This is a genomic window from Sodalis sp. RH19 (assembly GCF_047324215.1).
GTDB lineage: Bacteria > Pseudomonadota > Gammaproteobacteria > Enterobacterales > Enterobacteriaceae > Acerihabitans.
In genome coordinates this window covers 4,260,475-4,318,145 of sequence record NZ_CP178734.1, presented here as the reverse complement: position 1 = coordinate 4,318,145, position 57,671 = coordinate 4,260,475, and the positions used below count along the sequence as shown (strand labels likewise).

44 protein-coding genes, 1 tRNA gene, 3 rRNA genes and 1 riboswitch (2 of these 49 only partly in view) are annotated in these 57,671 nt (G+C 55.9%); of the genes, 33 read left to right on the top strand and 15 right to left on the bottom strand.

Features of this window, described 5'->3' with window-relative positions; genetic code table 11:
* The 4 genes from ACL2XF_RS19430 to rrf form a co-directional block, all read left to right on the top strand.
* Positions 1-495, top strand: a 16S ribosomal RNA gene (locus ACL2XF_RS19430) (it extends 1,048 nt beyond the left edge of the window).
* 232 nt (positions 496-727) lie between these two features.
* Positions 728-803: transfer RNA gene (locus tag ACL2XF_RS19425), tRNA-Glu, on the top strand.
* A 401-nt stretch (positions 804-1,204) separates the two neighbouring features.
* Positions 1,205-4,119, top strand: a 23S ribosomal RNA gene (locus tag ACL2XF_RS19420).
* Positions 4,120-4,245: 126 nt separating this feature from the next.
* Positions 4,246-4,361 (top strand): 5S ribosomal RNA (gene rrf, locus ACL2XF_RS19415).
* The 16S, 23S and 5S rRNA genes sit together here with 1 tRNA gene alongside, the layout of an rRNA operon.
* Before the next feature lie 243 nt (positions 4,362-4,604).
* Here the strand turns inward: rrf and ACL2XF_RS19410 are convergent.
* Genes ACL2XF_RS19410 through ACL2XF_RS19400 form a run of 3 tightly spaced genes read right to left on the bottom strand, consistent with a single transcriptional unit; the run spans position 4,605 to position 8,311 of the window.
* The gene (locus ACL2XF_RS19410; RefSeq protein ID WP_413727387.1) at positions 4,605-6,314 is read right to left on the bottom strand and encodes a M28 family metallopeptidase; all 1,710 of its coding nucleotides are present in this window, start codon (positions 6,312-6,314) and stop codon (positions 4,605-4,607) included.
* Positions 6,301-7,104 (bottom strand): transporter substrate-binding domain-containing protein, encoded by an 804-nt coding sequence (locus tag ACL2XF_RS19405; protein WP_413727386.1) that lies wholly within the window; start codon positions 7,102-7,104, stop codon positions 6,301-6,303. Before ACL2XF_RS19405 ends, ACL2XF_RS19410 begins: the two co-directional genes overlap by 14 nt.
* Position 7,105: 1 nt before the next feature.
* Positions 7,106-8,311 (bottom strand): M20 family metallopeptidase, encoded by a 1,206-nt coding sequence (locus tag ACL2XF_RS19400; protein WP_413727385.1) that lies wholly within the window; start codon positions 8,309-8,311, stop codon positions 7,106-7,108.
* A gap of 161 nt (positions 8,312-8,472) precedes the next feature.
* Here ACL2XF_RS19400 and ACL2XF_RS19395 point away from each other — a divergent pair, with 161 nt between their 5' ends.
* Together ACL2XF_RS19395 and metA are read left to right on the top strand one after the other, a co-directional pair.
* Positions 8,473-9,342: a LysR family transcriptional regulator gene (locus ACL2XF_RS19395; RefSeq protein ID WP_413727384.1), complete on the top strand. Its 870-nt coding sequence runs from the start codon at positions 8,473-8,475 to the stop codon at positions 9,340-9,342.
* A 161-nt stretch (positions 9,343-9,503) separates the two neighbouring features.
* Entirely contained in the window at positions 9,504-10,433 is a 930-nt protein-coding gene (gene metA, locus ACL2XF_RS19390) for a homoserine O-acetyltransferase MetA (RefSeq protein WP_410012646.1), read from the top strand.
* Here metA and edd read toward each other — a convergent pair.
* Positions 10,430-12,241, bottom strand: coding sequence for a phosphogluconate dehydratase (gene edd, locus ACL2XF_RS19385; protein ID WP_413727383.1), 1,812 nt, complete (start codon positions 12,239-12,241; stop codon positions 10,430-10,432). The genes metA and edd overlap by 4 nt on opposite strands.
* A 309-nt stretch (positions 12,242-12,550) precedes the next feature.
* The gene (gene gntK / locus ACL2XF_RS19380; protein WP_413727382.1) at positions 12,551-13,087 is read right to left on the bottom strand and encodes a gluconokinase; all 537 of its coding nucleotides are present in this window, start codon (positions 13,085-13,087) and stop codon (positions 12,551-12,553) included.
* 293 nt (positions 13,088-13,380) lie between these two features.
* On the opposite strand from gntK, the gene metH reads away from it, so the two are divergent.
* Both metH and ACL2XF_RS19370 read left to right on the top strand, forming a co-directional pair.
* A complete protein-coding gene (gene metH, locus ACL2XF_RS19375) occupies positions 13,381-17,067 on the top strand; it encodes a methionine synthase (protein WP_413727381.1) in 3,687 nt (1,228 codons plus the stop codon).
* A 641-nt stretch (positions 17,068-17,708) separates the two neighbouring features.
* Positions 17,709-18,035 (top strand): Dabb family protein, encoded by a 327-nt coding sequence (locus tag ACL2XF_RS19370; RefSeq protein ID WP_410012642.1) that lies wholly within the window; start codon positions 17,709-17,711, stop codon positions 18,033-18,035.
* Between the two features lie 13 nt (positions 18,036-18,048).
* Here ACL2XF_RS19370 and ACL2XF_RS19365 read toward each other — a convergent pair whose 3' ends face one another.
* Positions 18,049-18,789, bottom strand: a complete 741-nt coding sequence (locus tag ACL2XF_RS19365; protein WP_410012641.1) for a UTRA domain-containing protein — start codon at positions 18,787-18,789, stop codon at positions 18,049-18,051.
* A gap of 195 nt (positions 18,790-18,984) precedes the next feature.
* On the opposite strand from ACL2XF_RS19365, the gene ACL2XF_RS19360 reads away from it, so the two are divergent.
* Genes ACL2XF_RS19360 through ACL2XF_RS19330 form a run of 7 tightly spaced genes read left to right on the top strand, consistent with a single transcriptional unit; the run spans position 18,985 to position 25,843 of the window.
* Positions 18,985-20,046, top strand: a complete 1,062-nt coding sequence (locus ACL2XF_RS19360; RefSeq protein ID WP_413721832.1) for an ABC transporter substrate-binding protein — start codon at positions 18,985-18,987, stop codon at positions 20,044-20,046.
* A 10-nt stretch (positions 20,047-20,056) separates the two neighbouring features.
* Complete coding sequence (locus tag ACL2XF_RS19355) at positions 20,057-20,854, top strand: alkaline phosphatase family protein (protein WP_410012639.1); 798 nt, start codon at positions 20,057-20,059, stop codon at positions 20,852-20,854.
* Positions 20,851-21,690: an ABC transporter permease gene (locus ACL2XF_RS19350; protein ID WP_410012638.1), complete on the top strand. Its 840-nt coding sequence runs from the start codon at positions 20,851-20,853 to the stop codon at positions 21,688-21,690. Before ACL2XF_RS19355 ends, ACL2XF_RS19350 begins: the two co-directional genes overlap by 4 nt.
* Positions 21,691-21,723: 33 nt before the next feature.
* Positions 21,724-22,509, top strand: a complete 786-nt coding sequence (locus tag ACL2XF_RS19345) for an ABC transporter permease (RefSeq protein ID WP_410012637.1) — start codon at positions 21,724-21,726, stop codon at positions 22,507-22,509.
* 2 nt (positions 22,510-22,511) lie between these two features.
* Positions 22,512-23,504 (top strand): ABC transporter ATP-binding protein, encoded by a 993-nt coding sequence (locus ACL2XF_RS19340; RefSeq protein ID WP_410012636.1) that lies wholly within the window; start codon positions 22,512-22,514, stop codon positions 23,502-23,504.
* A complete protein-coding gene (locus ACL2XF_RS19335) occupies positions 23,501-24,151 on the top strand; it encodes an HAD family hydrolase (protein ID WP_410012635.1) in 651 nt (216 codons plus the stop codon). The genes ACL2XF_RS19340 and ACL2XF_RS19335 overlap by 4 nt, the downstream gene beginning before the upstream one ends.
* Before the next feature lie 30 nt (positions 24,152-24,181).
* The gene (locus ACL2XF_RS19330; protein WP_410012634.1) at positions 24,182-25,843 is read left to right on the top strand and encodes a Na/Pi cotransporter family protein; all 1,662 of its coding nucleotides are present in this window, start codon (positions 24,182-24,184) and stop codon (positions 25,841-25,843) included.
* A gap of 54 nt (positions 25,844-25,897) precedes the next feature.
* Here the strand turns inward: ACL2XF_RS19330 and lysC are convergent, their stop codons facing one another.
* Positions 25,898-27,259, bottom strand: coding sequence for a lysine-sensitive aspartokinase 3 (lysC, locus tag ACL2XF_RS19325; protein ID WP_413721835.1), 1,362 nt, complete (start codon positions 27,257-27,259; stop codon positions 25,898-25,900).
* A gap of 113 nt (positions 27,260-27,372) precedes the next feature.
* Positions 27,373-27,566, bottom strand: a riboswitch (Lysine riboswitch).
* Between the two features lie 186 nt (positions 27,567-27,752).
* On the opposite strand from lysC, the gene pgi reads away from it, so the two are divergent.
* From pgi to ubiA, 7 genes are all read left to right on the top strand, one after another.
* On the top strand, positions 27,753-29,402 hold the full coding sequence (gene pgi / locus ACL2XF_RS19320) for a glucose-6-phosphate isomerase (RefSeq protein WP_413721836.1): 1,650 nt from the start codon (positions 27,753-27,755) through the stop codon (positions 29,400-29,402).
* A 475-nt stretch (positions 29,403-29,877) separates the two neighbouring features.
* Positions 29,878-30,240, top strand: coding sequence for an exopolysaccharide production protein YjbE (gene yjbE, locus ACL2XF_RS19315; protein WP_410012631.1), 363 nt, complete (start codon positions 29,878-29,880; stop codon positions 30,238-30,240).
* Positions 30,241-30,309: 69 nt separating this feature from the next.
* Entirely contained in the window at positions 30,310-30,957 is a 648-nt protein-coding gene (locus tag ACL2XF_RS19310; RefSeq protein ID WP_410012630.1) for a YjbF family lipoprotein, read from the top strand.
* On the top strand, positions 30,954-31,709 hold the full coding sequence (locus tag ACL2XF_RS19305) for a capsule biosynthesis GfcC D2 domain-containing protein (protein WP_410012629.1): 756 nt from the start codon (positions 30,954-30,956) through the stop codon (positions 31,707-31,709). The genes ACL2XF_RS19310 and ACL2XF_RS19305 overlap by 4 nt, the downstream gene beginning before the upstream one ends.
* Positions 31,709-33,796, top strand: coding sequence for a YjbH domain-containing protein (locus ACL2XF_RS19300; RefSeq protein WP_413727380.1), 2,088 nt, complete (start codon positions 31,709-31,711; stop codon positions 33,794-33,796). The genes ACL2XF_RS19305 and ACL2XF_RS19300 overlap by 1 nt, the downstream gene beginning before the upstream one ends.
* 185 nt (positions 33,797-33,981) lie before the next feature.
* Entirely contained in the window at positions 33,982-34,488 is a 507-nt protein-coding gene (gene ubiC / locus ACL2XF_RS19295) for a chorismate lyase (RefSeq protein WP_413727379.1), read from the top strand.
* 54 nt (positions 34,489-34,542) lie between these two features.
* Entirely contained in the window at positions 34,543-35,406 is an 864-nt protein-coding gene (gene ubiA, locus ACL2XF_RS19290) for a 4-hydroxybenzoate octaprenyltransferase (protein ID WP_410016660.1), read from the top strand.
* A gap of 48 nt (positions 35,407-35,454) precedes the next feature.
* Here ubiA and plsB read toward each other — a convergent pair whose 3' ends face one another.
* Positions 35,455-37,914, bottom strand: coding sequence for a glycerol-3-phosphate 1-O-acyltransferase PlsB (gene plsB, locus ACL2XF_RS19285; RefSeq protein ID WP_413727378.1), 2,460 nt, complete (start codon positions 37,912-37,914; stop codon positions 35,455-35,457).
* 125 nt (positions 37,915-38,039) lie between these two features.
* On the opposite strand from plsB, the gene ACL2XF_RS19280 reads away from it, so the two are divergent.
* The 3 genes from ACL2XF_RS19280 to ACL2XF_RS19270 all read left to right on the top strand — a co-directional run bounded on the left by ACL2XF_RS19280 (position 38,040) and on the right by ACL2XF_RS19270 (position 39,752).
* Complete coding sequence (locus tag ACL2XF_RS19280; RefSeq protein WP_413727377.1) at positions 38,040-38,408, top strand: diacylglycerol kinase; 369 nt, start codon at positions 38,040-38,042, stop codon at positions 38,406-38,408.
* Between the two features lie 120 nt (positions 38,409-38,528).
* The gene (gene lexA / locus ACL2XF_RS19275) at positions 38,529-39,137 is read left to right on the top strand and encodes a transcriptional repressor LexA (RefSeq protein ID WP_410012624.1); all 609 of its coding nucleotides are present in this window, start codon (positions 38,529-38,531) and stop codon (positions 39,135-39,137) included.
* A gap of 405 nt (positions 39,138-39,542) precedes the next feature.
* Positions 39,543-39,752 carry a CsbD family protein gene (locus tag ACL2XF_RS19270; RefSeq protein WP_410012623.1) on the top strand — a complete coding sequence of 70 codons (210 nt, stop codon included), beginning with the start codon at positions 39,543-39,545 and terminating at the stop codon, positions 39,750-39,752.
* Between the two features lie 221 nt (positions 39,753-39,973).
* Here the strand turns inward: ACL2XF_RS19270 and zur are convergent, their stop codons facing one another.
* Together zur and rcsA are read right to left on the bottom strand one after the other, a co-directional pair.
* Positions 39,974-40,483 carry a zinc uptake transcriptional repressor Zur gene (gene zur, locus ACL2XF_RS19265; protein ID WP_410012622.1) on the bottom strand — a complete coding sequence of 170 codons (510 nt, stop codon included), beginning with the start codon at positions 40,481-40,483 and terminating at the stop codon, positions 39,974-39,976.
* Between the two features lie 165 nt (positions 40,484-40,648).
* Positions 40,649-41,278 (bottom strand): transcriptional regulator RcsA, encoded by a 630-nt coding sequence (rcsA, locus tag ACL2XF_RS19260; protein ID WP_413727376.1) that lies wholly within the window; start codon positions 41,276-41,278, stop codon positions 40,649-40,651.
* Between the two features lie 428 nt (positions 41,279-41,706).
* Here rcsA and dusA point away from each other — a divergent pair, with 428 nt between their 5' ends.
* The 3 genes from dusA (at position 41,707) to ACL2XF_RS19245 (ending at position 46,315) form a co-directional block, all read left to right on the top strand.
* Complete coding sequence (gene dusA, locus ACL2XF_RS19255; protein WP_410012620.1) at positions 41,707-42,744, top strand: tRNA dihydrouridine(20/20a) synthase DusA; 1,038 nt, start codon at positions 41,707-41,709, stop codon at positions 42,742-42,744.
* A 292-nt stretch (positions 42,745-43,036) separates the two neighbouring features.
* Positions 43,037-43,255, top strand: a complete 219-nt coding sequence (gene pspG / locus ACL2XF_RS19250) for an envelope stress response protein PspG (protein WP_410012619.1) — start codon at positions 43,037-43,039, stop codon at positions 43,253-43,255.
* Positions 43,256-43,552: 297 nt separating this feature from the next.
* Positions 43,553-46,315 carry an inverse autotransporter beta domain-containing protein gene (locus tag ACL2XF_RS19245; protein WP_413727375.1) on the top strand — a complete coding sequence of 921 codons (2,763 nt, stop codon included), beginning with the start codon at positions 43,553-43,555 and terminating at the stop codon, positions 46,313-46,315.
* Positions 46,316-46,362: 47 nt separating this feature from the next.
* Here the strand turns inward: ACL2XF_RS19245 and ACL2XF_RS19240 are convergent, their stop codons facing one another.
* The 4 genes from ACL2XF_RS19240 to ACL2XF_RS19225 all read right to left on the bottom strand — a co-directional run bounded on the left by ACL2XF_RS19240 (position 46,363) and on the right by ACL2XF_RS19225 (position 51,794).
* On the bottom strand, positions 46,363-48,048 hold the full coding sequence (locus ACL2XF_RS19240) for a hypothetical protein (protein ID WP_413727374.1): 1,686 nt from the start codon (positions 48,046-48,048) through the stop codon (positions 46,363-46,365).
* 11 nt (positions 48,049-48,059) lie between these two features.
* Positions 48,060-49,052: a hypothetical protein gene (locus ACL2XF_RS19235; protein ID WP_413727373.1), complete on the bottom strand. Its 993-nt coding sequence runs from the start codon at positions 49,050-49,052 to the stop codon at positions 48,060-48,062.
* A gap of 87 nt (positions 49,053-49,139) precedes the next feature.
* A complete protein-coding gene (locus tag ACL2XF_RS19230; protein ID WP_410012615.1) occupies positions 49,140-50,186 on the bottom strand; it encodes a hypothetical protein in 1,047 nt (348 codons plus the stop codon).
* A 624-nt stretch (positions 50,187-50,810) separates the two neighbouring features.
* Complete coding sequence (locus ACL2XF_RS19225; protein ID WP_413721845.1) at positions 50,811-51,794, bottom strand: quinone oxidoreductase; 984 nt, start codon at positions 51,792-51,794, stop codon at positions 50,811-50,813.
* 150 nt (positions 51,795-51,944) lie between these two features.
* Between ACL2XF_RS19225 and dnaB the strand changes: the two genes are divergently transcribed.
* From dnaB to ACL2XF_RS19200, 5 genes are all read left to right on the top strand, one after another.
* Positions 51,945-53,351 (top strand): replicative DNA helicase, encoded by a 1,407-nt coding sequence (dnaB, locus tag ACL2XF_RS19220; RefSeq protein WP_410012613.1) that lies wholly within the window; start codon positions 51,945-51,947, stop codon positions 53,349-53,351.
* A 17-nt stretch (positions 53,352-53,368) separates the two neighbouring features.
* Positions 53,369-54,463 (top strand): alanine racemase, encoded by a 1,095-nt coding sequence (alr, locus tag ACL2XF_RS19215; RefSeq protein ID WP_413727372.1) that lies wholly within the window; start codon positions 53,369-53,371, stop codon positions 54,461-54,463.
* Positions 54,464-54,557: 94 nt separating this feature from the next.
* A complete protein-coding gene (locus ACL2XF_RS19210; protein ID WP_410012611.1) occupies positions 54,558-55,748 on the top strand; it encodes an aromatic amino acid transaminase in 1,191 nt (396 codons plus the stop codon).
* Positions 55,749-55,923: 175 nt separating this feature from the next.
* Positions 55,924-56,340: a secondary thiamine-phosphate synthase enzyme YjbQ gene (locus ACL2XF_RS19205; RefSeq protein ID WP_410012610.1), complete on the top strand. Its 417-nt coding sequence runs from the start codon at positions 55,924-55,926 to the stop codon at positions 56,338-56,340.
* Positions 56,341-56,342: 2 nt separating this feature from the next.
* Positions 56,343-56,696, top strand: coding sequence for an MmcQ/YjbR family DNA-binding protein (locus ACL2XF_RS19200; RefSeq protein ID WP_410012609.1), 354 nt, complete (start codon positions 56,343-56,345; stop codon positions 56,694-56,696).
* Positions 56,697-56,737: 41 nt separating this feature from the next.
* On the opposite strand, the gene ACL2XF_RS19195 is transcribed toward ACL2XF_RS19200, so the two are convergent.
* Positions 56,738-57,671, bottom strand: partial view of a M20 family metallopeptidase gene (locus ACL2XF_RS19195; RefSeq protein WP_413727371.1) — the 3' portion only. 209 nt of this gene lie beyond the right edge of the window; 934 of the gene's 1,143 nt are visible here — the last part of the coding sequence; its start codon lies beyond the right edge, outside the window; the stop codon is at positions 56,738-56,740.

Genomic DNA, 57,671 nt, shown 5'->3' with positions numbered 1-57,671 from the left:
TGCTGCATGGCTGTCGTCAGCTCGTGTTGTGAAATGTTGGGTTAAGTCCCGCAACGAGCGCAACCCTTATCCTTTGTTGCCAGCACGTAATGGTGGGAACTCAAAGGAGACTGCCGGTGACAAACCGGAGGAAGGTGGGGATGACGTCAAGTCATCATGGCCCTTACGAGTAGGGCTACACACGTGCTACAATGGCGCATACAAAGAGAAGCGAACTCGCGAGAGCAAGCGGACCTCACAAAGTGCGTCGTAGTCCGGATTGGAGTCTGCAACTCGACTCCATGAAGTCGGAATCGCTAGTAATCGTGGATCAGAATGCCACGGTGAATACGTTCCCGGGCCTTGTACACACCGCCCGTCACACCATGGGAGTGGGTTGCAAAAGAAGTAGGTAGCTTAACCTTCGGGAGGGCGCTTACCACTTTGTGATTCATGACTGGGGTGAAGTCGTAACAAGGTAACCGTAGGGGAACCTGCGGTTGGATCACCTCCTTACCGAAATAGATACTAGATTGTGTAGTGTCCACACAGATTGTCTGATAACTGTAATGAGCAAACAGCTCGTATGGTTTACACGTGAAGCCCGGCTTCGCACGTGCAAGGCATCGTCCGATGATAGGAGAGCAACGCGATGCGTTGTTCGACTAGAAAGAGGTCGCTTACTTTCATTAATGAAAGTTTCGCCTTACACGGAAAAGCAACGCGGCGCGTTGCAAGCATTTTCCGTGTCCCCTTCGTCTAGTGGCCTAGGACACTGCCCTTTCACGGCGGTAACAGGGGTTCGAACCCCCTAGGGGACGCCAAACTCTTTTTCATACGACCTGTTAACCAAACCAGACCCGCCTTTATTGTCTGATGATTTCAGAGCACATTGTTACGCAACCGCGTATCAGTATGCTGCGAAATACATGCTCTTTAACAATCCGGAACAAGCTGAAAATTTGAAAAAAAAACATGCTGAGCAAAATCAGTATGCGATTCTCTCAAAGCAAGCAAACCTAATGATTGCCGTGTCGATGGCAATCTCTGTAGCCCAGGCGAGGGTTTACTCTCACCAGGGTGAGACTGTGCGAACAGTGTCAGGGCAAGGCGCACGGCGCGCAGCCAGCGGAGTGGACTCAATGTCCATGAGCATGGCGAGCACCGCGCAACGATGCCATGGCAGTGTGCAGCCAGTCGCAACACAGACACTTTAGGGTTGTGAGGTTAAGTGAATAAGCGTACACGGTGGATGCCTAGGCAGTCAGAGGCGATGAAGGACGTGCTAATCCGCGAAATGCGCCGGTGAGCTGATATGAAGCGCTATCAGCCGGCGATGTCCGAATGGGGAAACCCAGTGCAATTCGTTGCACTATCATTACGTGAATCCATAGCGTATTGAGGCGAACCGGGGGAACTGAAACATCTCAGTACCCCGAGGAAAAGAAATCAACCGAGATTCCCCTAGTAGCGGCGAGCGAACGGGGAACAGCCCAGAGTCACCATCAGCATTTGTATCAGGAGAACGGTCTGGAAAGTCCGGCAACACAGGGTGATAGCCCCGTATCCGAAGGTGCAAGTGCTGTGAGCTCGATGAGTAGGGCGGGACACGTGATATCCTGTCTGAAGATGGGGGGACCATCCTCCAAGGCTAAATACTCCTGACTGACCGATAGTGAACCAGTACCGTGAGGGAAAGGCGAAAAGAACCCCGGCGAGGGGAGTGAAATAGAACCTGAAACCGTGTACGTACAAGCAGTGGGAGCCTTGATTTATCAGGGTGACTGCGTACCTTTTGTATAATGGGTCAGCGACTTATATTCTGTAGCAAGGTTAACCGAATAGGGGAGCCGTAGGGAAACCGAGTCTTAACTGGGCGTTAAGTTGCAGGGTATAGACCCGAAACCCGGTGATCTAGCCATGGGCAGGTTGAAGGTTGGGTAACACTAACTGGAGGACCGAACCGACTAATGTTGAAAAATTAGCGGATGACTTGTGGCTGGGGGTGAAAGGCCAATCAAACCGGGAGATAGCTGGTTCTCCCCGAAAGCTATTTAGGTAGCGCCTCGTGAATTCATCTTCGGGGGTAGAGCACTGTTTCGGCTAGGGGTCCACCCCGGATTACCAACCCGATGCAAACTGCGAATACCGAAGAATGTTACCACGGGAGACACACGGCGGGTGCTAACGTCCGTCGTGAAGAGGGAAACAACCCAGACCGCCAGCTAAGGTCCCAAAGTCATGGTTAAGTGGGAAACGATGTGGGAAGGCACAGACAGCCAGGATGTTGGCTTAGAAGCAGCCATCATTTAAAGAAAGCGTAATAGCTCACTGGTCGAGTCGGCCTGCGCGGAAGATGTAACGGGGCTAAACCATGCACCGAAACTTGCGGCAGCGATACCTTCGGGTATTGTTGGGTAGGGGAGCGTTCTGTAAGCCTGCGAAGGTGGCCTGTGAGGGCTGCTGGAGGTATCAGAAGTGCGAATGCTGACATAAGTAACGATAAAGCGGGTGAAAAGCCCGCTCGCCGGAAGACCAAGGGTTCCTGTCCAACGTTAATCGGGGCAGGGTGAGTCGACCCCTAAGGCGAGGCCGAAAGGCGTAGTCGATGGGAAACAGGTTAATATTCCTGTACTGGGTGTGACTGCGAAGGGGGGACGGAGAAAGCTAGGTTCGCCGGGCGACGGTTGTCCCGGTTTAAGCGTGAAGGTGGAAAGAGCAGGTAAATCCGCTCTTTCATTCAACACTGAGGCGTGATAACGAGCCACTACGGTGGTGAAGGAATTGATGCTACGCTTCCAGGAAAAGCCTCTAAGCTCCAGGTCACATCGAATCGTACCCCAAACCGACACAGGTGGTCAGGTAGAGAATACCAAGGCGCTTGAGAGAACTCGGGTGAAGGAACTAGGCAAAATGGTGCCGTAACTTCGGGAGAAGGCACGCTGGCATTAGGTGGAGGGACTTGCTCCCCGAGCTGAAGCCAGTCGCAGATACCAGCTGGCTGCAACTGTTTATTAAAAACACAGCACTGTGCAAACACGAAAGTGGACGTATACGGTGTGACGCCTGCCCGGTGCCGGAAGGTTAATTGATGGGGTTATCCGCAAGGAGAAGCTCTTGATCGAAGCCCCGGTAAACGGCGGCCGTAACTATAACGGTCCTAAGGTAGCGAAATTCCTTGTCGGGTAAGTTCCGACCTGCACGAATGGCGTAATGATGGCCAGGCTGTCTCCACCCGAGACTCAGTGAAATTGAACTCGCTGTGAAGATGCAGTGTACCCGCGGCAAGACGGAAAGACCCCGTGAACCTTTACTATAGCTTGACACTGAACATTGAGCCTTGATGTGTAGGATAGGTGGGAGGCTTTGAAGTGTGGACGCCAGTCTGCATGGAGCCAACCTTGAAATACCACCCTTTAATGTTTGATGTTCTAACTCCGGCCCGTAATCCGGGTCGAGGACAGTGTCTGGTGGGTAGTTTGACTGGGGCGGTCTCCTCCTAAAGAGTAACGGAGGAGCACGAAGGTTAGCTAATCACGGTCGGACATCGTGAGGTTAGTGCAAAGGCATAAGCTAGCTTGACTGCGAGAGTGACGGCTCGAGCAGGTGCGAAAGCAGGTCTTAGTGATCCGGTGGTTCTGAATGGAAGGGCCATCGCTCAACGGATAAAAGGTACTCCGGGGATAACAGGCTGATACCGCCCAAGAGTTCATATCGACGGCGGTGTTTGGCACCTCGATGTCGGCTCATCACATCCTGGGGCTGAAGTAGGTCCCAAGGGTATGGCTGTTCGCCATTTAAAGTGGTACGCGAGCTGGGTTTAGAACGTCGTGAGACAGTTCGGTCCCTATCTGCCGTGGGCGTTGGAAGATTGAGAGGGGCTGCTCCTAGTACGAGAGGACCGGAGTGGACGCACCACTGGTGTTCGGGTTGTCATGCCAATGGCATTGCCCGGTAGCTACGTGCGGAAGAGATAACCGCTGAAAGCATCTAAGCGGGAAACTTGCCTCGAGATGAGTCTTCCCTGTGGCTTTAAGCCACCTGAAGGGACGTTAAAGACGATGACGTTGATAGGTCGGGTGTGTAAGCGCAGCGATGCGTTGAGCTAACCGATACTAATGACCCGTGAGGCTTAACCTTACAACACCTAAAGTGTTTGACGCGAAGAGAGCGTTGCCCCAAGGGGTGGCGAGAGAATTTTCAGCGAAGTTCCGGATAAAGGCCGATGGTCATCAGAAGCAGGATGACGGTTGGTAAACGAATTTGCCTGGCGGCACTAGCGCGGTGGTCCCACCTGACCCCATGCCGAACTCAGCAGTGAAACGCCGTAGCGCCGATGGTAGTGTGGGGTCTCCCCATGCGAGAGTAGGGAACTGCCAGGCATCCAATTGACGAAGCCCTCTGTGAAAACAGAGGGCTTTTTCATGTGCGTAACCCTGGCGGTTCGCTACTCGAGTAAGAGAGTAGGACCACCGGCAACGCCGGTGGAACGGAGCCGCAGGCGACGGCCCGCAGGGTGCCTGACGCAGTCAGGCATCCACTGCCAGGCATCCCATTGACGAAGCCCTCTGTGTAAACAGAGGGCTTTTTCATGTCCGTGACCCTGGCGGTTCGCTACCCGGGCGCTATGGCCGATCCCGCGATAATGCCGTACGCAGGACTTGCGCGCTGCGCTCCAGCAGATCCAGCGCCCGATCCCGCTGGCGATGGAACTGGGTGGTCATCATCAAAAAGGTTACAGGCGTGGCCTGGGCGGCCTGATCTTTAAGGATCCGCAGCCCGGGAAATGCGCCGCCGTGATAACTCAGGTCGTAATGAAAATCATCGACCGAGCTATAGCGCAGGCGGTGCCATAAGGCCAGCACCTTGATTATTGCCGGCTGCCATGCCTGAGTATCGTATTGCCAACATGCTACCACCCGCTGCAAATCGTCCCGCAGACCCACCATGGCGTCAAGCGCCGGACTCAGGTCAAACGCAGGATCCAGCTGATCTTGCAACGCCGCCATTTCTTTATACAGCCGATCCCGATAGCCCAGCGGATCCAGCGGCAACGCCGTAGCGGTTAGAAGCTCCGCCAGCCAGTAACCATGGATCCGGCTGTCGCGCCATAAAATATCCAGATCGACCTTATCATAGGTATCCGCTTCGGTATGCCACCACCAGCCGCCGCCGCTGCCCGGCGACAGCGTATTCTTATTTAACGGCTCTTCGCGCAGGGCGAAATGCAGCGGCAAACCGCTGCCCCAAAAAGACTGGTCGCCTCCTTTGCCCAACGGCGTAATGCGTTGTGCCGCACTACCGGTTACCCGACGCACCGCGCGGTTAAGGAAATCAGGCTGTTCGGCCCCACTGGCGTTGATCACTACCTGCAATGCTTCCATACAGCCGGGGGAATCAACGTTAATATGCGCCACGCAATGTTGAGCCAACGGATGACGAAACCGGTCGGCATACCAGGTCGACCCCCCATAGCGGGCATTCGAATGGCCCGGCCACCAGGCAATCCGCAGACCCCGTGTTAACTCGTGGCGATGCTGATGAAAATGAACGGCCATCGCCAGACATAACGCATTGCCGGTGGCATTGTCGGTAACGCCTTCATGCCAGGAATCATAATGGGAAGATAACAGGACAAACTCGGGAGATTCTCCCGCTATCTCCACCACCGGCAGGCTGCATGTGGAAACCGCCACCTGCAGCTCGGTGCGCAGACGCGCGGTAAGCGGGGCGGGGTGCCGTTGATAAAACGCCAGCAGCTCGCGCCCCTGCTGCTGGTTGATCGAGATGACCGGCAGGCGCGGATAACGATGGCGATCGTCGGGCACCGGGGTGCCCCAGATCGGCCCGACGGTTTCCTCATGCAACGCCGTTTCGCCCGACCACCAGATATGGATGAGACCCAACGCGCCGGCGGCATCAAGCCGCTGTACATAATCTTCAAAACCCTGATCGGCAATGACAATCTTACCTTTCACCTGGGCGGACCATTGCGCCATCTGATTATCCGGTATCGGGTCCGTGGAGCGCGCGTCGTAAAACAGCGCAGCGTCCACGCCCAGCGGGCAACTGGCCGAGAAAGAGCGAGTCTTGGCCGCGCAGCGCCATGCCGGGTAGTCCGGCAGTTGCAGACTGCCGGAAAGGGGATTGCTTAACAACAATGAACATTGCTCAATGCGCGGCGACAGGCCATGACGGCTCAGCACCTCTGCCAGATAGCCGGCCGAGCGTTCGGCGTCGTCGCTGCCGGATAACCGGTGCAACTGCGAGAACTGCCGCAACAGGCTGTCCATCAGCGGCAATAGCGTCCCTGCGTGCGGCTCAGTGACTGGCATCGGCCTGCTCCGGTTGATGAACCGACAAATCGATATCACCAAAGTACTGCTGTTTGATCTTTTCCCAAGTGCCGTCGGCCTTGATTTTAGCCAAACCTTCGTTTAGCAATGCCCTGATCTTTTCGTCATCTTTGCGAAAACCATAGGCCGAACCGATGCTGAAGAGTTTATCATCGCGTACTTCGGGTCCGGTCAGGGCGAAATCCTTGCCTTCGGGTTTATTCAGGAAACCATAGGTGACCGCTACCGCCGGGCTTAATGCGCCGTCCAGCCGTCCCGCCGCCAAATCCTGATAAATCATATCCTGATCGGCGTAAGGGACGATATCGATGCCCTTGGCGGCCCAGAACTGGTTGGCAAACATCTCCTGGATGGTGCCCTGCTGGACGGCGATATGCTTGCCCTGCAGCGATGCCACGTCCGGCTGCAGGTTGCTGCCCTTGCGCGCCACCAGCCGGGTGGGGATATGGTAAACGAAATCACTGAAGTCGATGGCTTTCCTGCGTTTTTCGGTCGCTCCCAGCGGCGAAATAACATCGACTTTTTTAGCCAGCAGCGAGGGAATCTCCGCGTCAAAGCTACTGACCACGAATTGACATTGCACCGCCATTGCCCGGCAGACGGCATGGGTAATATCGATTTCAAAGCCCCGCGGCGTACCGTCCGCTTCCCGGTACTGAAACGGGGGATAGGTCAGATCGGCGCCGATACGCACCGTTTCACCGGCCGCCTGTGCCGCCGTTGCGCCCATAACCATGCCGAGTAACGCGAGTACCCCTCTGTTTTTCATTTTATTCCTCCTGCCCGGCCTGGTTGGCGAGCTTCCAGCGCGAAAATTCATCTCTTACCGCCTGCAATAGCGAGCGATCCTGATTCAGGTCAAAGGCGGTCATCGCCAGCGCCTTGGCGGCCTGCAGCATGCCGTCCAGGCCGGCGGGCGAAGCCGCCGCCTGGGCAAACTCAGGGGTATGCGGGAAAACGTCGCCAATGCGGATATAAGGATGGATGGCCGCGGTGACCTGGCTGACATTACCGATATCGGACGAGCCGATACCACCGGTTACCGGCGGATCGAACACGTCGATGCCCAACAGCTCAAGGTTGCGTTGAAAACCCATGGCCAGGGCCCGGTTGTTGTTGCGTTCGGCATAGGTCAGGCCCGGCTCGATTTCCAGCCTGGCGCCGCTTATCGCTGCGGCGCCTTGCGCTGCGGCGAACACTTTATCCCGCACCAGCCGCAACCCGTTAACCGTCGCCGCGCGCATCAGGAATTTTGCCTCGGCATAGGCCGGCACGATATTAGTGGCGCTGCCGCCATCGGTAATAATCCCATGTACCCGCACATCGTCGGTGAAGAACTGGCGCAGGGCATTAATGCCGACAAACGTATGGATGACCGCGTCCAGGGCGCTAATGCCTTTCTGCGGTGCCGACGAGGCATGCGCCGCCTTGCCGTAAAATTTAAATACCGCATCCACGCACGCCAGTCCGCCGCGCACCACCATGGTTTTCTCGCGCGGGTGGACCATCATCACCGCATCCACTGCATCGAATATGCCCAGATCGGCGAGAATGATTTTACCGCCGCCTTCTTCTTCCGCCGGGGTACCGATCACCAGCAGGCGCCCGCCTAATTCAGGGCAGGCGGCCTTTAACGCCAGCGCGGCGCCCACCGAGGCGGTGCCGATAAGATTATGGCCGCAGGCATGCCCCAGTTCTGGCAGCGCGTCGTATTCCGCAAGCAGCGCCACCACCGGTCCGGGTTTGCCGCTGTCAAAAGTGGCGCGAAAGGCGGTAGGAAGGCCGCCCAGCGGTTGTTCAATGACAAAACCCGCGCTCCTCAGTGGCGCGATCAGCGCGGCGGCGGACTGCGTTTCGTTAAAGCTCAGCTCCGGATTGCCATGGATCTGCAACGCCAGCTGTTCTAACTGCGCAGCCATGTCATCAACAGCATAAATAATTTTATTCTTTTGCTCGCTTATGGTGCCAATCGCCATGGTGTCTCCCTGTTTTGGTGCGTTTTCAGCGCAGCATCAATATCTTATACCGCAGATATAGGCGATTTTCCCTGCTAAGCCCAATCGAGCGTTTTTATGACTTGCATCCTTAAGCCAAAAAATATTTTATAGTGGAAGATAATTTCCCATGGACACCGGCCGTGAATGAAAAAGACTGGCTCATTATCCGGGCCGTTTACCAGCATAAAAATATCACCCGCGCCGCGGAACAGTTATATACCTCCCAGCCCGCGCTGAGTTATCGCTTAAAACAAATCGAGCGCAAACTGGCGATCCAGTTATTTGACGAGAACAGCAAAGGCCTGGCGTTCAGCGCGCAGGGGGAATTTCTGGCCAGCCATGCCGATAAGGTGCTTAGGGACATGCAGCAGCTGAAAATCAACCTGCATAGCCTGGATGAGCAACAGCAAGGGGAGATCCGCATCGGGGTGTCGAGTAATTATGCCGCCTACCGCCTGCCCGCCTTGCTGGAACGTTTTCGCCGGCAATATCCCGGCGTCAGCATTAGCCTTACCAGTGGTTACAGCGAAGAAATTTTCCAGCGCCTGCAACGGGATGAGATTCATCTGGCGCTGGTGAAAGATGATTTTAACTGGAAAGAGGGCAAGCGGCTGATCGATGAGGATTGTTATTACCTGATAAGCCAGCATGAGCTTAATTTCAGCCTGCTGCCTCATTTGCCGCAGATTAAAATTAATCATGGGCCGCATATTACCCAACTGATTGAGCGCTGGTGGAATGCCAATTTTTCCCTGGCGCCGCGTATCGCCATGACGGTGGACAAACTGGAGGTTTGCCTGGCCATGGTGAACCATGGCTTAGGTTACGCCATTATCTCCAGCTATTTGCCGTTGCCGGATTCGCTGTTCCGTCTACCCATCACTGTGGACGGCCAGGCGGTTAAGAACAGAACCTGGCTGCTCCACCGTCAGGCCTGCGATACCTCCGCCCTGACGCTGCCCTTTATCCAGATGCTGGCCGATGCCGCGGGCCTGCCCCCCGTCCGGTAATAATCAGCGGTTCGGCAAGCTGGAAATAATAAAGAAAATGTTTCGCTAAAGATGAAACATTTTCAACTAATGGTTGAACACTCGACATCATTTACTAAAAACGCTATCGTGGGCATCTGGATGTCTAAACGTTTATACGTATGCTTTGAGGTTCTATAGTTATGCCGATTCGGGTTCTTGATGAGTTGCCAGCAGTGAATTTCCTGCGTAACGAAAACGTGTTTGTTATGACCACTTCCCGCGCGCGCACCCAGGAAATACGTCCGCTAAAGGTGCTGATCCTTAATCTGATGCCGAAAAAAATCGAGACGGAAAATCAGTTCCTGAGACTGCTGTCCAACTCGCCGCTGCAAATTGATATTCAGCTGTTGCGTATTGACAATCATGAGTCGAAAAACACCCCGGCGGAACACCTCAACACCTTTTACTGTGATTTTGAGGATATCCAGGATGAAAACTACGATGGTCTGGTGGTGACCGGCGCGCCGCTGGGGCTGGTGGACTTTCAGGACGTGATTTTCTGGCCGCAGATAGACCGGGTGTTGCAATGGGCTAAAGGGCATGTCACCTCGACGCTGTTCGTCTGTTGGGCGGTACAGGCGGCGCTGAATATTTTATACGACATTCCCAAAATGACCCGGCGGGAGAAGCTGGCCGGCGTATATCAGCATAACACCCTTAAGCCGCATGCCTTGCTGACCCGGGGGTTTGACGAGACGTTTCTGGCGCCGCATTCCCGCTATGCCGACTTCCCCTCCGACGTTATCCGTCAATATACCGACCTGGAGATCCTGGCGGAATCGGAGCAAACCGGCGCCTATCTATTCGCCAGTCCCGATAAACGCCTGGCCTTCGTCACCGGTCATCCGGAATACGACGCCTTAACCCTGGCCGGCGAATATCATCGCGATCTGGCGGCCGGCCTGAATCCCGCCATCCCGGTTAACTATTTCCCGGATAATAATCCAGACCTGCCGCCCAGGGCCAGCTGGCGCAGCCATGGGCATTTATTGTTCGCCAACTGGCTGAACTACTACGTTTACCAGATTACGCCATACGATCTGAAAAAAATGAATCCCACCCTGGATTAAAAGGGAATGCAGCTCGCACCCTGTTCAGCGCCGGAGAGTTGCCCGCGCAGCGCGCCGAACAGTTCACGGCCGCAGCCGATATGCTCCGCGCTTAAATCAGGCTGCGCCACGATCCGGCGCGCCAGTTCGTCGGCGTCCACCAGTAACGACAGCTCGCCGGTTACGCCGTTCACCCGCACCCGATCGCCCGTCTGGATTTTCGCCAGCAATCCGCCGTTATAGGCCTCCGGCGTGACATGGATGGCCGCCGGCACCTTGCCTGACGCGCCGGATAAGCGTCCGTCGGTGACCAGGGCGACCTTGAAGCCGCGATCCAGCAGCACGCCCAGCGGCGGCATCAGTTTATGCAGCTCCGGCATGCCGTTGGCGCGCGGTCCCTGGTAGCGCACCACGATCACGCAGTCTTTGTTCAATTCGCCGGCATCAAAGGCCGGACCCACGTCATGCTGGCTTTCAAACACCATCGCCGGCCCCTCGATAACCTGGTTGGCCACGGGCACGGCTGAGGTTTTCATCACCGCGCGCCCCAGATTGCCGTCCAGAACCTTGGTGCCGCCGTGATGTTCAAACGGATTATCGATGCTGGCTATCACCTTGGGATCGAGCGAGATTTCGGTGCTTTCGCGCCAGGCCAGCACTCCTTGATCCAGCCAGGGTTCCATGGTGTAACGGCTTAAACCGAAACCGGCGACGGTATTGACCTCTTCATTCAGCAGGCCGCCTTTTAGCAATTCGCGTATCACAAGCTGGACGCCGCCGGCATCGTGGAATTGATTAATATCCGCCGGTCCGTTGGGGTAAATGCGCGACAGCAACGGCACGACGTCCGACAATTCGGAGAAGTCGTCCCAGTTAATGATAATGCCGGCGGCGCGGGCCATGGCGACCAAATGCATGGTGTGGTTGGTGGAACCGCCGGTGGTCAGCAGGGCGATAATGCCGTTGACGATCACCTTCTCGTCCACCAGCCGGCCAATCGGCAGATAGTTGCCGCTGTTTTCCGTCAGGCGCGTAACCTGTACGGCGGCGGCATCGGTCAAGGCGTCGCGCAGCGGGGTATTGGGCTGGATAAATGATGAGCCGGGTAAATGCAGGCCCATCATTTCCATGACCATCTGGTTGGAGTTGGCGGTGCCGTAAAAGGTACAGGTGCCGGCGCTGTGATATGACGCCGCTTCCGCATCCAGCATGGCCGCGCGGTCTATCTTGCCCTCGGCGTAGAGCTGGCGTACGCGTACTTTTTCTTTATTCGGCAAACCGCTGGCCATCGGTCCGGCGGGGACGAATACCGCCGGCAGATGTCCAAAGGACAGCGCCGCCATCACCAGCCCGGGGACGATCTTGTCACAAATCCCGAGGTATAAGGCACCGTCGAACATATTATGGGATAAACCAATGGCGGCGGACATGGCGATGATCTCCCGGCTCATCAGCGACAGCTCCATGCCGTCCTGTCCCTGGGTCACGCCGTCGCACATCGCCGGTACCCCGGCGGCTACCTGGCCTACCGCGCCGACGCTGTGCAGGGCGTCTTTCAGGCGTTGCGGGTAATGCTCGTAAGGCTGGTGGGCGGACAGCATATCGTTGTAAGAATTGATAATGGCGATATCATTGCGGGTCATGCTTTTCAGCGCCAGCTTATCATCGGGCTGGCAGGCGGCGAAGCCGTGGGCCAGGTTGCCGCAGGCCAGCTGCGACCGGTGAACCGTTTTGACGCGTGCGGCGTCGATGCGCGCCAGATAAGCGGTGCGGGTGGGTAAGGAACGGTCGATAACGCGTTGCGTCACCCGGGCTACGGTAGGATTCATATCTGCCTCACACTTAAGATTGAATGGTCAAGCCTGGCTCTTGCCGTCGGCGGAGCCTGGCTCAACAACGGAATTGGTGTCCCAGCCGCCGGACAAACCGCCGAATCGCTTTTTTTATAATGACAACCTATTGGTAGCGAAGCGGCCTGCCGGCTATTACAGCGATATTGTGAAATTGAATCGTTTCAGCTAAAAATGCTTAAACAGCCGGATGCGCCCTCTTGAGAATACCGGCCGGGTATGACAATGATTATCCCTGGCATAACAAGCATAGTTGCTGTGCCGATCGCTGCTTAAGCGCGCGGGAGGTCAGCCGCCGTTGCGCGCGATCTGTTCCTTGATGCAGCGCAGGGCATCGTTGATGACCCCGTCCACCGGCTGGTTGATATCCACCACCAGGACGTCCTTTTCATCGGCGCCCGGTTCTTCCAGGGTATCGAATTGAGTGACCAGCATTTGGGTCTTGAAGAAATGACCTTTGCGCGCTTTCATCCGGGCTTCTATCACATCGAATTCGCCCTTGAGATACAGGAAGGACAGGTTGGCGTTGCCTTCCCGCAGCCGATCGCGATAATGTTTTTTCAGCGCCGAACAGACGATAATGGAAATGGCGTTGGTACGTTGCATCGCAAACGCGGCATCATTGATTGCCGCCAGCCAGGGCGCGCGATCGTCGTCGTTAAGCGCCTGTCCCGCCGCCATCTTGTTGATGTTGGCGCGCGGATGCAAAAAGTCGCCGTCAAGGAACGCGGCCGATAGCTCACGGGCCAGGGCGTTGGCCACCACGGACTTGCCGCTGCCTGAAACGCCCATTAAAACGAAGATATGGTTAGCTGTTGTTGTCATCGTAAGGCTCCGTGGCCAGAAAAGAGTGTAGTGATGTTACCGGTAACATTATCCCGATTTTTGCTGCGGTTTCCAGATGCTTTGTCGTTTTTTCGCGCTAATTGTGATCTGCTTCAAATTAAAAATGTAATCTGAAACATTCTTTTTACATCGCACAGCATCGTTTCGGGCCGGACCGGTGGGATTTGAAAAAGTCTCATGCGCCTTCGGCGTCGATTGCCTGTAATTTATGCTAGGATGTTCTGCCTGTTTTGGCTTCATAAAAGATGATTTTTTCAGCGGTGGATGGGGTAATGGTGAACAATCGAGTGGACGGACTGCGCAGGCAATTAGCACAGCGCATCATGGTGCTGGACGGTGGCATGGGCACCATGATCCAGAGTTACCGGCTTGAGGAAGAGGACTACCGGGGGGCGCGTTTCGCCGACTGGCCGAGCGATCTGAAAGGCAATAACGATCTGCTGGTGCTGAGCAAGCCCGAGGTGATTGCCGCTATCCATCACGACTATCTGGCCGCGGGCGCCGATATCCTTGAGACCAACACCTTTAACTCTACCGCCATCGCCATGGCCGACTACCATATGGAGTCGCTGGTCAGCGAGCTGAATACCGAGGCCGCCCGGCTGGCCCGGCGCAGCGCGGACGAATGGACGGCGCGCACGCCGGAGAAACCCCGCTATGTGGCCGGCGTCCTCGGCCCCACCAACCGCACCGCCTCCATTTCGCCGGACGTTAACGATCCGGCGTTCCGCAACGTCAGTTTTGATCAGTTAGTGAGCGCTTACCGTGAGGCGGTTCACGCTCTGGTGACGGGCGGCGTGGACTTGATTATGGTGGAAACCATTTTCGATACCCTTAACGCCAAGGCCGCGATATTCGCCATCGAAACCGAATTCGAGGCCATGGGCGTGCAGTTGCCGGTGATGATTTCCGGCACTATTACCGATGCCTCGGGCCGCACCCTTTCCGGCCAGACCACCGAGGCCTTCTATAATTCCCTGCGCCACGTCAAGCCCCTGTCCTTTGGCCTGAACTGCGCCTTAGGCCCCGATGAGCTGCGCCAGTATGTGGCCGAGCTGTCGCGCATTGCCGATTGTTATGTCAGCGCCCATCCCAACGCCGGATTGCCGAACGCCTTTGGCGAATACGATCTCGGCCCGGATGAAATGGCCGGGCAGATCAAGGAATGGGCCGTTTCCGGTTTCCTGAATATCGTCGGCGGCTGCTGCGGCACCACGCCCGCGCACATCGCCGCCATGGCGCGCGCCGTCGAGGGCATAGCGCCGCGCGTCCTGCCGGAACGGCCCGTAGCCTGCCGTCTGGCGGGCCTGGAACCGCTGAATATCGCCAAGGATACGCTGTTCGTCAACGTGGGCGAGCGCACCAACGTTACCGGTTCGGCGCGCTTCAAGCGCCTGATCAAAGAAGAAAAATATAATGAGGCGCTGGCGGTGGCGTTGCAGCAGGTGGAAAGCGGCGCGCAGATCATTGATATCAACATGGATGAAGGCATGCTGGATTCCGCCGCCGCCATGGTGCGTTTTCTGCATTTGATCGCCGGCGAACCGGATATATCCCGGGTGCCGATTATGATCGATTCGTCGAAATGGGACGTCATCGAGCAAGGGCTGAAGTGCATCCAGGGTAAGGGCATCGTTAATTCCATCTCGATGAAGGAAGGCGAGGCCGCCTTTATCCACCATGCCCGTTTGGTGCGCCGTTACGGCGCCGCGGTCGTAGTGATGGCGTTTGATGAAGAGGGCCAGGCGGATACCCGGCAGCGCAAGATAGACATTTGCCGCCGCGCTTACCGCATCCTGACCGAAACCGTGGGTTTCCCGCCGGAAGATATTATCTTCGACCCCAATATTTTTGCCATCGCCACAGGGATTGAAGAACACAATAACTATGCCCAGGACTTTATCGGCGCCTGTGCCGATATCAAGGCCGAGCTGCCCCATGCGCTGATTTCCGGCGGGGTATCCAACGTGTCGTTTTCGTTTCGCGGCAACGAGCCGGTACGCGAGGCCATACACGCGGTGTTCCTTTATTACGCCATCAAGAACGGCCTGGATATGGGGATCGTCAACGCCGGCCAGCTGGCCATCTATGACGACCTGTCCGATGAGCTGCGCGAGGCGGTAGAGGACGTGGTGCTCAACCGGCGCGCCGACGGCACCGAAAGACTCCTGGATCTGGCGGAGAAATACCGCGTTGGCAAAAACGACGACGATACGAAACAACAGCAGGCGGAATGGCGCGGCTGGCCGGTCAATAAACGGCTGGAGTACGCGCTGGTAAAAGGCATTACCGAATACATCGAAGCGGATACCGAAGAATCGCGGCAACAGGCGGCGCGGCCCATTGAGGTGATTGAAGGGCCGCTGATGGCCGGCATGAACGTGGTGGGCGACCTGTTCGGCGCCGGGAAGATGTTCCTGCCGCAGGTGGTCAAGTCGGCGCGGGTCATGAAGCAGGCGGTTGCCTATCTGGAACCCTTTATCAAGGCGGGAAAAGAAAAGCAAAAGGCGGCCGGCAAGATTCTGCTGGCGACGGTGAAAGGCGATGTGCATGATATCGGCAAAAATATCGTCGGCGTGGTGCTGCAATGCAATAACTACGAAATCATCGACCTGGGTGTGATGGTCTCGATGGATAAGATCCTGAAAGCGGCGCGGGAATTCAACGTGGATATTATCGGCCTGTCGGGCTTGATCACGCCCTCGCTCGATGAGATGGTCAACGTCGCCAAAGAGATGGAACGCCAGGGATTTACCCTGCCGTTGCTGATTGGCGGCGCCACCACCTCGAAGGCGCACACCGCGGTTAAAATCGAGAAAAACTACAGCGGGCCGACGGTGTATGTGCAGAATGCCTCGCGCAGCGTGGGGGTGGTGTCGGCCCTGCTGTCGGACGAGCAGCGGGATGAATTTATACTGCGTACCCGTAAGGAGTATGACACGGTGCGCATCCAGCATGGCCGCAAAAAGCCCCGTACGCCGCCGGTCTCGCTGCAGGCCGCGCGCGATAACGACCTGGCCATCGATTGGGATAGCTATATTCCCCCGGTGGCCCATCGCCTGGGCATTCAGTCCGTCAGCGCCTCTATCGAGACATTGCGCAACTATATTGACTGGACGCCGTTTTTTATGACCTGGTCGCTGGCGGGTAAATACCCCCGCATCCTGGAGGATGAAGTGGTCGGCGCCGAGGCGAAACGCGTGTTTGACGACGCCAATGCCCTGCTGGACCAGCTTTCCGCGCAAAAATCCCTTAACCCGCGCGGGGTGGTGGGTATTTTTCCCGCCAACCGGGTGGGCGACGACATCGAAATCTATCGCGACGAAAGCCGGCGCGAAATTTTGGTGGTCAGCCATCATCTGCGTCAGCAGACGGAGAAAAGCGAATTCGCCAATTATTGCCTGGCGGATTTTGTGGCGCCGAAAGACAGTGGCAAGGCGGACTACCTGGGCGCGTTCGCCGTCACCGGCGGTCTGGAGGAAGATGCGCTGGCGGCGGCCTTTGACGCCCAACAGGACGATTATAATAAAATCATGGTCAAAGCCCTTTGCGACCGTCTGGCCGAAGCCTTTGCCGAATATCTCCATGAGCGGGTGCGTAAAGTCTACTGGGGCTACGCGCCCAACGAGAACCTGAGCAATGACGAATTGATTCGGGAAAACTACCAGGGCATCCGCCCGGCGCCCGGCTATCCGGCCTGTCCCGACCACACCGAGAAAGCGGCTATCTGGCAATTGCTGAATGTGGACGACACCGCCGGGATGCGCCTGACGGAGTCCTATGCCATGTGGCCCGGCGCGTCGGTCTCCGGCTGGTATTTCAGCCATCCCGACAGTAAATATTATGCCGTGGCGCAGATCCAGCGGGATCAGGTGGAAGATTATGCCCGGCGTAAAAATATGCCTATCGCTGAAGTTGAACGCTGGCTGGCGCCGAACCTGGGCTACGATGCGGACTGATCGGTCACAGATGTCACAGCGGTAAAATAGCGGGGCGGCCCGGCGTTGACGCGCCGCGCTGCTTCATTGTGCTTTCCCCATTCCCCCCGCGCGGTTTCATAAGAAAAAAATATCGATATGCTTAATATTGAATCTATTAGCAATATTCAATTTTTGTTTTAAATGATTTAACGCTAATTAATTATAGCTAATAATATAATTATTTTACCTATTGGGATGGACGGGTTAAATTTAATCGTACTCAAGGACAAGCTGAGAAAGAAAAGTTTTATATTATTTTAATTATATTAATTTTTTTTAAAATACTTAGCGCCACTTTCCGCTGGCAACGCAAGGATGAGTGTAATCAATCCCTATTATTGAGGCAACTCTGTGGACACCCTTCATGAAAAGGCACCCTGGCGTACAGGACCGCGCGCACAGACGGGATGGCGGACTTAGCATGACAAAATAATAAGCGGTAAGAGGGTAACTGATGAATCAACATGAACAAAAAATATTTCTGACGACGCTGGTGGCGGCCTTCAGATCGACACATCGTTATATGAAGCGCAATTATCCTTATGGCAAGAGCGGGGCGAAAAGCCCTCCTTCCCCCTGAAAGGCGGCGTGCTTCAAGGGATGAAAAATCGGAGAGAAAGATGATTGAACATAATGTTCTGTTCCGGTTCAGGCCGGCATTGGCGCCGGCGGAGATCCAGCAGGTCGCCGCGACGCTGCTGGCGATGGATCGGTATATTCCCGGCATCCTGAAGGCATCGTGGCATGACAATGCCAGCCGGGAACAACGGGATAAGGGCTTCAGGCATCTGCTCCGGCTTTTTTTTGCCGACAGCGCAGCCCTGGACCAGTATCTGGCCCATCGCCATCATCTTTACGTGTGTGAAAATATCCTGTTCCCGGTACTGGCGGACGGCGCGGGGTCCGTGCTGGTGTTTGATCTGTGGGGACATGAAAACGCATTGTGAATGACCCCCGGCGCTACTGCGCCTCTACGTCGATATGCAGGGTATCGTAGCGCCAGTACTCCAGGTCGCAGTCAATAATGCGGCCATACTGATCGCGATTGATACGGGTAATAAACAGCGCCGGGCTGTTATCCGCCAATTTCAGCGCCTGCGACGCCGCCTGCGGAAAGGTGGTGGGCAGCATGGCGAAACGTACTTTGCCGTAACGGATGCCATACTGGTTGGCATACAGTTCCGTAAGCGAGGATGTCAGATCCTCATGCAAAATCGCCGGAAAATACGCCGGATTCAGGTAATGTTCCACGTAAAGCACCGCACGCCCGTCAATGCGCCTGACCCGGCGTATGCAATATACCCGTGAACCGGACGGCAATGCCAAATGCGCGCATATCGCCGCCGGCGTCGTCATTTCGCTGGCATCCAATACCTCGGTGGCGGGTTTACGTCCCTGCTCGCGCACCATGGCATGGAAATGGCTGCGCGTCAGCGGGTTATAGATAATACGCGGCGGGCTGACAAACCAGCCGCGGCGTTCCTCGCGGTAAATCAGCCCCTGGGCTTCCAACTGCCCCAACGCTTCCCGCAGGGTAATGCGGGTCGTGGCAAATTGTTCGCTTAGCATCCTCTCGGCGGGCAAGCGATCGTTGTGCGTCAAGTCCCCTTGTGCAATCCAGCCGGCGATCGCCTGGCAAATCGCGGTAACGGTTTTTTGCCGGGACAGGCTGGCGCTGAAAGAAGCGCCATTATGCAGCATTTTTTTTACCGGCCTGCCTGTTCATAGTGCACATTTTTCTGCCTTTGCGGATGGGGTGGTAAAACCATAACAAAAAATCGGCTAAAAGAATTACTGACATCAAATATTCATCTTACTTCGGTAGATTGGCTTGGTTCTTGCTGGACTAGACCAGTAGAGTTCGTCACCTTCATTCCTTCACCCGGAGCATCATTTATGAAACTTCTGTTCGCTTCTGTGTTAACCACCGCCATCCTGATGGCAAGCCCGGCCGGTTTCGCCGCGCCCGCGGATGTCGCGGCCCTGGAGAAAGCGGCGCGCCAGGAAGGCGAGGTCAATAGTGTCGGCATGCCTGACAGCTGGGCAAACTGGAAGGATACCTGGGCGGATCTGGCCGGCAAATACGGCCTGAAGCATAGCGATACCGATATGAGTTCAGCGCAGGAGATCGCCAAATTCCTGGCTGAGAAAGGCAACGCCAGCGCGGATATCGGCGATGTGGGATCGTCCTTTGGGCCGGTGGCGGTACAAAAAGGCGTAACGCTGCCTTACAAACCCAGTACCTGGGATCAGGTTCCCGACTGGGCGAAGGACAAAGACGGCCATTGGGCGCTGGCGTATACCGGCACCATCGCTTTTATCGTGAACAAGCAAACGGTAAAAGAAACGCCGCATAGCTGGGCCGATTTGCTGAAAGGCGATTATAAGGTGACCGTCGGCGATGTCAGTACCGCGGCGCAAGCGACCAACGGCGTGCTGGCGGCGAGCTATGCCATGGGCGGCGATGAAAAGAATCTGAAGCCGGGCCTGGAATTTTTTGCCAAGCTGGCCAAGGCGGGACGCCTGGGACTGAACAACCCGACTATAGCGTCGCTGGAAAAAGGCGAAGTGGATGTGGGCATCGTCTGGGATTTCAACGGCCTTAATTACCGCGACACCATCGACAAGACCCGTTTTGATGTACTGATCCCCTCCGATGGCTCCATTACCTCCGGCTATACCACGATTATAAATAAATATGCCAAACATCCCAATGCGGCCAAGTTTGCGCGCGAATATATTTTCTCCGATGCCGGACAGATCAACCTGGCCCGGGGCTATGCCCGCCCGATCCGCGTGGAAAAGCTGACGCTGCCGGATGACGTGAAAGCCAAGCTGCTGCCTATCGAACAGTATAAAAACGCCCATCCCATCGCCGATCCGGTTGCCTGGGAAAAGAGCGCCAAGGAACTGCCGCGCCTGTGGCAGGAAAACGTCATGATGGTCATGCCGCAGTAAAGGAGGCGTGATGAAAACCCTGCTGGTGATACTGGACGGACTAAGCTATCCGGTGGCCTACGACGCCATGGGATATCTGCACGCTGAGTGCGCGGCGGGGCATGGATGCCTCTATCAACTGGACTGCGAGCTGCCGTCATTATCGCGACCGCTCTATGAGTGTATCCTTACCGGCGTGCCGCCGGTGGCGAGCGGCGTCGTGCATAATAACGTGGTGAGGCTTTCGCATCATCGCAGCATTTTTCATTTTGCCCGCGCCGCCGGCCTTACCACCGCGGCGGCGGCCTATTATTGGGTGAGCGAACTGTATAACCGCGCCCCCTTCGATGCCGTGCGCGATCGCCATACCGTCGCGCCGGAGGCGGCTATCCAGTACGGGCATTTTTATCATGCGGACCATTATCCCGACTCCCATCTGTTTGAAGATGCGGAAAGCCTGCGCCAGCGCCACCAACCGGATTTCCTGCTGCTTCATCCCATGAATATCGACGACGCGGGCCATCGCTTCGGCCTGTCGTCGCCGCAATACCGTAATATGGCCCGCACCGCGGACGGCCTGTTGTCGCAATATATGCCCGCGTGGCTGGCAGCCGGTTATCAGGTGATCGTCACGGCGGATCACGGCATGAACGACGATCGCAGCCATGGCGGCATCCTGCCCGAAGAGCGCCAGGTGCCGTTATTTGTGTTCGGCGCGGCTTTTAGCCAGGCGCCCGCCGCGCCGCGCCAGACGGAACTGTGCGGCACCCTTTGCAGCCTGCTGGGGGTTGAACACGATCGGCCGGCCTGCGCGGAGCTGTTGAAATGAAGGCCAAATGGCTGGCGGTATTGGTCATGCTGCCTTTTGCGCTGGTGTTCTGTGCTTTCCAAATCGCGCCGCTGGCGTGGATGGCGGTGCATAGCTTCAACAGCGACATCGAAGGCTGGGGGATGGATAACTATCGGCAAATCCTCGGCTCGCCGTTTTACCGGCAGGCGATCTACTTCTCCCTGCAAATCACCTTCTGGTCCAGCGTATTCGGGTTGCTGATCGCCCTGGTGGGCAGTTACTCGCTGCGCCAGCTCGGGGTGACGCGCCTGCGCACCGCCGTGATGTCCTTTACCAATATGACCAGCAATTTTACCGGCGTCCCGCTGGCGTTCGCTTTTGTCATCCTGCTCGGCACCAACGGTTGCGTTACGCTTATTCTGCGCCGTTATGGCTGGCTCGGGGACTTCAGCATCTATTCCAAAACCGGCCTGATGGTGCTGTACACCTACTTCCAGATCCCGCTCGGGGTGCTGTTGCTGTATCCGGCCTTTGACGGCCTGCGCGAGGACTGGCGCGAATCCGCCGCGTTGCTGGGCGCGGGCAAGGTGCGTTACTGGCGGCATATCGGCCTGCCGGTGCTGGCGCCGGCCCTGCTGGGCACCTTTGTTATCCTGTTGGCTAACGCCCTGGGCGCCTACGCCACGATTTTTGCCCTGACCAGCGGCAATTTCAACGTTATCCCAATCCGTATCGCCGCCCTGGTGGCGGGCGATCTGGAACTTGACCCGAATATGGCCAGCGCGCTGGGCATGTTCCTGGTACTGCTGATGGTGTTTATCACCCTGGTTCATCGCTGGGTGATGCGCAGGAGCTATACCCATGTACGATCCTGATAAGTTAGTTGGCGGCAAAACGGGAGGGGGTTGATGACGCGTGCTGAAAACATTTATCACCGCGCCGTGGTCGCGGTGCTGCTGTTTATCCTGCTGCTGCCTTTGGTGGCGACGCTGGTTTACGCTTTTTCCAGCCAGTGGGGGTCGACGGTGTTGCCGGAAGGGTTCACCTTAAAATGGATGGCCCAGCTCTGGCAGGATCCGCGTTTCCTGACGGCGCTGTGGCATTCGCTGCTGATTTGTTTTGGCGCGCTGGCCCTTGCCGTTGTACTGGTATTGCCATTAATGTTTGTGATTGCTTACTATTTCCCGCAGCTTGATGCCCTGATGAATATTCTGATCCTGCTGCCGTTCGCCGTGCCGCCGGTAGTGTCGTCGGTGGGCCTGCTGCAGCTGTATTCCGACGGTCCGCTGGCCATGACCGGCACGCCGTGGATTTTAATCGGCTGTTATTTCACCATCGCGCTGCCGTTTATCTATCGGGCGATCACCAACAATATGCAGGCCATCCACCTGCGTGATTTGATGGATGCCGCCCAATTGCTCGGCGCCAGTACCTGGCGGGCGGCGCTGCTGGTGGTGCTGCCCAACCTGCGCAAGGGCTGCATGATTGCCGTATTGCTGTCGTTCTCGTTCCTTATCGGCGAGTTTGTCTTTGCCAACCTGCTGGTGGGCAACCGTTTCGAGACGCTGCAGGTCTATCTTTATAATAGCCGCAACGGCAGCGGCCATTTCACCAGCGCCCTGGTGATCTCCTATTTCCTGGTGGTCTTGCTGCTGACGCTGGTGGCGAATTCCGTGAATAAGGGCAAGGAATAATCATGTCTTATCTGGCGGTAAAACAGCTTAATAAACATTATGGTCCGACCCAGGTGTTCGAAAATATCGATTTCGATGCTGCGGAAGGCGAATTTGTTACCCTGCTCGGGCCGAGCGGCTGCGGCAAGTCTACCCTGTTGCGTTGCCTGGCGGGCCTGACGCCGGTGGACAGTGGGCAAATCTTGTTGCAAGGCGCGGATTTAGTGCCGTTGTCGCCCCAGGACCGCGGTATCGGCATGGTATTCCAGAGCTATGCGTTGTTCCCGAATATGACGGTCACCGGCAACGTGGCCTTTGGCCTGAAAATGCAAAAGCTGGCGGCGACCGAGATCACGCGCCGCGTCAACGAGGTGCTGGAACTGGTGGAACTGCATGAGTTCGCCCACCGGTATCCGCATCAGCTCTCCGGCGGCCAATGCCAGCGGGTGGCTCTGGCGCGTTCGCTCGTCACCCGTCCCCGGCTGCTGCTGCTGGATGAGCCGCTATCGGCCCTGGATGCCCGCATCCGCAAGCATTTGCGCGACCAAATCCGGCGTATTCAGCAAGAATTGCGGCTGACCGCCATTTTTGTTACGCACGATCAGGAAGAAGCGCTGACCTTATCCGACCGCGTGGTGCTGATGAATAAAGGTAAAATCGTGCAAAACGGCAGCGCCGAAACGCTTTATACCCAGCCGGTGGACGCCTTTGCCGCCGGGTTTATCGGCAGTTATAACCTGTTAAGCCCGGATCAGGCCGCGCTGTTGACCGGGCGCGGCTGGCGGGGCCGGGTCGCCGTGCGGCCTGAGTCTATTATGCTGTTGCCGGCCGGGCAGGGCATTAGCGCGCGCGTCGACGGCCACAGCCTGTTGGGTAATGTGATCCGTTATCGCGTGTCGGCGCAGGGGGTCGAACTGCTGGTGGATGTGTTGAACCGATCGGTGGCCGATCTGCACCCAAATGGCACGCCGGTTGGTCTACAGTTAGATATAACGACATTATGTGAGGTGGCATGAGCCTGGCGTTATTTGATTTGGATGACACACTGATTGATGGAGACTGCGCCAGCCTGTGGAGCCAGTACATGCTGACGCTGGGCTGGGCGCAACGCGACGGATTTGTGCAACGGGAACAGGCATTAATGCTACAGTACCGGCAGGGGACATTATCCATGGAAGAATATATGTCGTTTACCCTGGAGCCGCTGATCGGCCGTTCTACGGATGAAGTGGCGCAGTGCGTGGAGGCCTTTATCGACGAGGCGATCGTTCCCTGCATACGTGAGCCCGCCCGGCGCTGTATCGCCGAACATCAACGCCGCGGGGATCGGAACGTTATTATTTCGGCGTCCGGCGAACATTTGGTGACGCCGATTGCGCGCCGCTTCGGCGTCGCTGAAACCTTGTCGATACAACTTGAAGTTTATGACGATTCTTATACCGGTAAAACCTGTGGCGTATTAACTTATCGGGAGGGGAAAGTGTCCAGGCTGCTGGACCTGATCGAGGGCAAGGAGTCAATGTTGGCGCAGGCCAGCTTTTATTCCGACTCGTGTAATGACCTGCCGTTATTAAGTCAGGTGGGTTATCCTTATGCCGTTAATCCCGACGGTATCCTGCTTCGGCATGCACAACAGGCTGGATGGCCGGTTTTGCAATGGTAAACAGTGGGTCATCAAGGAGTGGTAAGAAGCGTGTTAACATTGTTGCATCTGCTTTCCGCGGTAGCGCTGCTGGTTTGGGGGACGCATATTGTCCGTACCGGGATCATGCGTGTCTACGGTGCCCGCCTGCGGCAGGTGCTGAGCAGAAGCGTAGAAAAAAAACCGATGGCATTCATGGCGGGTATCGGCGTTACGGCGCTGGTCCAAAGCAGTAACGCCACGGCAATGCTGGTCACCTCGTTTGTCGCCCAGGGCCTGGTGGCGCTGACGCCGGCCCTGGTGATTATCCTGGGCGCCGATGTCGGTACCGCGCTGATGGCCCGGGTGCTGACGTTTGACTTATCCTGGCTCTCCCCCCTGCTGATCTTTATCGGCGTCTGCCTGTTCCTGAGCCGTAAGCAATCGCGCGTCGGCCAGATAGGCCGGGTGTGTATCGGCCTGGGCCTGATCCTGCTGGCGCTGGAGCTGATTGTCGCCGCCTCGACCCCCATTACCCAGGCCAACGGCGTCAAGGTGCTGTTTTCATCACTGACCGGCGATGTGGTGCTCGACGCCCTGCTCGGCGCACTGTTCGCCATTATCAGCTACTCAAGCCTGGCGGCGGTGCTGCTGACCGCGACGCTGACCGCCACCGATGTGATTTCCTTTAAGGTGGCCCTGTGCCTGGTTATCGGCGCCAACCTGGGCAGCGGCATCCTGGCGATGATCAACGCCAGCGGGCAAAACGCGGAAGGCAAACGCGTGGCGCTGGGCAGCCTGCTGTTCAAGCTGGTCGGCGGCCTGGTGGTATTGCCGGCCATCTCATTCCTGGCCGGCCTGCTTGGGCGCCTGCCGGTCAGCGCCTCGGAGCTGGTGATCTATTTCCATGTTTTTTATAACCTGATTCGCTGCCTGCTCCTGGTGCCGTTCGCCGGGCCGATGGCGCGCTTATGTACACAATGGATCGGCGATACGGCGGTCGGCGACGTGGGCGTGCGCCCGCGTCATCTGGATACCAGCGCCCTGGATACGCCCGCGCTGGCGCTGGCCAATGCCTCACGGGAAACACTGCGCATGGGCGATGTAGTGGAAAGCATGCTGCTGCTGCTTCGTGAAGTGCTGCACGGCCAGCCGAATAAAGACCGGGAAATACGCCGGCTGGATGATGATGTCGACGTGCTGTACACCGCCATCAAACTCTATCTGGCCCAGATGCCGAAAGAGGATCTGGAGGAAGCGGATTCCCGCCGCTGGGCCGAGATTATCGAAATGGCGCTCAACCTGGAACAGGCCGGGGATATTATCGAGCGCATGGCCGGGGATGTGGCCGCCAAGTCTCTGGCCACGCGCCGGGCCTTTTCCACCGAGGGGCTGCAGGAGCTTGATACGCTGCACGAACAGCTGATGTCCAACCTGCGCCTGAGCCTGTCGGTGTTCCTGACCGGCGATATCACCAGCGCGCGGCGCCTGCGCCGCGCCAAACATCGGTTTCGCATTACCGACCGGCGCTATGCCCATGCCCATGTGGATCGCCTCCACCAGCAAAATGTGCAGAGCCTGGAAACCAGTTCGCTGCACCTTGGGCTGCTCGGGGATATGAAGCGGATGAACTCCCTATTCTGTTCGGTGGCCTATAACGCGTTGGAACTCAATGAAGAGGACGAGGCGGAAGAGAATGAGGAGCGGCGCGACAAAGCATCCACCCCGCTCTAAAGGCCCGTCATCCCTGGTTCGTCCGGGCGCCCACGCGCCCGTGCGGGGATAACGTCAACCAAACAGGTTGTGGTGCAGGGTCTTGACCACTTGTTCCGCGTCCTGTCCCGGCACCAGCAGGCACAGGTTATGGCTGCTGGCGCCATAGCAGATCAGCCGGATATTAAACGGGTCCAGTACGCCAAATACATCTTTACCCACCCCGCAGGCCTGGGAGAGCTTATTGCCGATCAGGGCGATCAGCGCCAGGTTCTCTTCAACCTCCACCCGGCACAGGGATGAGAGTTCCGTCAGCAGGGACGTGGTCAACAGGCTGGCGCTGGACGAAGTCGATCCCGTGGTGTCCATGGTCAGCGCCACGCTCACCTCGGACGTGGTAATCAAATCCACGGAAATATAATGGCGCGCCAGGATATTGAACACTTCGGCCAGGAATCCGCGCGCCTGCAGCATATTCAGACTGTGCAGGGTCAGCAGCGTTTGCCGGCGGCGCAGGGCAATGGCGCGGAACAGCGGTGGATTGAGCGTTTTATTGCACACCAGGGTGCCGCCGGCATGAGGGTCCTTACTGGACCCGACAAAAACCGGAATATCGCTGCGCACCGCCGGCAACAAGGTGGCGGGATGCAGGATTTTGGCGCCGAAGGTGGCCATTTCCGCCGCCTCCTCGAAACTGATTTCATCAATGCGCTTGGCCTCGGGCACGACGCGCGGGTCGGTGGTATAGATACCGGGCACATCGGTCCAGATGTCGATGCGCTGGGCCTGCAGCGCTTCGCCCAGCAGGGCGGCGGTATAATCGCTGCCGCCCCGTCCCAACGTGGTGGTGCGCCCTTTGGCCTCACTGCCGATAAAGCCCTGGGTAATGATCAGCGCCGCGTCGATGCGCGGCAGCAGCAGGCTTTGGGTTAATTCCTTAAGGACGGCGATCTCCGGCTCGGCATGGCCGAAACGGTCATTGGTACGCATCACCTTGCGAATATCGAACCATTGGGCCTGCGCCTGGCGCTGGCGCAGCACCTCAACGAACAGCAGCGTCGACATCAGTTCGCCGTGGCTGACCAGCTCATCGGTCAGGGCATGGGATGTGGCGAGGCCCGCCGCCTCGGACAGCATGGCGATATTATCGAGCATGCGGTCAATTTCCTCGCGAATCACCCGCGAATCGGCCAGCCGGTCGATAATGGCATACTGTATGCGGCGGATTTCATCCAGATGAAAGGCGCGGCGCTCGGGTTCTTTGCCTTCAGCCAGCGCCACCAGCAAATTGGTGACGCCCGCCGAGGCGGACAACACCACCAGACGGACGGCGGCATTGGACAGCACGATATCCGCGCTGCGGTTCATCGCGTCGTAATCGGCGACGCTGGTGCCGCCGAACTTCGCCACGATAGGGGACTGTATTGATTCTGCCATGCTATTAATGCCTCTAATGCCTCGTGTCAGGATGCCATCCTTGATGACAACATATTAAGCTTTTGGCACGAGTCAGGGGCGGGAAACAGGGAGCAGGCGTAGAAGACTACGGTACACCCAGAAGCGCCCCACCGTGCCTATCGCCAATGGCGAAAATGCCGGTGACAACCCATGGGATTCAGCCCATGCGGCCGGTAACGCCGGCCCGTTTGCCGTACGCTGCCTCGGCGTCGCTCCCCCTTGGGTTTCATCAGCGGAAAACGGATCCTCCGAAACCTTGCCTGGGCGACGCGCCTCTTCTGGTTCACGCAACGGGTGCGCTACTAGGACCTTACAAATAGCGGGTAATTACCCCGGTGTCAACGGGCAGCGCATGATGCAAACGCATTTATCCTGAAAAGAGGGCAATCGCAAGAAAAGGGGTCGCAACTCGTGAGCTACGCGATACAATCATTGTCATCACGTCTTTTTATTCTCAATAAGAGCGTTGCCTATGAAAAACATAAACCCTAGCCACACCGCGGCCTGGAAAGCGCTGCAGCAGCATTTTGAACACATGAAGGATGTTACCATCAGCGAACTGTTCGCCAGGGACAACTCCCGTTTCGACACCTTCTCCGCCACCTTTGACGACCAGATGCTGGTCGATTATTCCAAAAATCGCATTACCCATGAAACGCTGGAAAAATTGCAGGCCCTGGCCCGGGAGTGCGATCTCGACGGGGCCATCAAGTCGATGTTCTCCGGTGAAAAGATCAACCGCACCGAAGATCGCGCGGTGTTGCACGTGGCCCTGCGTAACCGCAGCAACACGCCGATCCTGGTGGACGGCAAAGACGTGATGCCGGATGTGAACGCGGTATTGGCCAAGATCAAGCAATTCTGCCACAGGGTCATCGGCGGTGAATGGAAAGGCTATACCGGCAAAGCGATCACCGACGTGGTGAATATCGGTATCGGCGGCTCGGATCTCGGGCCTTATATGGCGACCGAAGCGCTGCGCCCGTTTAAAAACCACCTGACCATGCACTTCGTATCTAATGTCGACGGCACCCATATCGCCGAAACGGTCAAGCACCTCGACCCGGCCACCACCCTGTTCCTGGTGGCGTCGAAAACCTTTACCACCCAGGAAACCATGACCAACGCCCACAGTGCGCGCGATTGGTTCCTGCAGACCGCCGGCGATGAAAAACACGTCGCCAGGCACTTTGCCGCCCTGTCCACCAATGCCAAGGCCGTGGGTGAATTCGGCATCGATACCGACAATATGTTTGAGTTCTGGGACTGGGTCGGCGGCCGTTATTCCCTGTGGTCGGCCATCGGCCTGTCCATTGCCCTGTCCGTGGGTTTTGACAATTTTGAACAGCTGCTCAGCGGCGCCCATGCCATGGATCGCCATTTCCGGGACACCCCGGCGGAACAAAACCTGCCGGTGCTGCTGGCCTTGATCGGCATTTGGTATAACAATTTCTACGGCATGGAAACAGAAGCCATCCTGCCCTACGATCAGTATATGCACCGTTTCCCCGCGTATTTCCAGCAGGGTAATATGGAGTCCAACGGCAAGTACGTGGATCGCAACGGCCATCCGGTGGATTACCAAACCGGCCCGATTATTTGGGGTGAACCGGGCACCAACGGCCAGCATGCCTTTTACCAGCTGATTCACCAGGGCACCAAAGTGGTTCCCTGCGATTTTATCGCCCCGGCGATAAGCCATAATCCGCTCAGCGATCATCACGCCAAGCTGCTGTCGAACTTCTTTGCGCAAACCGAGGCCCTGGCGTTTGGTAAATCTTTGCAGGTGGTCGAGGACGAATTCGCGGCGGCGGGTAAAACCCCGGATCAGGTCGGGCACGTGGCGCCTTTCAAAGTCTTCGCCGGCAATCGGCCGACCAATTCCATACTGCTCAGGGAAATCACCCCTTACAGCCTGGGCGCGCTGATTGCGCTGTATGAACATAAAATCTTCACCCAGGGCGTTATCCTGAACATCTACACCTTTGACCAATGGGGCGTGGAACTGGGTAAACAGCTGGCGAACCGGATCCTGCCGGAACTGGCGGCCGATGACCGGGTCACCAGCCATGACAGCTCCACCAATGGCCTGATTAACTGCTTTAAAAACTGGCGCGGCTGATACGCGCCGAAGGCCTTGCAGGACGGCCAGGGAACGGCCGCCGGGAGGCCGTCATATCCGGCGGTTGCGCTGCTTGCGCCGGGTGTTGCAGAAAACAGCCGTGGTGTTAACTGTTTGTTACTTGGCGGCTTTTTGGCACTCTTTAAGGATTTTCCTAAAAACCAGCCGCGCCTGTTTTCAGAATAAGGCGCATCGTTGCGGGCAGGGAATATAAAAACCGGCTCTAAGGCCTTATTTTAAAACACGCAGACGGCTTATATACTTTTGGGCGTATAAGCCTCCTCATTGAGGTACTGACAGCGGAATTATCTGATTTTGCCCCTTGGCGTGAACTTCTCATTCACCGAAAAATTGTGCCCTAAATCGCATTACTGGTGATTAATTTTGCTTTTATGCAACAAAAGAGGGCATTTCACTACTTTGCCGCGTACCAATGCGGTGTCGCGCATTTTTTCGGCTAAATCAGGGATGATGAATGCAAGATATATTTTATTGCATTATATTCCTTTATGATGCTTATATAAGGCAAATCATCATTTCATTGCTTTATAGTCATCATCCTCATGAATCAAAGGTAATAAATATGAATAAACTGTTTAGTGTAGTAATGGCTGCAATGTTGATGGCTAGTGGTTCTTATGCGTTAGCTGCCACGCCGGGTAACAGTAGCGGTAACACCGAGACTGCTTCTGGTCTGAGCGCCGGGGCTGCCACGGCAGTCGGCGTTGGTGCGGTCGCACTGTTAGCTGGAGTGGCCTTAATCGGCGCTCATAATGACGATAACGGTGACGGTAATGGCAATACCGGTACCGGCACCACCACCTCAACGGTGCAGTAATAATAACTATTCGATAACCACACGCAAGTGTGGTTATTTTTTGGTCTCCTTTCGTTTGGGATAAACGACGTGCGCTATTTATTTATGGTGGTGGTGTGCTTTCTGGTGGCCGCTTGCAGTCAGTCGCAACAAGGTATCGGTGAAACATTCAAACTGGCGCTGTTCGGCACGCCGGACGTTGAATTAACACCGGAGCAGGTCCATGACATTCCCTACGCCAGTATTTACGCGCGCATCAATGACGGCGCGCAGATCTTCATGGTCTTGGCTTATGCCGAAAACGGCGATTTAAAATGGGTTTCGCGCGATAAAGCCATGCTGGTGACCCGCAATGGCCGCCTGATCAAAACCCTTGGCCTGCCCGATAATCTCCTCGAAGTCACCAACCTGGCCTCCGATCCGCTGGCCCACGCTCAAAGGATTACCGACGGCACTGAATGGACCCGCATCCAGTCCTGGACGGAAGATAAACAACTACGTTCGGCAACCCTGACCTCCCGTTTCACCCTGGCGGGCACCGAGACTATTACCGTATTGAATGCGCCGCACGCCTACCGCGTCATCAATGAGGATGTTACGGTGGCCGAGCTCAACACGCATTATCAAAACCGCTTTTGGATCGAACCAGGCACCGGCGCCGTGCGCAAAGCCCAACAATATGTCGGGCCGGGTAATTTCCCGATTGAAACCATCACTTTAAATCCTTATAAGCCATGAAAAAACAACTCTTACTCGTAGTGAGTTTATGTGCTGGTTTTATTGCCTCCGCCGCAGCCGACAGTCGTGTGGCGGTTTATTCCCCAGGTCAATCGCAGCCCGTGGTCCTGACGGGGATTAATACCCTCCAGCAGCTGACCCTGGATCCGAAACTGGCCGGGCGTACCTGGTGGCCCGGCACCGTTATCGCGGAAAACCTGGCCACCGCCGTCCAGCAGGAGCAACAGCGGCAATTGCTGGCGCGCCTGAGCGCCCTGAGCGCCGATTTCCGCCAGGACAACGACTTGGATCTGGCCGATGCCGTTGATCGGGTGCGCGGCCAGATCGCCGCCCTGAAGGTGACCGGGCGTCAGTTCGTCTCGCTGGACGCGGACGTGATTCGCCTGCAGACCGGCGCCAACCGCAGGCTCGTGGGCGACTACAGCCTGTATACGCTGGCTAAGCCGACCAGCGTTTATGTGTTCGGCGCGGTGACGCCCACCGGTTCACAGCCGTTTCAGGTGGGCCGCGACGCGGATGATTATCTGCAGACCCACCAGCGCCTGAGCGGAGCCGAAAGAAGTTATGCCTGGATAATCCTGCCGGATGGGCAGGCCAAATCGGTGCCGGTGGCCTACTGGAACCGGCGCCACAATGAAGTGGCGCCGGGCAGTGCGATTTACGTGGGTTTTTCCTCGTGGTCATTGCCGCGGGCCTATCAGGACGTAAACGAAAAAATTGTTTCCTTGCTGACACACCGGATCCCTGACTGATGAAAACACAATATCTATTAAGTCTCATCGCGCTGTCAGTGGCCTCCGCTTGCCAGGCGGCCTCCTATACCGAGCCGCTGGGGCCATCGCAGATGGATATGGGCGGGGCCGGATTATTGCAAACCCCCTCCGGGCGCATGGCGAAGGACGGTGAATTCAGCCTGAACTACCGGGATAACGATCAGTACCGCTTTTATTCCATCAACGTGCAGCTGTTCCCCTGGCTTGAAAGTACTATCCGCTATACCGACGTCCGTACCCGGCAATACAGCGCCAATGAAAACTTCAGCGGCGATCAAACCTATAAAGATAAGGGTATCGATCTTAAATTGCGGTTATGGGAAGAGGGGTACTGGCTGCCCGAGACCTCGGTGGGTATCCGCGATTTTGGCGGTTCCGGCCTGTTTGACAGCGAGTTTATCGCCGCCAGCAAAGCCTGGGGTCCCCTGGACTTCACCCTGGGGCTTGGCTGGGGCTACCTGGGCAACAGCGGCAATGTGAAAAACCCGTTCTGCGAAGTTTCCGATCGCTACTGCACTCGTAATAATGCCCACCGCAGCGCCGGTTCATTTAACACCGGCGACTTCTTTCATGGCCCGGCCTCGCTGTTTGGCGGCGTGGAATACCAAACGCCGTGGCAGCCGCTGCGCTTTAAGCTGGAATATGAAGGCAATGATTACGAAGGGGATTTTGCCGGCCGGCTGAAGCAGGACTCGCCGGTCAACGTCGGCGCCATATACCGGCTTGGCAAATGGACGGATCTTAACCTGAGCTATGAACGCGGCAATACCGTGATGTTCGGCGTAACGTTTCGCACCAACTTTAACGACCTGACCCAGCAGCATCGCGACAGCGAAAAACCGGCTTATGCGCCGCAGCCGCAGACCGACATGCTCCAGCATCAGGTGGTGGCGCAGCAGCTGACCGATATGGACAGCAACGCCGGTTTTGCCGGCCCGCATATCCAGGTTAAAGATCGCACCTTGTATATGACCGGCGAGCAGTATAAGTACCGGGATAATGCAGAGGGTGTCGATCGCGCCAATCGGATCCTGGTCAATAACCTGCCGGCGAATATCGATACGCTGAAGGTGACCCAGACCCGGCAGAACCTGCCGCTGGTGACCACGGAAACCGACGTGAAGAGTTTGCAGGACACGCTGTCGGGCTACCCCCTGGGGCATGAGCAGCCGCTCAAGCAGCGCCGCACCGAGCCGGATGTGCCGAAAAACGCCGAACAGGGTTACTATATCGAACGGGACCGCCTGCAGCTTGGCTGGGCGCCGGTGCTTAACCAATCGTTCGGCGGGCCTGAATCGTTTTATATGTATCAAATCGGCGTCGAAGGCACGGCCAGTTATTGGCTGACCGACCATTGGGTGACCTCCGGTACCCTATTCGGCAATATCATCAATAACTATGACCGGTTTAACTTTACCGCGCCGCCGAGCGACTCGCATTTGCCGCGCGTCCGTACCCGGATTCGGGAATATGTGCAGAACGATGTTTATATCAGCAACCTGCAAACCACCTATATGGATCGCCTGGGCGACGGCTGGTACGGCCAGCTCTACGGCGGCTACCTGGAAATGATGTACGGCGGCGTCGGCGGTGAAGTACTGTACCGCCCGCTGGACAAGAACTGGGCGGTGGGTCTTGACGGTAACTACGTCAAGCAGCGCGACTGGGACAATATGATGCAGTTCGCCGACTATACCGTGGCGACCGGCAACCTGACCGGCTACTGGCAGCCCGGCTTTTTGGACGGCGTACTGGTTAAAGCCAGCGTCGGACGATACCTGGCCAAGGATAAGGGCGTCACCTTCGATGTCTCGCGCCGCTTCGACAGCGGGGTCACCGCCGGCGCCTTTGCCACCTTTACCAATGTCTCCAAAGAGGACTATGGCGAAGGGTCGTTTACCAAAGGATTCTATCTCTCGATTCCGCTGGATCTGCTGACGCCGACGCCGAACCGCAGCCGGGCGCAGCTGAACTGGATCCCGCTGACGCGTGACGGCGGCCAGATGGTCGGCCGGAAATACTATCTGTACGGTCTAACCGAAGAACGTTCGCCGGCGCTGGAATAGCGGCGGACAGATCTGATTTTAACGGCCTCCCTGCGGAGGCCTTTTTTTTGCCGCCGGCGCCTTAGCGCCCGGCGACCGGTATATTGCCGCCTGAAGAAACGCATTCTTCCCGCATCGGCAGGTTAATAAAATGGCGTTCTGAGCTACAATATCGGAGCTGACCACCTGAAACCATGGGGAACAGGATGACGGACGATCCCTCTATCGCCTTATTGGCATCCATCACCTGGCTGACTGACCAGGATCCGCCGCCATCGCCCGCCCTGGCGGACTGGTTGATGGAACAAGGGTCGATGACCCGGCGCCTCGAGCGCCATTGCCGGCGGGTTACCATCCGCCGCGGCCGCGAAGGTTATTTCCCGGCCCAGGCGCTGGGAGACGATATCGCTCTGTTGCCGCCAAGCGATCGCTACTGGCTGCGCGAAATCGTCTTATGCGGGGATGAACGGCCCTGGCTGGCCGGCCGCACCTTGGTGCCCGAAAACGCCATGAACGGAGCGGAGTGGGCGCTCACCACGCTGGGAGATATCCCCCTGGGCCGCTGGCTGTTCCGCGGCCGGGCGCCGGAGCGGGACTTTATCCAACTGGGCCGCGCTGACGGCCTGTGGGCGCGGCGCTCCTGCCTGCGGCCGGACGGTAAGCCGTTATTGCTGACCGAACTGTTTTTACCCCAAGCCCCGCTGTATTGTTAAGCGCCGTGCGAGAATGATGAAGTAAAGGAGAAATAAGTGGAACAAAGCGCCACGATGGGCAAATGGCAGGCCTGGTGCCGCCTGATGCGCATTGATAAACCCATTGGTTCTCTGTTATTGCTTTGGCCGACCCTGTGGGCTTTATGGCTGGCGGGAAGCGGCACGCCCGCTTTCGGCACGCTGGTGGTATTTGTCCTCGGGGTGTTTTTCATGCGCGCCGCGGGGTGTGTCGTCAATGATTATGCCGATCGCAAGATAGACGGCCACGTCAAGCGTACGGCATCCCGCCCTTTGCCCAGCGGTCTTATCAGCGAAAAAGAAGCCAAGATCATCTTTGTGGTCCTGGTAGGGGTGTCGTTTGGGCTGGTGCTGACGCTTAATACCATGACCATTGCACTATCGGTGGCGGGACTGGCGCTGGCCTGGGCGTACCCCTTTATGAAGCGGGTAACCCATCTGCCGCAACTGGTGCTGGGCGCGGCGTTCGGCTGGTCGATACCGATGGGCTACGCGGCGGTCAGTGAGTCCTTACCTCTTTCCTGCTGGCTGCTGTTTGCCGCCAATATCCTCTGGACGGTGGCGTACGATACGCAGTACGCCATGGTGGATCGCGATGACGATATCCGTATCGGCGTCAAATCCACCGCCATCCTTTTTGGGCGCCATGACAAACTGATTATCGGCCTGCTGCAAGCGGCGACGCTGCTGTTGCTGGTCTGGCTGGGAATACGGTCTGCGCTGGGGGTGATGTTCTATACGTCCCTGGCGCTGGCGGGGGCGTTATTTGTCTATCAGCAAAAACTGATCGCGCGGCGGGAACGGGATGCCTGTTTTAAAGCTTTTTTAAACAATAACCTGGTGGGTATGCTGATTTTTATCGGTATTGCCCTGAGTTTTTTCGGCCAGGGCCGTTTATAGCAGCGCGGTAAAGACGGGCGATGCGTTGGCATACGCCCGTTGCGTTTCTTACACCGTGGACGGGGAAGCGTCTTCCGGCGTTGCGGCCAGCAGGCTGGCGCTGTTAATGGTCAGCTGTACCTCCGGCGTCATCAGTTCGCTCAGGATTTCGCTCATCTCATTGACCTTCTCTCCGATGGCATCGCCGGTGTCGCTAATATAATGTTCATCCCGCAGCGTCGCCACCAGGGTGGAGAATACCGCTTTATCAAAAAACTCCGGCGCGTTGATGCCATGCAACACCGAAAGTCGCTGGGCCATAATCCGGCTTTCCTTCTCCAATGTGCCGCGATTGATCCGGGGATTAAAACGCAGCAATGAAAAGGTAATGGCATACCGTTGCAATGTCTCGCGCACGCCCGCCGCCAGCAGTTGCAAGGTAAATGATTGCGGAGGGTTCAAGAACAACCGCCCCTCGCGCTCGGCAATCAGCTCCTGGCGCGACAGTTCCCCGATGAGCGCGTCGATGACCGGGCCGAGCTGCGACGTCTCGTAGCGCATGAACAGCTCGGCTTTCATCAGTGGGTAAAGCAAATCGATACGGCGTGCCAGCTGCGCGCGATCGATGCCGGGATGGCCGATAATGATACTGGCGACCAACGCGGGCAGGATAAACAGATGCTGGATATTATTGCGGTAATAGGTCATCAGTACCGCCTGCTCGCGGGACAGGTAGATGATATCGCCAATGGTATCCTGCTCGACGCTGAATTTGTTCATCGCCAGGGCATGCTCCAACAGGTCCTGCGCCGTGGTGTCCGGCACCGTGACGTCATCGGCGTAGGGCACATTGCGCATCAGTTCCAGATAGCAGGCCAACTGCTGCAAAAGCTGCTCGCGGGTTAACGAACGCTGGCGGGAGGCCAGCAACACCGTGGAACACAGGTTGATGGCGTTTGCCGCCGCGGCGTTATTAATGCGCACCATGATTTTCGCGGCGATGTCATCCACCGCCGGCGCCAGCCAGCCGGGACGCTGGGCTTCGATGGGGTCGATGGAATCACGCCAGTGCGGTACCTGCTGGTTAAGATAGGCGCTTAACGACAGCGGCTCGCCAAAATTGACATAACCCTGTCCCAGGTTGCGTAACTTACGTAAACCGCGCACCATCTGCACAAAGCCTTCTTTTTCCTTGGTGGCGCCCCGTAATTCCTTGGCGTAGGTCGCCACTTCCATAACATGTTCATAGCCGACATAGATGGGCACCAGCGTAATAGGCCGGTTGCCGCCGCGCAGCATCGCCTGGATGGTCATGGTCAATGTGCCGGTCTTGGGATCGAGCAGGCGCCCGGTACGCGACCGCCCGCCTTCCATAAAATATTCCACCGAATAACCCCGGGTAAATAACTCACCCAGATATTCGCGGAATATGGTGGAGTAAAGTTTATTGCCCTTGAAGGTACGCCGGATAAAAAACGCGCCCAGCCGACGAAAAATCGGACCCGCCGGCCAGAAGTTCAGGTTAATGCCGGCGGCGATATGCGGCGGCACCAGCCCCTGATGATATAGGACATAGGACAGCAGCAGATAATCCATATGGCTGCGGTGACAGGGCACATAGACAATCTCATGGCCGTCCTCGGCCAGTTGCCGGACGCGTTCGGCATTGCGCACGTGCAGGCCCTGGTATAGCCGGTTCCAGGTCCAGCTTAATACCCGATCCGACAAGCGCACGGCTTCATAGGAAAAATCCGCCGCAATTTCTTCCATCAGCTCGATGGCGTTTTGCTGCGCTTTATCAGTCGAGATTTTTTTAGCGCGGGCTTCGTCCTCCACGGCTTTTTCAATCGCCTTGGACGCCAGCAGCTTATTAAATAAATCCTGACGGACAGGCAACCGCGGCCCCACAGCCACCAGGCGTTGGCGGGCAAAATGAATCATGGCGACGCGTGCCAGCTTCTGCGCGATGGTTTTATCGGTGCCATGCTCGGTCGCCATATAGCGCATGGACAGCGGACGGGAAAAACGCACAAAGCTGTCGCGCCCCAACCACAAGACGGCGATAAACTTCTGGAAACCATTGAGGAGGCGCAACTGGGGCGCCGGCTGGTTCTGCTGCGCTTCACGGCCGGGCGATCGTCCGAACATAACGGATACCGGCACCATCTGGACATCAAGCTGCGGATTATTGCGATGTAAATCCAGATAATCGTGAAACAGCTTCACGGATTCCAGTTTTTCGGAAAAATAGCGAAAAATACGGGGGCCATCGTGGATAAAGACGTAGCGCGGCAAGACGACGCCGTCGATCTCCAGCGGTATCAGCGGATCGGACAACCCCAGTTGCAGACATTGCGCGCGCAGGGTGAGCAGGTCCGTCTTGGAGTTATAGGGCAAAACATACATCATTGGCCGCAGCGGGTCCAAGCCGGCTTCTTGCCGGGGATTGGCGGGAATGGCTTTACTCCGCACCAGTAGCCTGAGCGGTAAATTCAACAACGTATAATAAATAGTACGCCAGCCTGACATATCTTCGTGAAGCCTCTTGTTAGCATTGCGCCACAAGAATACCAGAAACCGCGCGACAGATCTGTGGTGATGCGAACGAGAAGAAACGGTAATATAGGCACAATTTTTCTTTAGCGCGCAAAATTATGGCAAACCAAACCAACGGACTTCGGCGCATCTTTAACGCCATGGGCTATTCCATAAAAGGATATCGCGCCGCCTGGCGGCATGAAGCCGCTTTTCGCCAGGAAGTGGTGGTTGCCGTGGTGGCGGTTGCCCTTGCCTGTTACCTGGAGCCAGAACCCGTGGCGCGGATTTTATTGATCGGTTCGGTATGGCTGGTGCTGATCATTGAGATCGTGAATAGTGCTATTGAAGCGGTGGTGGATCGCATCGGGCCGGAGCTGCATCCACTTTCTGGCCGGGCGAAGGACCTGGGCTCGGCGGCGGTGACCCTGGCCATTGTTTTGGCGCTGTTCGTGTGGATAACGCTGTTATGGCGGTATATTCCTTAAAATGGCCGGCGCGGCCGGTCGTCGGCAGGGTTTTATCACATTTTGCAACGCTTGTGGTTTTCAATTGCTGCGGACCTGTATATACTCACAGAAAGACTGTATAAACAAACAGGGGACGGAATGAAAGCATTAACCGCCAGACAACAAGAGGTATTTGACCTCATCCGCGATCATCTTGCGCAAACCGGCATGCCGCCGACCCGGGCGGAGATCGCGCATCGTCTGGGATTTAAATCCCCTAACGCCGCCGAAGAGCACCTTAAGGCGCTGGCGCGCAAGGGCGCCATCGAAATCGTTTCCGGCGCCTCGCGCGGCATCCGGTTATTGATAGAAGAAGAAACCGGCCTGCCGCTGATCGGCCGCGTGGCCGCCGGAGAACCCCTGCTGGCCGAACAGCATATCGAAAGCCATTACCAGATCGATCCCGATCTGTTTAAGCCCCACGCGGATTTCCTGCTGCGTGTCAGCGGCATGTCCATGAAGGATATCGGCATCATGGACGGCGATCTGCTGGCGGTGCATAAAACCCAGGATGCCCATAACGGTCAGGTCGTGGTGGCGCGAATCAATGACGAGGTCACGGTAAAACGCCTGAAAAGACACGGTAACATCGTTGAGTTGCTACCGGAAAACAGCGAGTTTTCGCCCATTATTGTCGATTTGCGCGAGCAGGAAATGTCCATCGAAGGTTTAGCGGTCGGCGTTATCCGCAACGGCAACTGGATTTAACTCACGGTGCTCCATGGCATCCTGAATATCCCTTATCCCGCGTCAGCGAGAATTTTATGGCGGATAACCGGCGACGCGGAATGCGGGTTCGCCGCCATAAAAGTGCTGCGGCGCGGCCGCTGCCGCTAGCGGTATTTATATTTAGTTACAATTAGCGGTGTACGGGCTGATACCTTCTACCTACTGTTTTATTTCACCTTATAGCCCATACGGCGTTTATAACCCTGCCAATATGGTCTAATCATCTGCTGAATAAACCTTATGCCAAATCCCCTGCTATACTTTAGACATAGGGTTAACTTATGACATGCAGGTTTTGGGACGCAATACGTGTCCTCGCTATGCGCTAATAAAACCTGGAGTGGCAGATGTTGACTGAGAAACCGATAACCAAGGAGAACTCCGATGAACAAAGATGAAGCCAGCGGTAATTGGAAACAGTTCAAAGGTAAAATGAAAGAACAATGGGGTAAGCTTACTGACGATGATCTGACGGTAGTTGAAGGTAAACGCGATCAGTTAATCGGTAAGATCCAGGAACGTTACGGTTACGGCAAAGAAGCCGCGGAAACGGAAGTAAAGGACTGGGAAACACGTAACAAATATCGTTGGTAATGATTTTTGGAAATCATGACTAATGCATATTCACTGTGCGGTTATGGCTTCCTTAAGTGTTCCTACCCAAAGGTACAAGGACGTACCACCTATTTTATATGATCCTATCAGCATTCCCCTCTTTTGCCGCCTCTCCAATGTATTAACCAAACGCGTTATCTCACTTCAGCCATAATAAACGTCATTTGCTCCCGGGTTCTTGTAAAAGCCAAAATGGGACGCTAGCGTTTCTTTATCGCTACGCTATGATCGTGTCCGCAGTCCTGGGGATTGTCACAAGCTTGCACTTCGGCGCATAAGGTACAAAACCCGTGTGCCTCGACGACATTATGGCGCATGGCGAAACCCGTGGCTTGCGCCATTTTTTGCAAAATATCTTCAATGCCTTCGGTTGATTGTTCAGTCACCTGGCCGCAGCGATCGCAGATAAAGAAGGCGGAGGTGTGACTGGGCTGCTCAAAATGGTGGCAAAGAACAAAGCTGTTAGTGGATTCCACTCTATGGATAAAACCTTGTTCCAGAAGGAAATCCAGCGCGCGGTAAATTGTCGGCGGCTTTGCCTGCGGTTCCGTCGCCCGCAGCAGATCAAGCAGGTCGTAAGCACTGATCGCGCCATCCTGCTGTGTCATCAGGCGCAACACTTCAAGTCGCTGTGGCGTCAGGCGCACGTTGCGTTGCTCACATAATTGTTCAGCCTGGCTGAGCAATTGAGACTGATCGGTGGTATTCATAGCGTTTCCCCCACTGCTGATTTCCGCCCTCTATCTTATCATGAAGGCGGAAAAACGCCGAATATTGGCGTGTTTTAACCCATATTGTCACCGGCAAAAGGGTGAGGGGACGGGGATCGGGGGCAGGTTTCTTTAGCTGTGGCGTTCGAACGGAGCCGCTGGTTTTCAGCAAACGGGATAACGGATATTGATACTATCTGTGACGCTGTTGGCAATAGCAATTAAATGGTATATCACCTGTTTATTACTGGCCTTGGTTTTCCGCTTAATATTTATTTTGTGAGAAGAAAGCGTTTTTTCTTTAATGTGCAATTGGGTACAGATATACATGGTGTCATAACCTGACATCCACATGGTTAAAATTTCTACTTCGGTCTTGCTAAAACGCAGCGGAGAGAACCCGATGGCGGCATCGTCATTGCGCCAGGCTTTGGTGTCCATAAAGTAACGGATTATCATTAACAATGTGCTGATCTTTATAAATTTTGATAAAATAATCACATTGTCCCTGATTGGCACGAAATCATGGAACTTAATATTCTCATTACCAATGAAAATAAAAAAAAGCGTCAAAGGCCGTTCGTCAATAATGGATTTTAATCCTTCTCCATCACCTTGATACTGGTAAGAGTTTTGATTAATAAAAACTATCGAAGGATTGGCGTTTTTGCATCTCATTCGCAACGTGCTGATATTGTCCACATCGCGAATGGCGCCTTTGATACCGCTTGCCGACAATGAGCTTTTAAGCGCGCATTTAGTATAAGTGCAAGGATCGAGTATAAATACTGTCATAATAATATCTGCAATTAGATTCATCCTGAAATAAAAAGGATTCGGATAAAAAATGACATAGGGGGATATTAAAATATAAAAATTACTGTCTATATCGATTTATCATTTTTCAACCTTTTATCAGCATGGCTGGATAAATTTGAATTAAGATCATGTGATAAATGATTATGATCGCTTTGTAAATCACTTGGGGAGGTATTGGGATGAAATGGTGCTTATTTGAGACGCCGTGGCCTTTTCACGCATTCTGGAAGCATAATTATTTAACAATCTTTAAACATTTACCTATGTTTAGTAAGAATTAAACATTAACATGGTTGATGAATCGCCGCATGGGGTGTTCGCTACCTAATAGGGTTTCTGTGATACACTACACAGATAATCTCCCTCTCTTCCTTAAACCCATTTTTATGCCTGCATATGACGTTATGACATTTTCAACCGAGGCTAACAGCCGGCTGGCCGTAGCGCCATTTTCCCCGCAGCGCTTTTCCGTCGCGCCGATGCTGGACTGGACCGATCGTCACTGCCGCTATTTTCTGCGCCAGCTGACCCGTCATGCATTGCTGTATACGGAGATGGTGACCACCGGCGCATTGCTATACGGCAAGGGCGACTACCTGGCCTATAACGAGGCCGAGCATCCGGTGGCGTTGCAATTGGGCGGCAGCGAGCCGGATGCATTGGCGCAATGCGCGCGCATGGGCGCGCTGCGCGGTTATGACGAAATTAATCTTAATGTCGGCTGCCCTTCCGACCGGGTACAAAACGGCCGCTTCGGCGCCTGCCTGATGGCTGAGCGCGAGCGGGTGGCCCATTGTATCGCCGCTATGCGCTCGGCGGTGTCGATTCCGGTGACAGTGAAAACCCGTATTGGTATAGACGAACAGGATAGTTATGAATTCTTGTGCGAGTTTATCCAGACTGTGGCTGAGCAGGGCGGCTGCGAGACCTTTATTATCCATGCGCGTAAGGCGTGGCTATCGGGGCTGAGCCCGAAGGAAAATCGCGAGATACCGCCGCTGGATTATGAACGCGTCTATCAGCTAAAACGCGATTTTCCTTCCTTGACGTTTGCCATTAATGGCGGCATCACGACGCTTGACGACGCCCAGCGGCATCTGAGCTGCCTGGATGGCGTGATGATAGGACGCGAGGCCTACCAGAATCCCGGTATGCTGTGCCAGGTGGACAGCCGGTTATTTGGTGTCGTTGATCCCCATGACACCATGACAGCGGTGGTGGAAGCCATGTTTCCTTATATGGAACGCGAGCTGGCGAACGGCACTTACCTCGGCCATATCACCCGCCATATGCTTGGGATATTCCAGGGCGTGCCGGGCGCGCGGCAATGGCGACGTCATCTGAGCGAAAACGCCCACAAGCCCGGCGCCGGTATTGAGGTGGTACGTCAGGCATTGGCCAAAGTGGCAAAAGCTGAACCGATGCGGTGCGTTGCCGAATAACTTTTGCCGGCTGCCCCCAGCCAATGGGTACCGCCATGCGCCGCCGGGGGCGAAAGCGCGTCATGAGGGCTATTGCGGCCATGGCGCGGGATTGAGGCTGCTGATAACGGCGATAATAACTATTAATTAGTCAAAAATACCATTCCTGCTTTGAGCACAACACTATTTTTCATTATTTTTCAATGGCCTGGCGCGCTACTTTATTGGCACGATTTTTGTAATATGTTTATTATCATCGCAATAGGCGCAGAAGGTCCAGCCTGCTGTGTCACCCCGATTTCAGGAGCCTGTAATGGTGGAATTCGTCTTTGTCATCGCATTCTTTTTCATGCTGCTGTTGACCGGTATCTCATTCCTGGGCGTACTGGCGGCGCTGGCGGTGGGTTTCCTGGTCATGATGTTTGCCGGCGTGCTGGTCATGGCGTTGAAACTGCTCCCCTGGCTGTTACTCGCGCTGGTGGTGGCCTGGATCTGGCGTACGGTTAACCCGCCCCGTTTTCCCCGCTATTAAGCTACCCGCCCGGGATGGGCGGCATAGGTGTTATATCTAATCCGAAGTCTTCCAGCTGGCGCCTTACCTGACAAGGGCAAGGCGCCAAAACGTTATTTTTGATATAATAATATTAGTATCCCATAAGCTTTTCAAAAACCCAGCGAATATCTCGATATTGCTTATTTATAGATTGCTATAGTAGCTCTCGTTATTTAAAGCTATGCGTCCACTCACATCGCTATATAAATGAGAGCTGCATTTCATTGAAGCTGGTGTGCATTTTTAATATATATTATTTATAATGCGTGGTATATCATGCAGCTAACTAAAGTTAAAATACATAAATCGTTATTTTATCGATTAGCTTTTTTTAAGCATTTTATTTGGATTTTTGTTTTTATAATCCTGATGTTGCACCCTGTTATCATTGATGTGCATGCTGCTGAGACGCCAGGTGCCGCTGTATTTATGAGTCGGACTTATATTTTAGGGGAAGGGGAAACGGTTGATTCTGTAGCAAGGAAATATCATATTACAGCGGAAAATTTAAAAAATTTGAATAAATTCCGTACTTTTTCGAAACCTTTCGCTTCATTGACGGCAGGGGATGAAATTGACGTGCCGGATGGCGACACCTTGAGTAAGCCTGGTTTGCCCATAGCCGTGGCGACCGACGATGATCAGCGGTTCATCAATAGGTTTACCACGCTTGGCACGATGATGTCCGCCGATCAATCCGATGGGGAGATGGGAGCAAGGGTTGGCTCGCTGGTGACCGGCGAGGCAGGCGCGGCCATGCAGAAATGGTTAAATCACTATGGTACCGCCAGGGTGAAGATCAATACCGATAATCGTTTCCGCTTCGTAAATAGCTCGCTGGATTTTTTATTACCTCTGTATGACGACGACTCTGCTATGTTATTTGTGCAATTGGGCGGGCGGAATAACGACGATAGGAACACCCTTAATATGGGATGGGGAATAAGAACCTATCATGATGCCTGGCTGTACGGGATGAATTTTTTCTACGATAACGACCTGACCGGCAACAATCGGCGGGCAGGCGTAGGCGCGGAGGCCTGGACCGATTACCTGAAATTATCCGCCAACAACTACTTTGCTTTGTCCGGCTGGCATCAGTCGCGGGATTATGCCGATTATAATGAACGGCCGGCGGACGGCTATGATGTGCGCGCACAAGCCTGGCTACCGGCCTGGCCGCAATTAGGCGGGAAACTCATCTATGAAAAATACCGCGGAGATGATGTGGCCTTGTTCGGCAGGGGAACCCGGGTGCAAAATCCTTATGCCGTGACGCTGGGGGTGAATTATACCCCTTTCCCGTTATTAACCCTGGGCGCAAATTACCGCATCGGAAAAGGTAATAATGAGGATACCTCTATCAACCTGCAGCTAAACTATCGCATCGGCGAGACGTGGCAAAAACAAATCGACCCCGCGGACGTTGCCGTTATGCGTACTCTGGCCGTAAGCCGTTATGATCTGGTCGAACGTAACAACGATATTGTTCTCGAATACCAGAAGCAAGAATTAATCCGCCTGATTTTACCAGAGCAGTTGACCGGAACCGCCGGTGAGACAATGCATATCAGCGCGCAGGTTATGGCAAAATATGGGCTGGCAAGGATTGATTGGGATGCCGCGGAGCTTGTGGGGGCGGGGGGCGCGGTAACCCTTCCTGCCACGGATGCCATCGACATCGTGCTGCCGCCGTTCCGGCAGGGAGGAGCTTCGGCCAACCGCTATCATCTGCGCGCGCGCGCCATCGACCAACAGGGCAATGGGTCAAACCAGGCACAGGTGGTCATCAACATCGTGGCCCCCGCCGAACAGCTAGTGATAAGTGGGCTTGCGGTGACGGTGGATAACGCCGAAGCGAACGGCGCCGCGGCTAATGAGGTTCAGGCCACCGTCACCCTGGCCGGGCGGGCGGTCGCCGGGCAGGCGGTCAACTTTAGCGCCACCAATGAGGCCACGGTGCCAAGTCCAGTGGTCACGGACCGCTTTGGTATCGCCACCGCCCGGATTACCTCGTTGAAAGGCGGTACCAGCCAGGTGAGGGCGACGGTCGCGGGCAGCAACCGCGCGGTGGATGTGCATTTTGCTGCTGTCGCCGCGCCGGACGAAGCCAACACGACGCTTGAGATTTTAACCAGCGGCGATAAAGTGGCCGACAATATTGACGCCCACCAGATTAAACTTACGGTAAGGGATATAAACAATCAGCCCCTGGCCGATCTGCCGGTGACCTTCTCGGCGGATAATGACGCCAGGGTGAATCCTGCCAGCGGACGCACGCGTGATGACGGTACCTTGATGGCAAGCGTCACCACCGATCGGCCGGGGCCGGTCAAGGTGACGGCGGCGGTCGAAGGTATCAGCAAAACCTCCGGGGAAATGCATTTTATCGAGCAGGTGGTGATGCTGAGTATCGCCGTTACGGCAAATGATGGTTTAAGCAACGGCCTCCAGCAAAATGTCGCTGAAATTATTGCCAAAGATGTTAACGGCATTCCTTTGCCAAATGTCCAGCTTGCGTTAAGCGCCGCCTATACCCTGCCTTCAAACCCGGGGACCTTAACCATTGATTCGTCAACCAACCCGGTGACAGATGGCAATGGCAGGGCGGAGGTGCGTTATACCAGTACCAGCAATGGCAGCGTGGTTCTCACCGCCGCATTGGGAAATGGGCAAAACTACTCCAGCACCGGCGGCCGTTTCGCGTCGCCTACCGCTACCTGGCGTGTTATCACCAATAATCAGCCCGCTGACGGCTTTTCACGTAATAGAATCGAAATAGACCTTCTTTCGCCGCGAGGCGAACCGGTGCCTAACGCAAGAATAGATATCACCTTTGTCCGGGTACAGTCTGGTGTCCAGCTGCCGTCAACTGCCGCGGCCGTCGTCAACCCTGTTTTTACCGGTGCTGACGGTATCGCCACCCTTGAAGCAACCAATGGCTCGGCGGAAGCAAATGTGGTGGTCCTGGGGGCATTAGCCGCTTATAACCTGGGCATGCAAATAAACAGTACAGGTAATTATATGAATTTTCTATAAAATAAACGGTGACTATAACCGCGGATAATTGACAGGCGGACCCGTCGTTACACCGGCAGGGTATAGGAAATATTGCCGGCCAGCACGGCGGGAACATTGGCTTGTTGCGCGGCTTCGCCGCCGCCCCATACGCTGACCCGTGAGTCATCCTGTAGCGCGGCGAAAGACCTTCTACCGCCATAGATAGCGCGTATATTACGTAAGTATGTGATATTTAATGGAGGGTTTCCCCCTGCGAATGACGAGCCCCATGCCGCCACGCTACCATCGGCGCGCAGGGCGGCAAAGGCTGTTTCCGTACTGCTCAGAGAGACAATATCCCTTAAACTGCCGATGACGCCCGGCAGGGGGCCGCCAAAGTATTCATGACCCCATGCTACGACACTGCCATTTTGACGTAGAGCGGCAAACGCGCCTCCGTTGCCGCACAGGGCGATGATATCCCGTAACGTGGCGATTGCCATAGGCACAGACCCGCCATACTGCGCGGTACCCCATGCGACGACGCCTCCGCCTCTGCGTAAGGCCGCAAATGCATAGTTTGCCGACACTACGCTGATAATATCGGTTAGCGCGCCGATTTCCGGCGGGAGTTGCTGCCCCCCTCCCCAGGACAATACGCTGCCATTGCGCCTGAGTAGGGTGAAGGTAAGGTTTGATGCGCTTACGCTTATGATATCGCGTAATACTTCGGCTTCCGGTGGCACGATGCCACCGCCTGAAACTGTGCCCCAGGCCACCACGCTACCGTCCTGGCGCAACGCGCTAAAGGCATTAGCCGTTGCCCGCAGGCTGACGATATCGCGAAGTTGGCTGATGTTGTAGGGCACCGACCCGCCTTCGGACGGCGAACCCCAGGCCACCACCCCGCCGTTTTGCCGAATGGCGGCAAAAGCAAAATCACAGGCGCACAGGCTTATAATGTCACGTAAATTACCTATGTCGGCAGGTACCTCCCCGCCCCGGCCCGCGATCCCCCAGCCGATCACGCCGCCATTTTGCCTCAGGCCGGCAAAGGCGTTAAGCGTGGCGCAAAGCGTCACGATATCGCGCAGGCCGGCTATTGCCCCCGGCACCGTTGCTTCAGCATTCCCCCATGCTACAACGCTGCCATTATTAAGGCAGGCGGCCACAGCACCGAAATGATTGTCATTGATTATTACGTTCAACGGTCGTATCCGCGCCGTCGCACCGCCGGCCGTGACCCGCAAAATTTTTTCCGGCTTGGTATCAATAAAATACGCGCCGCTGACGCTAATCGATTCACCTTCATATTGCCAATGGGCGTTAAGTAATGTGCGATCCATACGGTTAAGCGCGGTTAACAGCGTGGGATTCCCCGTGTATCTCGCCGTTTGCTGGGATCGCCGCCCCATGACCCAGGGTATCATGCCCGGCGTCCCCGGCGGGTGGAATTGCGACGTAACGGAATCTATCGCGCCGGGTCGGTTAATGAGAATGGCCTGTACGATAACAGTTTCCGCACTTTGATTAGTGAAAAAAACCTGGGCCCTGCCCGTTACGCCGGTACGAAGTTGCTGTGTTGCTAAGCCATTGGTAAATCGCGCGTTGCCGGATAAGGTAAACAGGGTATCTTCATTTGCCAGCAAAATGTCGTTATCCCGTAAGGCTGTTGCCGTCGCGCTATTGGTATCCTGCCCGTCTGCGGTTGCGGATGAGGTGGCGGATAGCGATACTGAAAATTCCTGGCGCATGTTTGCAAGATAATACATAGGCGATTCTCCTATCTATCCCTGACATAACCGGGTGCCGCAATGCCGGGGACCGGTTGCGCGACGAAATCGGTATTCAGCGTGAATGCCCCACCGGCAACCTGCGGCAGCCGCAGGATCACCGTCACCCTCTCGACATAGGTATTAGTGATATTGATAGCGACCGAATTGTCGCTGTTCAACGCGATGGTGGCGGCTTGCGCGTTGTAGCCGGCAATAACGGCATGCCCGTTTACCCTAACGTCGATTTCGGTGATATATATGCCCCCGGCCTGGGGGCGGGTTTGCAGGTAAATAGAATTCTGCGTGCGGCCATTCGCCGGAGCATGAGTGGTAAAGTTTATGGCTTCGATATTTTCATTGCCAATTTTATAAGGACCAAAAATCATGGTGTCGTGCAATACGCGATCGGGCCTGTCGGTTTCATAGGCTGTTAAATATATCATTACTTGTCTTGGCGAATACACCTTAAAAAATCCAAGCCCATTTTGGTCTAAAAAAAAGCTATATTTCTGACTGTGCGACTCATAAATAAAAGCAGGTTCGCTAACAGTGACATTAACCTGGGCAGTTGGCCTCCCCACCAATGCCCCTTGATTAAACGGTTCTACATTAATAGCGTCGTAATCAATACTGGCGGCATTGGTTGAAACCGCCATAGCCAACGGGGGTGAAGGCGCCTGGCTATTGCCGGTTATAAAGACCTCCGCCGCCGGCGATGTACTCGTTTGATTAAACGTATCTGTGACCGTATAGAATAGCGTGTTATTTCCGTTCGGAACATTATACGCCGGGATAATTGTAGAAAATGGCGGTTCATTGGCTAAATCCATAATAATGCGCTGGAGTACTGATGTTCCATTAAATATGAGATCAATATAATCGCCCAGCCCTGCGGTCACATAGCGGGGAACAATTACAATCAGTCCCCCCGCCACCGCCAAATCGTTTCCGGTAACGACACCCTCTTTTTTTTGAGGAACTGTAGGTTCAGGCAATGCCATAGCGTTTCCCCTTTTTGTCCATAATTCACTATTACGGACGATGAGAGCCAGGGTTATGTTCTGGCTCGGGATATTTTGGTAATACGTCTATCCGGGTAACACTGTATTGATCAATACTCTTGTAATATTGGAAACACTAACTGCATTTGTAATACGATTGATAATGCTATAAGAAATACTGCCGTTTACGCCACTGAGTTCCCGGAGATTGAAATAATTTATAGTGGCGTTTGTGCCCACCGTTGAGTTGGTCACGTCACCCTCCGCTACCACCGTACTACGGATAGGTACGCCGGCGTAGGTGCTGAGTGCTAACGTTATTCTGTAATGGTCCCCGTTGGAGACATTCGGCTGGCCACCGGGAATTTGCACTATGACGCCCTGGACCGCGGCATTATAAGTTATACGATAATCGGATATGTAGGGTAATGTTGGCGCGGCCAGAGTTGGAAGACTATAGGGGCTTCCTTCAATAGCAAGAAGCAATGGCGTGGAGGGAAAAAAGCCGTTCTGACTTTCTACTTCATAATAAACAAGGTAGGTTCCGTCAACGAGGTCGACTCCTGCATCCACTAGACCGGAAATATCTATGACCCAAGGGATATTCGTACCATCATAGAATCTTTGCGTTTTAAAAGACCCCCAGTAAAAAGTGAATACGTCGCCAATTGCCAGCACAACCGGGCGATATATGAGTGCCTGGACGCCTTGTTTGATAACGCTACCGGGCAAGACATTTTGTGTCGTCAGACCATTCACGCGCACCGGCAGCAAACTGGCATTAAAATAGATTATATTAATTGATGCGCTATTACCGCCGACAGAAGCTGTTACCGTCGCGGTGCCGAATTGAGGATTTGCCACTGAATTCATCAGCGTATTAGTGGTGATCCCATTATTGTCCGTCTCAGTGACCTGTGTAATTTCACCAAAAGAAGAACTCCAGGTTACCAACGCGTCTCTATGGGGCACCCCCGCCGAACTGGCGAAAAGGCTCAGCGTTACATCCGGGATGACTTGTGGGTTAATATAATAGGTCTCAGAGGTCAAGGATATCTCTACCGCCAGCGGATTTACCGGGCATACCGAATTGTGCTCTGGTGCATAATCAGGTTGATAAAATGTGTCAGACATAAGCACCCCTCTAAGAAATTACGCTAAAATTGCCGGCACAAATACCGGCAAAATTATCTTTTGTTTGTTCATTCCCAATCGGATTTGTTGCACACACATGGGCAATGCGGAAATAAATCAGCATAGATAAAGCATATGTTTATCAGCATCAATGAAATCGGCTAATTCAATATTAAGCGCGGCAATAATCGGAAGTCCATTGCCTTTTTCGCCTTATTACGCCCAAGGCGCTTTTCCTCGCACCGCATGGCCGGATGCCACTATCAAAAAATGAGGCGCGCGGCGTATGCGTATAAGTAAGGAAGGGAAATGTGGGCGATGGATCACACTTTGATGTTTTGCTGACGTCAGTCAGCGGCAAAGTATGCATTTTACTTATCTATCCTGTTAGAATAATACCTCGGTTTTAGCATAAGCGTTTCATCGGCATCGGTGAATAATAGCTGTATAAGCAGCATACACCGTTGTTTAAGCCACTGTCCTACCTACACACGCGTTTTGCAGTTCGTTGTAATCGACGGGCCTTCGTGAGAAGGCCCGTTTTTTTGCATGGCGCAAGGCATGCTTTGGCCATGGATTATCCCCGCGGTCGGAGAAGGGAAGGGATAATGTGGCCGAACTTAATCAGGGTATTAATAATGAGGAGCCGTTGGTTTCACGGTTTTCCAGTGCCTCGTGCGCCCGCCGTGCCTCGCCCAGGGGGTATTTTTGCCGCTCCGGTACCGTGATCTTGATGGCGCCGCTGGCAATCATCGAGAACAATTCGTTACTGGCAAATTTCAGCTCTTCGCGATTGGTGACATATCCGTTAAGCGAGGGACGGGTAACGTACAGCGAGCCTTTTTGGTTCAGGATGGCCAGGTTAACGCCGGTCACCGGGCCGGACGAGTTGCCGAAGCTGACCATCAGGCCGCGCCGGCGCAGGCTGTCCAGCGAAGCTTCCCAGGTGTTTTTACCCACTGAATCATACACCACGCTCACCTTGTTCCCCTGGGTCAGCGCCGCAACGCGTTCCGGCACGTTTTCTTCCCGGTAGTTGATGATTTCCCAGGCGCCGGCCTCTTTGGCCAGGGCGGCTTTTTCCTGCGAGCCGACGGTGCCAATCATCTTGGCGCCCAGCGCCTTGGCCCACTGGCAGGCAATGCGGCCGACACCTCCGGCGGCGGCGTGAAACAGGAAAATTTCATTCGGTTTGATTTCGTAGGTCTGGCGCAGCAGGTAAAAGACGGTCAGGCCTTTCAAAAATGACGCTGCGGCCTGCTCAAACGAAATGGCGTCGGGCAGGAGGGCGATATTTTTTTCCGGCACGTTATGCACGTCGCTATAGGCGCCCAGGGGCGACTGCGCATACACCACCCGATCGCCCGCCTTCAGCCCGGAGACACCGGCGCCCACCTTGATGATAATGCCGGCGGCCTCGGTCCCCAGGCCCGACGGCTTGGCGGGCGTCGGGTATAACCCGCTGCGTACATAGGTATCGATGTAATTGATGCCTATGGCTTTATTCGCAACCTGCACCTCGCCCGCCGCCGGATCCGCCGGGTTAAACTCCACGTATTGCATCACTTCCGGTCCGCCGTTGGCGGCAAACTGAATGCGCTTGGCCATGTCTGTTCCTCGCTTGGACAATGTTATTTACCCTTTATTTAACCATAAGCGCTTAATACCGGTTTGCAAAGCCGCATAGGATTTGGCGACAATCAACGCTACAATGCTGTTTTACCCAATGTCGCATCTATCAGGCAAAACCATTATTCCATGTCAGAAAAAAAACCAGCCGCCAAAACACAATTTTCCCGTGACCGCCAGGTCGAGGGTCTGAAACTTCCTCCCCATTCGCTGGAAGCGGAGCAGTCGGTATTGGGCGGATTGATGCTGGATAATGAACGTTGGGATAACGTCGCGGAACGCGTCACCGCCAAGGACTTCTTCAATCGTCCCCACCGCCTGATTTTTGGCGAGATGCAGCGTTTGCTGGAGCTGAACAAGCCGATCGATCTAATCACGCTTTCCGAGTCGCTGGAGCAGAAAGGCGATTTGGATTCGGTGGGCGGGTTCGCCTACCTGGCGGAATTATCCAAAAACACGCCCAGCGCGGCCAATATCTCGGCCTATGCCGATATCGTGCGGGAACGGGCGGTGGTGCGTGAAATGATCGCCGTCGCCCACGAAATCGCCGACGCCGGTTACGATCCCCAGGGGCGCAGCAGCGAGGATTTGCTCGATCTGGCGGAATCCAGGGTATTCCAGATTGCCGAAAACCGCGCCAGCAAGGATGAAGGTCCCAAGAGCATCGACCGCATCCTGGAAGACACCGTGGCGCGCATCGAGCAGTTGTACCAAAAACCGCATGACGGCGTTACCGGCGTCTCAAGCGGTTATTCCGATCTGGATAAAAAAACCGCCGGCCTGCAGAAATCCGATTTGATTATCATCGCGGCGCGCCCGTCGATGGGTAAAACCACGTTCGCCATGAACCTGTGTGAAAACGCCGCTATGACCGAGGATAAACCGGTGCTGATTTTCAGCCTGGAAATGCCCGGCGAGCAAATCATGATGCGTATGCTGGCGTCACTGTCCCGCGTCGATCAGACGCGTATCCGCACCGGCCAGCTGGACGATGAGGACTGGGCGCGAATTTCCAGCACCATGGGCATCCTGCTGGAAAAACGCAATATGTATATCGATGACTCGTCGGGGCTGACGCCGACCGATGTACGCTCGCGCGCCCGGCGGGTTTTTCGCGAGCACGACGGCCTGAGCCTTATCATGATCGACTACCTGCAGCTGATGCGCGTGCCGCAGTTGTCGGAAAACCGTACCCTGGAAATCGCCGAAATTTCCCGTTCGCTGAAAGCGTTGGCAAAAGAATTGCAGGTACCGGTAGTGGCGCTGTCCCAGCTCAATCGCGGCCTGGAGCAGCGCGCCGATAAACGTCCGATCAACTCCGATCTGCGTGAATCCGGCTCCATCGAGCAGGATGCCGATCTGATCATGTTTATCTATCGTGACGAGGTCTATCACGAAAACAGCGATATGAAAGGTATCGCGGAAATTATTCTCGGCAAGCAACGTAACGGCCCGATCGGGACGGTACGGCTGACCTTTAACGGACAGTGGTCGCGGTTCGATAGTTACGCCGGGCCGCAATATGATGATGATTAACAACCAGGACAAGGATAATGAAAACGGCAATCGCCGTTATTGACCGTGATGCGTTGCGCCATAACCTACGGCAGGTTCGCCGGTTGGCGCCGCATAGCCGCGTGGTGGCGGTGGTAAAAGCGCAGGCATATGGTCATGGGCTGCTGGAAACCGCGTTCGCCGTGCAGGATGAGGCCGATTATTTTGGCGTTGCGCGTCTTGACGAGGCGCTTCAGCTGCGCAAAGCCGGCATCACCAAGCCGATTTTGCTGTTGGAGGGATTTTTCAGCGCCGATGAGCTGCCGCTCCTGGCCGAATACCGTCTCGCCACCGCGGTGCACAGCCCCGAGGAGCTGCAGGCGCTGGAACAGGCTACGCTGGCGCATCCCCTCGAGGTCTGGCTGAAGCTGGATACCGGCATGCACCGCCTGGGCGTACGTCCGTCCCAGGCCGAGGCGTTCTACGCGCGGCTGGCGGCCTGTCGGAATGTCGCCGGGCCGGTGAATATCATGAGCCACTTCGCCCGCGCCGACGAGCCGGAGCTGGATACCACCCGCCGGCAACTGGCCGTTTTCGACGCCTTCGCGCAGGGCAGGCCGGGCAAACAATCCATTGCCGCTTCCGGCGGCATCCTGCTGTGGCCGCAATCCCACCGCGATATGGTGCGCCCCGGCATCCTGCTCTACGGCGTCTCGCCGCTTGATAACAACACGGCGGCGAACGACGGTTTTCGCCCGGCGATGACCCTCGCCTCCGTGCTGATTGCGGTGCGCCGCCATCGTGCCGGCGAAGCCTGCGGTTACGGCGGCACCTGGGTCAGCCCGCGCGATACCCGCCTCGGCGTGGTGGCGTTCGGCTACGGCGACGGTTATCCGCGCAGCGCGCCGAACGGCACCCCGGTGCTGGTTAATGGCCGCGAAGTGCCGCTGGCGGGGAGGGTTTCCATGGATATGCTGACCGTCGATCTCGGGCCGGACGGGCGTGAGCGCGTGGGCGACCGCGTCGAGCTGTGGGGGCCGCGGCTTCCGGTGGAACGCATTGCCGCCGCCAGCGGCATCAGCGCCTATGAGCTTATCACCAAGGTCACCTCGCGGGTCGCGCGCGAGTATGTGGATGGCGGCGACATCCGTTAAATTTTAATTAGGGTTATGACAAATAATTATATTTATTTGGTAATGTAGTGGCGAGGTTTCATATTTGAACCCGACAACCCAGGAGAGCTGCACTGTGTTCCAGAATGTTGATGCTTATGCGGGGGATCCAATCCTGTCGCTGATGGAAACCTACAAACAGGACCCGCGACCGGACAAAGTCAACCTGAGCATAGGGCTGTATTACAATGAGCAGGCGATTATTCCGCAATTGAAATCGGTGGCGCAAGCCGAATCCCTGCTTGAAGTCAGCCCGACGCAGGCATCATCCTACCTGCCGATGGCGGGACTGGCCTCGTACCGTTCCGCCAGCCAGTCGCTGCTGTTCGGTGAGCATCATCCGATGCGCGCGGCGTTGCGCATTGCCACCATCCAGACCCTGGGCGGCTCGGGAGGGTTAAGGATTGGCGCGGATTTCCTCAGGGATTATTTCCCGCAGTCCGAAGTCTGGGTCAGCGATCCGACTTGGGAAAATCATGTGGCCATTTTTTCCGGCGCAGGGTTTAAGGTCAACCGTTATCCCTATTTTGACGGCGAAACGCTGACGGTCAATGTCAGCGCCATGCTGGAATGCCTGCGCCAGTTGCCGGCCCAGAGCATCGTGCTGCTGCATCCGTGCTGCCACAACCCCACCGGTTCCGATCTCACCCGCGAACAATGGGACCGGGTTATCAGCGTGGTGGCGGAGCGGGAACTCATCCCGTTCCTGGATATTGCCTACCAGGGCTTTGGCGAAGGATTGGATGAGGATGCCTATGCGGTGCGCGAAATGGCGCGGCTGGGACTGCCCTGCCTGGTAAGCCAGTCGTTCTCGAAAATTTTCTCGCTCTATGCCGAGCGGGTGGGAACGTTGTCCGTGGTCTGCGCCAGCGCGGAAGAAGCCGGGCGCGTTCTGGGCCAGCTGACGTCCACCGTGCGCCGTAACTATTCCAGCCCGCCTAATTTTGGCGCGCAGGTGGTGGCGCGGGTGCTTAACGATCCGGCGCTGTACGCGCTGTGGCGTGAGGAAGTCGCCGCCATGCGCGCGCGTATCCTGCAGATGCGCCGGGACCTGGTGGGCGCGCTGAAAGTCGCGTTGCCCGCGCGTCGTTTTGACTATTTGCTGGAGCAGCGCGGCATGTTCAGCTATACCGGCCTTAGCCCGCGGCAGGTGGACCGGCTGCGCGACGAGTTTGGCGTTTATCTGATTGGCAGCGGCCGGATGTGCCTCGCCGGTCTGAACACCGATAACGTCCAGCGGGTAGCGCGGGCTATCGCCGCGCTGTAATGTGCCCGGCAATGCCCTGACGGCCCGTCGCGCGTTTTGCCGGCGGCGGGCCGCCGGCGCCTGCCATGAACGCCCGCTTTTCTCCGGTTCCCCCTCTATTAATCACCCCTTTCCACGCCGGTATGCCCCTATGCTCGCGCTGCTATACTTAAACTTACTGAAAGGAGCCTGAACTATGTGGCATCAACAAACCCTGATCCTGAAAGCCCGCGCGCGCGGTTTTCACCTGGTCACCGACGAGATAGCCGGCCAGCTCCCCGCGCTTGCCGATATTCGCACCGGCCTGCTGCATTTATTGCTGCAGCATACTTCCGCCTCGCTGACGCTGAATGAAAACTGCGACCCCAGCGTCAGAACCGATATGGAAAGCCATTTCCTGCGCCAGGTGCCCGAGGACGCCCCCTATGAACATGATTACGAAGGCGCGGACGATATGCCCGCGCACATTAAATCGTCTTTACTGGGTGCGTCACTGTTGATCCCCATCGGTCGGGGTAAATTGCTATTGGGGACCTGGCAGGGCATCTGGCTGGGTGAACATCGTAATCGGGGAGGGGAGCGCCGCATCGTCGCTACCCTGCAAGGGGAGTAAATATGGATCAATCCACATTTCTGGCGTATTGCATGGATAAGCCGGGCACGGAACAGAGCCTGCGGCAAGAATGGCAGGCCAGTCAGGTAAAAGTGGGGGAGGTTATGTTCGCCATGACCCACGAAATGAATGGCAAGCCCGTGATTTCACTGAAAAGCAGTCCGGAAATGGCGGCATCGCTGCGCGCGGAATATCAAGCCATCGTGCCGTGCGGCCTGTTGAATAAAACGCACTGGAATACGCTGTTCCTGGACGGGGATATCCCTGATTCGCAGTTTTATCACCTGGCCGACGCCTCCTGGCAGCTGGCGGTGGAATCGCTGCCGGACGCGCGGCGCCAGGAACTGAATATCTGACAGGGCGAAAACGCGCTCACCCCGCGGCGGCGCCTGTGCCGTTACGCCGCGCCGTATTTTCCCCAGTCGCTAATTAAAGCGCCATACAGCGCTACGGCCTGCCGTAGTTTATCCACCGCGCAGTATTCGTCGGTTTGATGCGCCATCGTCGGTTCACCGGGGCCGAGGATAATGCACGGCGGCGCGCCCAGCGCGCCCAGCAGCAGCGAGGCGTCGGTAAAATAGGGCACCACGCGCGGCTCTGGCTGCGCGTCATGCAGCGGGGCGCAGCGTTCGAATACCCGGCGGATCCAGGCGTTGCGGGGCTCGGTCAGTATCGCGGGCAGATCCACAAGCGTCGTCACCGTCACGGTATCGCCCAGCGCGGTGGTCAGCCGCTGGCGGATTTCGTCATGACGCAGATTGGGCGCGGTGCGGATATCCACGTCAAATTGGCTATGGTCCGGTACCGAATTGATATTCAGCCCGCCGCGGATGGTGCCGACGTTCAGGGTGGGCTGTTTCATCAGCGGATGCGGCGCGCCCGGCGCGAAATGACGGATCTTGCCTATTGCCTCGGCGGCCAGGTAAATGGCGTTGATACCCAACTCCGGCATGGCGCCGTGGGCGGTTTTTCCCCGGGTTTCGCAGCGCAGCCACAAGGCGCCCTTATGGCCGATGACCGGATAGTTGGCGGTGGGTTCGCCGACAATCAGCGCGCCTGCCGCCGGCAATGTGTCGCGCGCCGCGTCGATCAACGCCCGGGCGCCGTCGCAGCCGGTTTCCTCGCCGCCGGTTAAAACCAGCACCACGCCGGGGCCTGCCAGGATGGCGTCGCGATACTGGCGGCAGGCGACGATAAAGGCGGCGATGGCCGCTTTCATATCGCTGGCGCCGCGCCCGTACAGCCGGCCGTCGCTGATTTCGCCCGCAAAGGGGTCAAAACGCCACTCCGCGTTGCCGAGCGGCACGGTATCCACATGGCCGGTGAACGCC

Coding starts and splice junctions, on each gene's coding strand:
- lexA (WP_410012624.1), top strand. CDS start 38,529: ATGAAAGCATTAACCGCCAGACAACAAGAGGTATTTGACCTCATCCGC.
- ACL2XF_RS19240 (WP_413727374.1), bottom strand. CDS start 48,048: ATGTATTATCTTGCAAACATGCGCCAGGAATTTTCAGTATCGCTATCC.
- ACL2XF_RS19300 (WP_413727380.1), top strand. CDS start 31,709: ATGAAAACACAATATCTATTAAGTCTCATCGCGCTGTCAGTGGCCTCC.
- ACL2XF_RS19205 (WP_410012610.1), top strand. CDS start 55,924: ATGTGGCATCAACAAACCCTGATCCTGAAAGCCCGCGCGCGCGGTTTT.
- ACL2XF_RS19405 (WP_413727386.1), bottom strand. CDS start 7,104: ATGAAAAACAGAGGGGTACTCGCGTTACTCGGCATGGTTATGGGCGCA.
- metH (WP_413727381.1), top strand. CDS start 13,381: ATGGTGAACAATCGAGTGGACGGACTGCGCAGGCAATTAGCACAGCGC.
- pgi (WP_413721836.1), top strand. CDS start 27,753: ATGAAAAACATAAACCCTAGCCACACCGCGGCCTGGAAAGCGCTGCAG.
- yjbE (WP_410012631.1), top strand. CDS start 29,878: ATGCAAGATATATTTTATTGCATTATATTCCTTTATGATGCTTATATA.
- ubiA (WP_410016660.1), top strand. CDS start 34,543: ATGGGCAAATGGCAGGCCTGGTGCCGCCTGATGCGCATTGATAAACCC.
- pspG (WP_410012619.1), top strand. CDS start 43,037: ATGGTGGAATTCGTCTTTGTCATCGCATTCTTTTTCATGCTGCTGTTG.
- dusA (WP_410012620.1), top strand. CDS start 41,707: ATGACATTTTCAACCGAGGCTAACAGCCGGCTGGCCGTAGCGCCATTT.
- zur (WP_410012622.1), bottom strand. CDS start 40,483: ATGAATACCACCGATCAGTCTCAATTGCTCAGCCAGGCTGAACAATTA.
- plsB (WP_413727378.1), bottom strand. CDS start 37,914: ATGTCAGGCTGGCGTACTATTTATTATACGTTGTTGAATTTACCGCTC.
- ACL2XF_RS19270 (WP_410012623.1), top strand. CDS start 39,543: ATGAACAAAGATGAAGCCAGCGGTAATTGGAAACAGTTCAAAGGTAAA.
- ACL2XF_RS19280 (WP_413727377.1), top strand. CDS start 38,040: ATGGCAAACCAAACCAACGGACTTCGGCGCATCTTTAACGCCATGGGC.
- dnaB (WP_410012613.1), top strand. CDS start 51,945: ATGTCAGAAAAAAAACCAGCCGCCAAAACACAATTTTCCCGTGACCGC.
- ACL2XF_RS19340 (WP_410012636.1), top strand. CDS start 22,512: ATGTCTTATCTGGCGGTAAAACAGCTTAATAAACATTATGGTCCGACC.
- ACL2XF_RS19370 (WP_410012642.1), top strand. CDS start 17,709: ATGATTGAACATAATGTTCTGTTCCGGTTCAGGCCGGCATTGGCGCCG.
- lysC (WP_413721835.1), bottom strand. CDS start 27,259: ATGGCAGAATCAATACAGTCCCCTATCGTGGCGAAGTTCGGCGGCACC.
- ACL2XF_RS19235 (WP_413727373.1), bottom strand. CDS start 49,052: ATGGCATTGCCTGAACCTACAGTTCCTCAAAAAAAAGAGGGTGTCGTT.
- ACL2XF_RS19200 (WP_410012609.1), top strand. CDS start 56,343: ATGGATCAATCCACATTTCTGGCGTATTGCATGGATAAGCCGGGCACG.
- gntK (WP_413727382.1), bottom strand. CDS start 13,087: ATGACAACAACAGCTAACCATATCTTCGTTTTAATGGGCGTTTCAGGC.
- rcsA (WP_413727376.1), bottom strand. CDS start 41,278: ATGACAGTATTTATACTCGATCCTTGCACTTATACTAAATGCGCGCTT.
- ACL2XF_RS19245 (WP_413727375.1), top strand. CDS start 43,553: ATGCAGCTAACTAAAGTTAAAATACATAAATCGTTATTTTATCGATTA.
- ACL2XF_RS19360 (WP_413721832.1), top strand. CDS start 18,985: ATGAAACTTCTGTTCGCTTCTGTGTTAACCACCGCCATCCTGATGGCA.
- alr (WP_413727372.1), top strand. CDS start 53,369: ATGAAAACGGCAATCGCCGTTATTGACCGTGATGCGTTGCGCCATAAC.
- ACL2XF_RS19230 (WP_410012615.1), bottom strand. CDS start 50,186: ATGTCTGACACATTTTATCAACCTGATTATGCACCAGAGCACAATTCG.
- ACL2XF_RS19355 (WP_410012639.1), top strand. CDS start 20,057: ATGAAAACCCTGCTGGTGATACTGGACGGACTAAGCTATCCGGTGGCC.
- ACL2XF_RS19335 (WP_410012635.1), top strand. CDS start 23,501: ATGAGCCTGGCGTTATTTGATTTGGATGACACACTGATTGATGGAGAC.
- ubiC (WP_413727379.1), top strand. CDS start 33,982: ATGACGGACGATCCCTCTATCGCCTTATTGGCATCCATCACCTGGCTG.
- ACL2XF_RS19400 (WP_413727385.1), bottom strand. CDS start 8,311: ATGGCGATTGGCACCATAAGCGAGCAAAAGAATAAAATTATTTATGCT.
- ACL2XF_RS19345 (WP_410012637.1), top strand. CDS start 21,724: ATGACGCGTGCTGAAAACATTTATCACCGCGCCGTGGTCGCGGTGCTG.
- ACL2XF_RS19410 (WP_413727387.1), bottom strand. CDS start 6,314: ATGCCAGTCACTGAGCCGCACGCAGGGACGCTATTGCCGCTGATGGAC.
- edd (WP_413727383.1), bottom strand. CDS start 12,241: ATGAATCCTACCGTAGCCCGGGTGACGCAACGCGTTATCGACCGTTCC.
- metA (WP_410012646.1), top strand. CDS start 9,504: ATGCCGATTCGGGTTCTTGATGAGTTGCCAGCAGTGAATTTCCTGCGT.
- ACL2XF_RS19350 (WP_410012638.1), top strand. CDS start 20,851: ATGAAGGCCAAATGGCTGGCGGTATTGGTCATGCTGCCTTTTGCGCTG.
- ACL2XF_RS19225 (WP_413721845.1), bottom strand. CDS start 51,794: ATGGCCAAGCGCATTCAGTTTGCCGCCAACGGCGGACCGGAAGTGATG.
- ACL2XF_RS19365 (WP_410012641.1), bottom strand. CDS start 18,789: ATGCTGCATAATGGCGCTTCTTTCAGCGCCAGCCTGTCCCGGCAAAAA.
- ACL2XF_RS19305 (WP_410012629.1), top strand. CDS start 30,954: ATGAAAAAACAACTCTTACTCGTAGTGAGTTTATGTGCTGGTTTTATT.